A 56,409-nucleotide genomic window follows, 5' to 3' on the forward strand; every position below is an offset into this window, starting at 1 on the left:
AACTCGCCAGATACGTCATGAACGCGACGTCAAAGAACAGTTGACGCGACACGCACCATTAGTTCATCGACGAGCCCGGGAGAACGTCGGTGAGCTGACCTACGACGTGTTCGGCCTGGAGGTCTCTTCAACAGGCTTTCACGCGGCGATCGCTGCAGAGGTTGAAAGGGGCGGAACCTACGAGGAAATCACCGGGCGATTTACAGGCCTGGGAGCAGAAGCCCGGGCTCTGCTGCGCGCCATGACGTTCGCTCGGGCGCGGGAGGAAGGCTGATGCGATGGCCGTTGAAGCCGGAGATCACCGTCGAGGACGTGATGAAAGCATGCACGCCGTGGCTGACGAAACAGGAATGGACGGACCTGATCGCCCGGCTTCCAGAGCTCATAGGGCAAGAGGAGCGATACAGGGCGGCCGGTGAAGTAAGTGAGCTGCTCGCCCTGCTGGTCTCCGAGTTCGAGTCGCAGCCCCACGACACGGATAAGGGCCGCCTCAGTGCCACATACGACAAAGCGCTCGTCGGAGGGGGCGGACGGAGGCTCTACAACGCGATCAAGGCCACGGCGACATACGGCTGCAGCATCTGCGGAGCCGGTCCGGCGTCCACGCTCGACCACCACGCCCCGAAGGCCGCCTTTCCGCTCCTGGCTCTGACGCCTCTGAACCTGGTACCTGCCTGCGGGCCCTGCAACCAGGGCAAGAGCACCTCCTTCGCCACCGACCCTGCCATGGAACCGTTCCACCCCTACTTCGACGATCTCGGAACCGCCCGGTGGCTATACGCCGAGATCCACAGGGTCGCCGGCGGCGCAGTAGCCGAGTTCTCGGTCCTTCCTCCGGCGGACTGGCCAGAGGTCAAAGCCCAGCGACTGGTCCACCACTTCACCAAGAACAAGCTGGGGCCCAAGTTCAAATTCGAGACGCCACGTCGTCTGGCGAGCCGTCGGCAGAGGGACACGGACACTCTTGCCTCCTCAGGCCCTGAGGGACTGCGGGCCGCCATCTTGGAAGAGGCCGACAGCCACGCGGCGTTCGATCCAAACGACTGGGAGACCGCCTGGCTGTACGGCCTCGCGGAGTGCGACTGGTACATCAACGGCGGTATGAACGACATCTGAATCGGTTCGGGGCTGGGGACGCAGCCGAGCCCGCCGGAGGGCACTCCGGCAGCACCACACGCTTCGACAATGCGCAGTTCTGCGGAGGCACCATCCATCTCGCCGACGCGCAGTTCTCCGGCGGCACCATCTCGTTCAACCGCGCGCAGTTCGCCGGAGGCACCGTCGACTTCTCTGCGCGATGGGTGTAGCGCCATCCGGTGTTCCAGTAAGCGGGTCACAACTGCCAACCGGGGTGATCCTGCCTCCTACCCGGTAAGGGATCGGCTCACCTGTCGACGGTGAAACACGGTGATCTCCGTTCCGGCGTCACTGTTACCGTCATCTACGAAGGCTTAGAGGGTGTCTCATGTGGTGAGTTTCGCGAGCTTCTTGTAGCAGGTGAGGGCCGCGGCCAGGCCGAGGAAAGCGAGGAAGTGGCTGCCCTTTCGTTCGTATCGGACGGTGAGACGGCGGTAGCCGAAGAGCCAGGCGATGGACCGTTCGATCTTCCAGCGGTGACGGCCGAGTCGTTCGCCGGACTCGATGCCTGGTCGAGCGATCCGCGCGACCAAGCCGCGTTCGCGGAGCCAGGCGAGGTGATCGGCGGAGAAGTACGCCTTTTGTCCGCACGGACTTTGACCGGGCGCCGTCGGCGCGGTCCACGGCGGGAGCGTACGGCGGGTATCCCGAGGATCAACGGCTTGAACGCCTGGCTGTCGTGCAGGTTCGCACCGGAAGCGGCGACCGCCAGCGGGATGCCCTGGGCGTCGGACAGGACGTGCAGCTTGCTGCCCTTCTTGCCGCGATCGACCGGGTTCGGCCCGGTCAGCGATCCCCCCTTTTAGCGCGGACGGAGGTCGCATCGATGATCGCCGAGGTCCAGTCGACCTCGCCCCTGGCTCCGAGCTCGTCCAGGACGGCCCGGTGCAGCCGACGCCACAGGCCGGCCTCGGTCCAGACCGTGAACCTACGGTGAGCCGTCGCCGGCGACGTACCGAACGTCGGTGGCAGGTGCCGCCACGCGCATCCGCTGGTCAGCACGTACACCACCGCCGTGAACACTGCCCGCTCATCACACGGCGCGGTCCCTCCGCCCTGCGGACGAGCAGCAAACGACGGCAGCAACGGGGCGACCAGTTCCCAGAGTTCATCAGGAACCAGACGCTTCGACAGATCGGCACCCACGAACGGCATCATGCCGCACGGACATCACGCCACGTGAGACACCCTCTTAAGCATCCTCTTCGGCTGGCCATCACTGCTCCTGATCCTCGCTATCGCCGCCGCTACTACTCTCGCGCGCTCGCTGAGCGTCTGCTTCATAGATCTCGCGCGCCTGGCGAAGGAGTGCCTCCATCTCGGGGGTGCTCTTGCCCTCGATCTCAACCGTGTTGGGGCCCAGCTCGATACGAATTCGGGCGCCCTGGTGGCGGTTGGCAACAGCTTCGATGGCGGTCCGCAAGGTCATCCAAGCGCCGTTATCGCGCATCATCAACGCAACGATGAGCAGATGACCGGGGTCGATGCCGAACTCTGCCGCGTAACTAGCATCCGCCCCCTGCTCTTCCAACTGGGCTAGGAGCGCACGAGCAAGACCCGGTGTAGCCCGCAGCTTGACTTCATCAAACATGGCAGCGGGGTCGACACGGAGTCGGAGAACTCCTGGCTCGGCTGGCGGGGGTTGAGGCATGACGTCATGGCCGTGGGTCATGTGCTGAGGCTAGCGCCACCGGGAAAGCCCAGGGTTGGGAATCACACGCTGACTGGTACCCGGCGATCCGGTCGCGATGGGGGCGGATCCGAAGACGGCGGCGGGCAGCTGATGGCGCTGCGACTCCATCGAACGGGCCTCTCCTGGCGGCGGTGGGACCAGGGTTACTGGTCTCTTCGGAGGCAGCCGTACGCGGCAATCCAACGTTCGGGCAGCACCCTCTGGGCGAGAAGACAGGACTACGGCGACGGCTCGTTCCAGGCAGGCATCACATGGAGAGCGTGGTGCGTCCTGTCTGTGTGAGCGGGCCCATGCGGGCACCTCCTGCATGCCCTCAGGTAGCCGTGTTCTTAGCCGTGAACCACAGGCGAAACCTGCACTCACAGACACCCCAGGTGTCATCATGAAGACGAAAGATGCAGGTAGGAGCCACTGGCTACAGGCTCTGTTGCCCTCCTAAAGCGGGTGTCGCAGGTTCGAATCCTGCCGGGGGCACAACGCATTACCACTCTGACCTGGGGTTTCTTACCCAGAGAGGGCTCCCACTCGGCCTCGGACTCCTTGTCCGGGGCCGTTTGCGTGAGCTCCTGCCACCGCTCCCCCGCCTGGGCTCGGGCAGCGGCCTGCCATATCCGGCACCCACCTGCTACCCGAGCGGCCCGCGTGCGTACGCGGTGCGGGTGCCGTCGCCGAGCTGCGGGCGGTGCGCCCCAAGCCCAAGTCCGTCCACGGCCAGGCGCTATGCCGGGTCGAAGGCGACGGCTACGCCTGCGACAGCTCACCACGACCTGTTCGCCCACCCCGACCTGACCCTGCGCCACCTCGAAGAACGCGCCGCCGACCACCAGGTCGTCCTCCTCGGCGTCGGCGGCTGCTTCGCCCCTGCGCTCGATGCCCTGTGCGACCACTTCTCCGGCCGGATCCTGGGTGTCGTCGAGGACACCGAGAACGGCCACCGCCGCTACGCCGACCACGACAAACTCCGCTGCCCGGTGATCTCCGTGGCCCGATCTCCGCTGAAGGATCCCGAGGACTTCCTCGTCGGCCGTTCCGTCGTCTTCTCCACCGAGGCCCTGCGCGGCCGGGGCGACAACCTGCACGGCCGTGTCTCAGTCCCGCGCCGCCCCGGCCCGGGACAGGTCCCAGTACGCGGCGTACCGGCCGGCGCGCCGCAGCAACTCCTCGTGGCTGCCCTGTTCGACCACCCGCCCGGCGTCCAGGAAGGCGACGCGGTCGGCCCGGCGCACGGTCCCCATGCGGTGCGCCACCAGCACCACGGTCCGGCCCGCCATCAGCTCCTCGATGCCGGCGTGCACGGCCGCCTCGTTCACCGGGTCCAGGGCCGAAGTGACCTCGTCGAGCAGCACGATCGGCGCGTCCTTCAGCAGCGCGCGGGCGATGGAGACGCGCTGCCGCTCGCCGCCCGACAGCAGCGCCCCGCCCTCGCCCACGTCCGCCGACCAGCCGCCGGGCATCCGCTCGATCACCTCGTCGAGACGGGCCGCGGCGGCCGCGGCCAGTACCTCGGCGTCGGTGGCGTCCGGGCGGCCGAGGCGCACGTTCTCCTCGATCGTGCCGTCGAAGAGGTAGACGTCCTGGAAGACGATGGCGATCCGCGCCATCAGCGCCGCGGTGTCCATCTCCCGTACGTCCACGCCGCCGATCCGCACCGCGCCCGCGTCGACGTCGTAGAAGCGGGCGAGCAGCTGCAGCAGCGTCGTCTTGCCCGCGCCTGACGGCCCGACGAAGGCGAGCCGCCGGCCCTCGGGTACGGACAGCGTCACCCCGTCGGCGACCGCGCGGTCGCCGTGCCGGAAGGTGACCCCGTCGAACGCGACGTCGTGACCGGCCGGTTCGCGCGGCGCGCGAGGCTCCGGCAGCGGCTTGGTGTTGAGGACGTCGTCGAGGCGGGTGAGTTCGGCGCGGGCGGCGCGGATGCCGCCACTCATCTCGGCGAGGGACAGCAGCGGGTCGGCGCAGCGGGCGGCGAGCACCAGGACCGCGAGCAGCTCGGCCGTGCCGATGTCCCCGCCGAGGGCGAGGTACGCGCCGAGTGCGAGCAGCGCGGTGAACACCGCCTGCACGGTGACCGCAAGACCCAGCACACCCGGCAGCGCCGACATGGTGGAGTGACGCGAGGCGCGGCGCAGTTCCTCCAGGGAGTCGTCCAGCAGACCGAATCGCTCGCCGGTGCGGCCGCCGGCGCGCAGCACCGGCTGGGCCTGGAGGTACTCGATGACGCGGCCGGTGGCCGCGCGTTCGCGTGCCACGCGCTCCGTGTCGGTCGCCGTCGTCGCGCGGGCCGTGCGCAGCTGGACCGCGGCTACCAACGGCACAGCAGCCAGGCCGGCAAGCCCCAACTGCCAGTTGAAGACGAGCATCACGGCGACGATCGTCAGCGGCGTCACACAGGCGGAGATGAACGGCGCCAGCAGGTGCGCGATCACGCTCATCGCCTGCAACACGCCCTGGCTGGCGAGGACGGACACCTCGCCGGTGCGGCCGGGTTGATACCAGCCGATGGGCAACCGGGCGAGGTGTTCGCCGAGGCGCTCGTACATGCCGTGCAGCATCGTCGTGCCCACGCGGAAACCGGAGCGGTCGCTGATGTACCGCAGCACCGCATAGATCGCGACCGCCGTGCCGAAGGCGGCCAGCCAGGGCCGGGCGTCCTCGGGTGTGCTGCCGAAGAGCGCGCGCAGCACGGGCACCAGCAGGGCGTACGACAGTCCCTCGGCGAGGGCGGTCGCCGTCATCAGGGCAACGGTGCGGCGCACCGGCCCGGCGTACTCGTGGCCAAGCACGCGCAGCAGTGTGCTGATCATCGGGCCTCTTCCCCTTCCACGGCACCGGCTTCCACGGCACCGGCGTGGATCTTCCAGAATTCGGCGAATGCGCCGTTCCGCGTGAGGAGTTCCGCGGTCGTGCCCCGCTCCACGATCTCGCCGTCGCGCAGCATCACGACGGTGTCGGCGTCGGCGATCGTCTCCAGGCGGTGGGCGATGACCAGCGTCGTCCGCTTCTCCCGCGTCTGTGCCAGCGCCTCGCGCACCGCCTGCTCGGTCTGCGGGTCGGCGAAGGCGGTGGCCTCGTCGAGGACCAGGACGGGGGCGTCTGCGAGCAGGGCGCGGGCGATCGAGACGCGCTGCGCCTCGCCGCCGGAGAGGCGGGCGTCCTCGCCGATCACCGAGTCGTAGCCGCGGGGCAGTTCGAGAATGCGGTCGTGGATGCTCGCCCGGCGGGCGGCGCGGACGACGGCGTCGCGGTCGGCGTGCGGGACGGCGAGTGCGATGTTGTCCGCGACCGAGGCGCGCAGCAGCCGGACGTCCTGGAAGACGAAGGACACCCGCCGGTACAGCTCCTGGCTGCCCACCTCACGCAGGTCGACGCCGCCGAGGAGCACGGAGCCGTGCGTCGGGTCGTAGAACCGCGGCAGCAGCTGCACCAGCGTGGACTTGCCGCTGCCGGACGGCCCGACCACGGCCGTGATCGTCCCCGGCTCCAGCACCAGGTCGATACCGCGCAGCACCTCGCGCCCGGCCGCGGCACCCTCGTACCCGAAGCGGACGTCACGCAGCTCCACCCGGTGTCCCTCGGGCGCCACCGGCCGTACGGGCTCGGGCAGCGACGGCTCGGCGAGTACGTCCCGGATGCGGCCGACGGCGCGCCGCGCGGCCTGCAGGTCGTCGAAGCCGTGCCCGAGCGCGGCCACGGGCGCGGTCAGCCCGAGGCCGAGAAGCATGAAAGGCAGCAGGTCCGCCGGGGCGAGCCCGCCCCCGGTGACCCGGTACGTGCCGCCGACCAGCACCGCCAGCAGCACGAACGGCGGCGACAGCGCCACCTGCATCCCTGCGGCAACCCCGGAAAGACCGCGCACCATCCGGTAGAAGCTCCGGGTGAAGTCGCCCACCGCGGTACGGAACTTGCCGTGCGCCCGCTCCGACCCGCCGAACGCCTTCACCACCGCGATGCCCTGCACGAACTCGACCACCGACGCCGAGATCCGCCCCATCGCGGCGTCGAACTCCTTCTGCTCGCGCAGCCGCGTAGGGGTCATCATCAGCGGCACCAGCGCGACCGCCAGCAGCACGGGGATCAGCGTGATCAGCGTCAGCCGCCAGTCCACGGTGAGGAGGTAGCCGAGCGAGACCAGCGGCACCACGAAGGCGGAGACCAGCTCGCCCGGCGTGTGGGCGATGATCGGGTGCACGGCGCTGACGTCCTCACCCACCAGCTTCGCCAGCTCCCCGTTGCGCCGCCGCGCCAGCCAGCCGATCGGCACCTGCCCGAGCCGCGCGGCGAGTTGCCGACGCAGCGACAGCTGCACCCGGGTGTCGAGGAGGTGTCCGACGCCGGACGAGGCGGCCGTGAACAGCAGCCGTACGAGCAGCCCTGCCGCGCCCGCGAGCACGACGTTGCGCACGTGCCCGTCGTCGGCCGGCCCCGACGCCAGCAGCGTACGGCCGAGCTCGACGACCGCGAGCAGCGGCGCCAGGCCGGCGACAGCGCCGATGACCTGCAGGACGACGACGACGGCGAAGCCACCCGCGTACGGGCGCAACAGACGGGCCGCGCCCGGTGGTGGCGGCGCGGTGGTTCCGGTGGAAGTCATGCGCTCACCTTCGCCGCGGCTACGGCCCGCTGGATTGAAGAAATGTTCCGTCCGGGCGGGCGCCGTAGCATGGACGCATGTCAACTGCCGTGCGCCAGCGCGTCGCTGCCCCCGTGTGGCAGGTCACGCGCCCGGCCCGGCCCAGCCGTGTACCCGGCGTCGTTCTGGCGGGGCTGCGCGACCGCGGCCCGGCTCCGGTCGACCACCGGCTCGACCCGCACCCCGTGCTGACGCTGGCGCTGGCCTGCGGCGAGGCGGCGCTCGGCATCGACGAGTCGACGGGGCGGCAGCACCGCGGCAGCATTGTCACCGGGCTCGGGTTCGGCGTCGGCGGTGCGGCGCGGGTGCGGGCCGCGAACGTCGAGTGGATGCAGGTGCGCTTGTCCCCTGCTATCGCGCGCGCCGTCCTTGGCGTGGGCCCTGCTGAGCTGGAGAGCTCCGTGGTGGCCCTGGACGACCTGTGGGGAGAGCGGCGGGCAGCCCGGCTGCGCGAGCAGCTGGCCGGGACCGCCTCGTGGGAGGAACGCTTCGCGCTCGTCGAAGCGTTCCTCGCCCGGCTGTCCGCCGCGGGGCCCGCCATCGAGCCGGAGCTGGCCTGGGCCTGGGACCGTATCGTCGCCGAGCACGGCCAAGTGCGGGTCGAGGAGCTGGCCGACGAGCTGGGCTGGAGCCGCAAGCGCCTGTGGTCCCGCTTCCACGCGCAGCTCGGCCTGCCGCCCAAGCGCGCCGTGAAGCTCGTCCGCTACGACTGGGCCGCCACCCGCCTGGCCGGGGGCCAGGAGGCGGCCAGGGTCGCGGCCGACTGCGGCTACGCCGACCAGTCGCACCTGCACCGGGACGTCGTGGCGTTCACCGGTGTGACCCCCGCAACCGTGGCCGGTCAGTCGCTCGTCGCGACGGCCGACATGGCGTGGGTGGACCACGTGCCGCGCCTCTCGGCACGATGGGGCAATGCCCCAGCCTCCCGTTTCGACGGGCCGCACCCGCCACCGCCGCCAACCGGCGGAGATACCCGAGGTGGACGAGTTCCCGGGCGGAGTACGGATGTACGGTCCCGTCACCGGCAGCCCGCTCGCGCCGCCGATGCGGGTGACTCCGGCTGACGGCGGCTTCGTGGGACGGTGCGATCTGGGCATCGCACACGAACGACCACCCGGCTACGGCCACGGCGGCGTCAGCGCCATGCTCCTCGACGAACTGATGGGGTAGGCATGCGCCACGGCCTGCGTCTTCGCGTGGGAGGAACGGGCCAGGGAATCGTCGGCGTTCATGCTGGACCGCATCACCAATGGACTGACGGGCTGAAACCACGAGGGCCGCGGTAACCACCGGGACGCGGTGCCGGTGGCCCTGAGGCCCGCGCCGAAGCGACGGGCCCCAGGAGCACCGCGGTCTCCTACGGGGCGTCGATCAGATCGTGCGGCGGCACGGTCACCGAGCGGGCGCCCGGCTCACCGCTCAGGACGACCTTGCGCAGCGCGACGTTGTTGCCGGTGTTCGTCTCCTGGAGGCGCTTCTCCGGGTTGGCGATGACCTGGATGTAGTACGTGCCGTTCGGCAGGTCGGTGATGTCGAAGGACTGGCCGGGACGGTACTGGGTGTACGTGTCGCCGGAGCCGACGTCGAGGACCTCACGGACCGAGATCGAGTTCTCCCCACCACAGGCGGTCGACAGATCGGTGTTCTCCGGGTGCCAGTTGGCGTTCTTCACCGTGTAGTCGATCGCGTCGGTGTTGGCCAGGCAGAACGCCTCCTTGCCGCTGCGGACCTCCTTGGTCTGGTCCTCGCTCAGCAGCCGGTAGCTCGCGAAGTCAGTGAAGTGCCAGTGCTCGTGGCCGTCCCGCGGGTCCCACTCCATGGTGCCGGTGGGCGCGTACCCGACCTGCTTGCCGTCGGCGTCGTAGAAGTACTGGTACGCGTCCATCAGCTCCTTGCCGGGGCTGCGGAAGCCGTCCACTACGAGCGGGGCGGGACCGGCGTTCCAGACGTTGGCGCTGAAGGCGAGGTAGTCCTTGCCCGGTACGTCACCGTCCTCGCCGTCGGTGATGGCGATGTCCCAGGCGGGCAGCGAACGCAGGTCCGGCTTGGGCACGTTCGCCGCGACACCCGCCCGGCCGGCGGGCCGCTCGGCGTTGGGCTTCAGCGCGGGCGCGATGCGCGAGCCGTCGGTGTGTCCGGGGCCGTCGCCCAGGTGGTGCGCCGTGCCGCGGTCCTCGAGCGCGTGCGACAGGGCGGGCGGGGTGGGCTCGTCGGCGCCGCGGTGACCATAGTCGTGGGCGGAGTGCGCGTCGTGCCCGGCGGTCTGGTGCCCTCCGTGGTGGGCCGAGGACCGCGAGGCGGCCGCTCCTGCTCCACCCTCTCCTTCTCCATCTTCCGAACTGTTCTGACGCACCGTCACCTTGACGGTCGGCCGGTCATCGGGGATCCCGAACAGGTCGCGGTACTTCTTGGCCACCGACACGTTTGCCGTGTACTCGCCGGCCGGCAGGTCCACCATCGACTCGTAGTCCCAAGCGGTGGTGTTGGACGCCCAGCCCTTCTCGACGCCCCACACCGAGCCCAGCGTGAACGGGTTGGTGGGGCAGCTCTGCGGATACTTCGACGTGGCCGGGGCGTCCGGCCGGATCCGCCCGGAGGCGTTGTTCGGGCAGAAGGCCTGCTTGGCCTTCGACACCTCTTCGCCGGCCGCGTTCTTGACCGACACCTCCAGGAAGCCGGGCAGACCGGAGAAGTCCTTCACCAGCCCGGCGGGCAGCTTCTTGGTCTGCGTCTTCGTTCCGTTGCGGATGATCTGCTGGGCGACGACGGGGTCCTTGTACGACTTCCGGGTCACCTTGAACTCCAGCGGCGCGCCGTCGACCGTGACGTACGTGCCGAGGTCCAGGAAGACCCCGCCGTCATCCTCCCAGCGGTCGAGCGTCACGGAGTTCGACGCGGCGATCAGCTTGAGCTTCGGCTTGCCCGTCTCGGCCGCCCCGGCTCCGGGAGCGGCTCCCGCCCCGGCGACGACGACGGTGAGCGCGGCGCCTGCGGCTAACGCCGAACGCTGCAGGCGATTGCGGTACTGCTGTCTGGTCATCTGTTCCTCGTCTGCGAGTGCCGTGATCAAGTCTGTGAGCAACCTGTGAGATTGGTGAAAGGGGTGTGTGGGTTGTCTGTTGACGAAGAACTCAATTCAGGAGGTCGGACACCCATGCCGTTGGGGTGTCAAGCGGCGGGGGTGTGGGCGAGGTGCGACCAGGCGGTCGCTTCGCCGTAGGGGGTTCGGGTTCTGAGGCATCCGTGGCCGAGGCGGCATGTCCTGCCTGAGAGCGTCACCCGGTTCATCCGCGGACTGGAGGCAGCCCCAGGACTCGAACCTGCGGCCGACGGCCGAGTCGCTTCACAGCCCTGGAGTGGACTCGATGGTGATCCGTGTTCCCGGTGACCACGGCCCGCGCCCGTTCCCATCTGCCTGGTCCCCTGCCGGGGGCACAACGCGTCAAGCCGCCCCCCGGGGCCCCAGGGAGGCGCTCTGTTCGGCCCCGGACTCCTCGCCCGGGGCCGTTTGCGTGAGCGGACGGATCGCCAGGCTCTGATATTTCTCCCACCTGATCAGCACCATCCGGCACGGACTCCGGGCCGCGATCGACATCGGCGAGTTCGGGCGGCAGGTTCGGTGGCGTGCCGCCGTCTTCGCGGATGAAGTGCGGGCGCTGCGCACCCCGAATTCGGCTTGTGCTGGTCGCCGGCGTGGGCGCGGAATCGGCGGTACCGAGGCATGCGTCGAGCGCGGTCCACTCCGCTCACACGTCAGGAAACCTGATAAACAACTACGCCTGCCAAGCGGGCCCCGTCAAGGCCGTCGTGACAACTTCTCTCCCTCTGAGGCACCGGGCGGGTGGCACCCGAAGAGTGCACCCGATATGTCTCGGCAACACCCTTGTCATCCGGAGTCGACGCGTGCATCATCGTGGCAATCATCAGGGTTCCTGATATCGGGCATGCTGCCCGGCCCTACCGGGACGCGAAGGAACCCGCCACCGCTTTCTGCTGCCGGCTACGGCTTCCCCCAGCGGCTTCAGCCGCCCGTTCCGGCTTCCTCGGCAGCTTCACCACCCTCAGTTCCGCTCCCTCGACGTGCCCGGAGGCATTCAATGAGCGCACCCATGAGCACACCCGCGAACGGCAATTTGTCCCGAAGATCCATTATCCGGGGGACGGCCGGAGCCGCCGGGCTGTTCACCGCAGGCGGTCTGCTGACCGCCTGCGGCGGCATCAAGGAGTCCTCGGCGCAGACCGACGATGTGCTCCGGATCGGCTATGTCTCGCCCAGCACGGGCCCGGCCGCGGGCTTCGGCGAGCCGAACGCGTTCCTGATGAAGAAGCTGCGCGCGACCTTCAAGGACGGGCTGAAGATCGGCGGCAAGAAGTACTCGGTCGAGATCATCGACCGCGACAGTCAGTCGAATCCGCAGACAGCCGCGCAGGTCGCCGCCGATCTGATCAACAGCGAGAAGATCGACCTGATGCTCGTCACCTCCACGCCGGAGACGGTCAACCCCGTCGCCGACGCGTGCGAGGCGGCCAAGATCCCGTGTCTGTCGACCGCCGTGCCGTGGGAGGCCTGGTACTTCGGCCGCGGTGCCACCCCCGAGAAGCCGTTCACGTACACGTACCACTTCTTCATAGGCGTGGCGGAGATCCATACCGCGTACACCTCCCTGTGGACAAAGGGCGGGGTGGAGACCAACAAGCGGGTCGGCGTCATGTGGCCCAACGACCCCGACGGCAAGGCGATCCGGCAGGGGCTCGGGCCGCAGCTGAAGAAGAGCGGGTTCACCATCGTCGACCCGGGGGCGTACGAGGACGGGACCAACGACTACTCGGCGCAGATAGCGGCGTTCAAGAAGGCGGACGCGGAGATCTTCAACACCTTCCCGCTGCCGCCCGACTTCGCCACCTTCTGGAAGCAGGCCCGGCAGCAGGGCTATCGGCCGCGCATCGCGTCCATCGCCAAGACCGGTCTCCTCCCCTCCCAGGTCGAGGCGCTCGGCTCCCTCGGCCACGGCCTCAGCGCCGGCTTCTGGTGGTCGCCGCAGTTCCCGTTCACGTCCACCCTCACCGACCAGACCGCCCGGCAACTGGCCGACGACTACGAGAAGTCGACGGGCAAGCAGTGGAACCAGGTCATCGGGTCCAACATGGCGCTCTTCGAGGTCGCGGTCCACGCTCTGAAGGCGACCTCCGACCCCAAGGACCGCAAAGAATTGGCGGCCGCCCTCGGCGAGGCCAAGCTCACCACCGTCGCCGGGCCGCTGGACTTCACGGCCGGGCCGGTGAAGAACGTGTCCACGGAGCCGCTGGTCATGGCGCAGTGGCGCAAGGCCACGGGGGGCAGCAAGTTCGCCGTCGAGCCGGTCATCGTCGACAACGGCAACTTCAACGCCATCCCGCTCGGAGGCGAACTTGAGCCCCTCCGCTGAGCCGGTGACCGCGGAGACAGGGGAGGCCGCACCGGCGGCCGCACCGGCCCCGCCGGTGCTCTCGGCGAACGGCATTCACCGCCGCTTCGGCAGCCTGGTCGTCCTCGAAGGCATCGACATCACCCTCGCCCCCGGCGAGGCCCTGGGCATCGTCGGCCCGAACGGCGCCGGAAAGACGACCCTGCTCGACATCCTCTCCGGGGCCCAGTCCCCCTCAGAGGGCAGTGTCACCTTCCAGGGTCAGGACGTGACCCGCTGGAAGGTCGACCGCCGTTGTCGCAGCGGCATCGGGCGCTCCCATCAGGTGCCGCGCCCCTTCACCGGCATGACAGCCTACGAGAACGTGCTGGTCGCGTCGGTGCAGGGCGGTTCGCACCGGCGTCGGGCCGCGCAACAGCACGCGCTCGGCGTACTCGAGCGCTGCGGCATGCTCGGCCAGGCCAACCGGCCCGCGGCCGCGCTCACCCTGCTGGAGCGCAAGCGACTGGAGATGGCGCGGGCGCTGGCGACCGATCCGCAGGTGCTGCTCCTTGACGAGATCGCGGGTGGTCTCACCGACGCCGAGACGGACGAACTGATCGCCACCATCGAGCAGTTGCGCGCCGACGGCATCGCCATCGTCTGGATCGAGCACGTCATCCACGCGCTTCTGCGGGTGATCGACCGGCTGGTCTGTCTCGCGCAGGGCCGGGTCCTGGCCGAGGGCGAACCGGACGCCGTCATGTCCGATCCCCGGGTCGTCGAGGCCTACCTCGGGAGCGCGGCATGAGTCTGCTGACGGTCGAGAATCTCGAAGTACGGCACGGTCTGCTGCGCGCCGTCCGCGATGTCTCCTTCGCCGTGGACGAGGGCGAGGTCGTGGCGGTGGTCGGGGCCAACGGTGCCGGAAAGTCCACCCTGATGCGTGCCGTCGCCGGAGCACACCAGCCGGCCGAGGGCCGTATCGGCCTGGACGGTGTGGATGTGACGGCCCGCCGCGCCCACGACCGTGTCGCGGCCGGGATCGCGTTGGTCCCGGAGGGGAGGCGGCTCTTCGCCGACCTCACCGTGGAGGAGAACCTGCTGGTCGCGTCCCGGGTGCGCCGCCCCGGACCGTGGGACCTGGCAGCCGTCGTGGCCGCCTTCCCACTGCTCGACGGGCTGCTGAAGCGGCGCGCAGGCAACCTCTCGGGCGGCGAGCAGCAGGCCGTGGCCATCGGCAGGGCGCTGATGACCAACCCCCGGCTGCTGCTGCTCGACGAGGTCTCGCTGGGCCTCGCGCCCGTCATGGTCGACACCCTCTACGACTCGCTCGGCACGATCCTCTCCGGCGGTACGACGGTGCTGCTGGTGGAGCAGGACCTCGGCCGCGCCCTGGGGGTGGCCCGGCGCGTGCTGTGCATGCTCGAAGGCCGCGTCGTCCTGGACGAACCCGCAGGCGCGGTCACCCGCGAACAGGTCGTCGAGGCGTACTTCGGACTCAGCCGGGCGGCGGCACCGGACCGCGCCACGGCCGCAACCGTGCAGGAGGAGCCGGCATGAACTGGATCAACGCCATCGTGCAGGGCGTCATGCTCGGCGGTGTCTACGCGCTCTTCGCCTGCGGCCTCTCCCTGATGTTCGGCGTCATGCGGACCGTCAACCTGAGCCACGGCGACCTCGCGGTCCTCGGCGCGTTCCTCGTCGCGGTGCTGGCCGCCGCCGTCGGCATCAGCCCGTTCTTCGCGGTACTGCTGGTCCTGCCCGTGATGGGCCTGGTCGGAGTGGCGTTGCAGCGTGGCATCCTCAGCAGGGCGCTGCGCACCGGCGAGATGTCGTCGATGCTGGCCACCTTCGGTCTCGCCATCGTGCTGCAGAACGTACTGCTGGAGACCTTCAGCGCCGACTCCCGCTCCCTGGACATCGGTTCGCTGTCCACGGCCGGTCTCCAGCTCGGGTCGTCGGTGAGCATCCCGTATCTCGGTGTGCTGACCGTGGTGGTGGCGGTCGCGCTGCTCGGCGGGCTGCAACTGCTGCTCGCCCGTACGGGCATCGGCCGGGCGATCCGCGCCACCGCCGCCGACGCGGACACCGCCGAGCTGGTCGGGATCGACAGCCGCCGGGTGTACGCCTGGGCCGCCGCCATCGCTGTCGCCACCGCCGGTCTGGCGGGAGCGTTCTTCGCGATGCGGTCGTCGTTCAGCCCGTCCATGGGACCGACCCAGCTGCTGTTCGCCTTCGAGGTCGTCGTGATCGGAGGGCTCGGTTCGCTGTGGGGGACGCTCGTCGGAGGCATGGTCCTCGGCGTCGCCCAGACGGTCGGCGCGCAGGTGGATCCACGCTTCTCCATCATCGCCGGACACGCGGTGTTCCTCGCGGTCCTGGCCTTCCGTCCGCAGGGACTGCTCGGCATGAGAAGGAGCCGCACATGACCACCGCATCACCGGTGACCACCGCATCACCGATGACCCTGGCCACCGCCACCATCCACCGGTGGACCCCCGTCTCCCGTACGGCGTCCGGTGCCCTGGCCGCCCTGCTGCTCGCCCTGGCGTTCGCCCCCTTCGTCTTCACGCCGGAGGCGACCGCGAAGCTGACGACCCTGTTCGTCCTCGTCATCGTCGCGGCCATGTGGAACGCCCTGGCGGGCTACGCCGGTCTGGTCTCCGTCGGCCAGCAGGGCTTCATCGGCCTCGGCGCCTACGGAGTCTTCCTCTTCGTCGACCGAGGCGTCAGCCCCTTTCTCGCGGTCGTCCTGGCAGCCCTGCTCGCGGGTGCCGTCGCCGTACCCACCTCGCTGCTCGCGTTCCGGCTCACCGGTGGGCAGTTCGCCATCGGCATGTGGGCGATCGCGGAGTTCTTCCGGCTGATCGTGGTGAACACGCCTTCGCTGGGCGGCGGTTCCGGCCGCTCGCTCACCGATCTGTCGGCCACCGATCCGGCGGTGCGGCAGGCCCAGGTGTACTGGCTCGCCCTGGCGCTGATGAGTGCACTGCTGCTTGCCGTGTTCGTGCTGCTGCGCAGCAGGCTGGGGGCTTCGCTGGAGGCGATCCGCGACGACCCGGTGGGCGCGGCGTCCGTCGGGGTACGGGTCACCTCGGCGAAACGGCTGGTCTTCGTCCTGGCGGCGGTGGGCGGTGCCGCGGCCGGCGGAATCACCCTCGCGAGCACCCTGCGGGTGCAGCCGGACTCCATCTTCGGGGTCCACTGGTCCGCGTACATGATCTTCATGGTGGTCATCGGCGGCCTCGGCACCTTCGAGGGACCGATCATCGGAGCGATCGTGTTCTTCCTGGTGCAGGACTGGTTCGGGGACAACGGAGGCACCTGGTACCTGATCGGGCTCGGCGCCCTCGCCATCGGGATGACGCTGTGGATGCCCCATGGGCTGTGGGGTACCGTGGCTCGCCGACGTGACCTGGAACTACTACCTGTCGGCTATCGGGTGAAGACACCGGTCGTCTGACCTCGACGACGGCCTCGCCCGACCTCCCCGACGACCGACCAAGAGGTGCGAACGATGGCGGAGGCAGCCGACCGGGGTCCGGGTCCGGCTCCGGGTGCGGATCCCGACCCGGACCCCGAGGGCCACAAGGGCCCGCTGACGATCTATCTCGTCAAGCAGCTCGAACTGGCCATCCGTCACTTCATGGACGAGGCCCTGCGGCCGTACGGGCTCACGACGTTCCAGTACACGGCCCTGACCGTGCTTCAGCACCGAGGCGGGCTCTCCTCCGCCCAGTTGGCCCGTCGCTCCTTCGTCAGACCCCAGACGATGCACGAGATGGTGCGCGCGCTGGAGGAGCGCGGGCTGCTCGAGCGTGCCCATGCCCCGGGGAACCGGCGGATCATGGAGGCTCGGCTGACGCGGGAGGGGGAGGAACTGCTGGCGGCGTGCGCGCCGGCGGTGCAGAAGCTGGAGGACCGGTTGCTGCTCGACATACCGGAGAAGCGGCGGTCCGCGTTCCGTCAGAGCCTGGAGGACGGACTCGTCTCCTTGACGGGGCGGCACCACGGCTGACGCCCGGATCGGCGGGCCGCTGCCCGGCCCGTCCCGCTTCCGCGCAAACGAAAAGGCCGAACTCACCCACTGTGGCTACGAGTTCAGCCAACGCTCCCCCGGCCGCTGCTCCTGTCGCGGACGACGGTGGGGACGTGATCACGCCCGTTCCCTTCTGCCTGGTCCCCTGCCGGGGCGCTCCACAGAAGCCGGAACACCGAAGCGTGATGTGGGCCACATCGCATGGATTTCGGCTCCCCCTGTAAGAACTGGGCCGCTGCGCGCATTGCTTGGTGAGAGAACCGAGAAAGCCGATATGAGGGGACGGCGCGTGACACATGCCCAACGTTTCCGGGACATCTATGAGGAGTGCTATCCGCGCGTTCTCGCCTACACCACGAGCCTGGTGGGACGGCAGGTAGGGGAGGACATCACCAGCGAGACATTCGCCGTGGCCTGGCGGCGGGTGCGGGACATTTCGCAACCTGCGCTGCCCTGGCTCCTGGGAGTGGCTCGCAACCTGGTGCGCGAGCTGCGTCGCAGGGACAGCCGCCAGTACGCCCTCGCCGCCGCGGAGGCGCAGCGCATCAGCAGCGGTGCCCGGACCGACGTCGGCGACGTCGCGGCGGACGTGACCGAGCGGGAAGCCGCGCTGCAGGCCCTGGCGAGCCTTTCCGACGCCGACCGGGAGCTGCTGACGCTCATCGCCTGGCACGGGCTGAGCACCAAGCAGGCCGCACGGGTCCTGGGCTGCACCACCGCGACGCTGACCGTCCGGCTGCACCGGGCCCGCCGCCGTCTGGAGAAGGCGCTGGAGCCGGCGTACCTGGCAGATACGGCACCTGCAGCGGAGGCGGCGCCCGTACCGGAACCGGTGTCCGTACAGAAGCCGGTATCCGCGCAGAAGACGGAGCAGAGGACGGACTCCGCACCACTCGCACAGGCCCCGCGCCGCACTGATCGCAAAGGAGCACTCACATGAAGACCACCCACGAACGGTCCGGGCGGCCCGACGTCATGAAGGTGCTCGCGGGCGCCCGACCCGACGAACTGGACCCGTCCAGGCTGGCGGACTCCCTGCGGCAGCGCGAGGACCTGGCACGCATCCTGGCCGGAGCGACGGACAGCCGCGCGGCACGCTTCCGGGTGCCGGGGCGACTCCGGGGCGGGATCCGGCCGCTCGGGACCGTAGCGGCCCTCACAGCCGTCGCAGCTTCCGCGGTGGTCGTGAGCACTCTCGACCGGGATCCTTTCGGTGTGAGTCCGGGCTCGCCCCCGCAGTCCTCCTCCACTGCTGCGGGGCCGGGTTCGTCGACGCCGGACGGCCAGGGTGACGTCCCCGTCGACGGCCGCCTCGAACTGCTCAGTGTGGCGAAGAAGGCCGAGACGTCGACCGCCGAAGGAACGTACTGGCAGACCACCACGCGCTCGGAGGACGTGAACGTCGTCGGCGCGGCGGGAGGCAAGGGGCAGCCCTTCGCCGTGCGCGACACGTCGACCGCCCAGTGGTCGGTGGGCGTACGCCCGGGAACCCGGAGCCTGATGGTCTCCGGTCTGGACGCCGTGATCGCCCCCCGGACCAAGGAGGACGAGGCACGCTGGCGGGCCGCCGGCTCACCCGGCACGTTGGAAGCCGAGGTCACGGGGAACGAGCAAGGCGGCACGCTCGGGTACACGATGGGAACCCGGCCGCCGACGGTCATGCGGACGGACGCCGACGACAAGATCTACGCCCTCGGCCCGCACAACGTCTCGTACCAGGACCTGCGTGAACTGCCCTCCGACAGCGGCGAGTTGCGCCGACAGCTGGAGAAGCTGCACGGAGAGGACAGCGGAGCCGACGCAGGCGTGGGACGCACGGCGTACGTGCTGCGTCAAGCGGCCAACCTCATCACGATGCCGGTGGAGCCCGCGGTCCGGGCGGCCGCGTACCGGGTGATGGCGGAAATGCCCGGCGTTCGAGGGCTGGGGGGTGTCAGCGATCCGCTGGGGCGCAAGGGTGTTGGTTTCACCTTCCCCGGCACGTCACGGACACCGCTGGGGAGCGTGGCGGAGCGGCTGGTCGTGGACCCGTCCACCGGCGCGATGCTCTCCGAGCAGCTCGTACTGGTCGAACCGTCCGCCAAGGCCCAGAAGGCGGGTCTCGACGCTGGCACGACCGTGAACTACACGGCCACGACCCGGATGAGCTGGGGCGAGAGCCAGATCACCGTGCCGGAGAACGCTCAGCAGTGAGCGCGTGTGATCCGGCGGAACACCCTCCAGGAACAGCAGCACAGAATCCAGTAGGAGCACAGGAGAAGATGACAACACCCGTACGACGGTTGGCGTCACCCGCCACCCGCGTGGCCACCGCGCTCGCGGCCTGTGCCATCGCGCTCACACCGTATGCCGCGCAGGCGCAGGCGCAGGCACCAGCGCCGACGCCGGCCGAGCGGCAGGCCGCCCCCGCGAAGGCGCCCTGGAAACTGGAATTACCGCCGTCCTCGGCGGAGTCGACCGGCTTCTACGACGTCACCGCGACGGGCCGGACCGACGCGTGGGCGGTCGGCGGGAAGGCGGACGAGTCCTGGACTACGGCTCCGGTGGCCAAGCACTGGGACGGCACCCGGTGGAGCGATGTTCCGCTCGCGGGGACCGGTGGCAGGCCCGCGACGTTGGATGCAATGGCCGCCTCGGGGCCGGACGACGTCTGGGCGGCCGGAACGTACACCGACATCGAAGTCGCCGCTGCCTCCTCAGCCGCCCGGACGCCGGAGAGCCGCACAGCCGACCGGCTGCCGGACACGCTCCTGGAGCGGCTGCCGGACACCCTGGCGGACCGGCTCCGCGAGGGCTCGGCGCTCCCCGAGGCCTCCGGCTCGATCGTGCTGCAGCACTGGAACGGCACCCGCTGGAAGTCGGTGTCGCGTCCGGGCCCCGGCGAGGGATGGATCCGTTTCGTCCTGGACATGGAGTCGGTGCGCGCGGACTCCGTGTGGCTGACCACCATGGACTGGAACCCGACGGCGGACCCCGCCGACCCGGACCAGGCGTACTCCGGGATGCTGGAGCACTGGGACGGCCGCAAGTGGAGTCGTACGGCACTGCCCCAGGCACCGGACGGCAAGCCCGTACAGCCCTTTGACATCACCGGCACCGGCCCCAACGACGTATGGGTCAGCGCCGAGACCATGGCGGACGGTGTCTCCACGCCCCTGCTCTACCACTTCGACGGCCGGCGCTGGACGGTGAAGACCGTCCCAGTCCCCTTCGAGTACGGCTCCGGCTGGGTGGCCAACCACGTCGTGTCGACCAGGCGCGGAACGGTCCATGTCTTCGGCAAGACCAACGATCCAGGGGTCCCGAGCGGGCTGATCTCCACGCGCTGGGACGGCCGCAAGTGGCAGGAGATACCCACCCCCGGAGTCGACGAAGTGAACGCCGCGGGCTCGGACGGCTCGGGAGGCGTGTGGGTCGGAGGCTGGGCGCCCCAAGGCAGCGCCCACACGCTGCTCTCCCGCTGGGACGGCACCACCTGGACCGACGAGGAACTTCCGGCAGAACTCACCTCGACGAGCGGGGGCAGCACGGTCTACGGCATCGCGGGCATCCCCGGCACCCGCGCCGTACTGGCCTCCGGCACCGCCGAGTGCGCGAGCATGACGGAGGTCTGCGGCCTGCTGGCCTCGCGCGGACTCCGCTGACGAACGAGCCCTGACGGAAACAGACTGCCTGTGGCCCGCGCCCGTGCGCGGGCCACAGGTGTACGTGCGTGGGTGACCGCCGCCGGGCGAGGGTGCCGTGAGGGTTTGGCTAGGCGCGGGGCGTGTCGGGGCGGGCGTCGTATGTGGCGCGGGCGGCGTCGATGTGGGCCAGGTGCGTGGTGCTCCACTCCAAGAGGGGGGCGGTGGCTTGGCGGAGGGTTTTGCCCATCGGAGTGAGTTCGTAGCTGACGTGCGGTGGCATGACGTTGTGGACGGTCCGCGTGAGGATTCCGTCGCGTTCCAGGCTGCGCAGGGTGACGGTGAGCATGCGCTGGCTGATTCCGTCGATGGCTCGCTTGAGTTCGGTGAAACGGCGCGGTCCCTGGCTGAGGTTGCGCACGACCAGTAGCGACCATTTGTCACCGACGATGTCGAGTACTTCGCGGGTCCGGCATGGGTCCTCCTGCCGGGCCGGCCGCGACTCGCTGTCGGCCGTGCTCATGGTTACCTCCAGGGAACCGGGGCACCGAAATGTGCCTTATTGCTCGAGGCATGGCTGGTGCATCACGATGACTGCGGTTCTCAAAGAGTACCGAGGCACGAAAAGGAACCGGTACGTTCCCGCGCCTCCGCGACCCCGACGAGGAAGAGCCTCCCGATCATGTCCACATTCCTGCTGGTGCACGGTGCTTGGCACAGCGGCCGGTGCTGGGAGCGGGTGGTCCCGCTGCTGGAATCGGCCGGACATCGCGTGTTCGCGCCGTCGCTGACCGGCTACGGCGACAAGGCGCACCTGCTCGGTCCCGAGGTGGGGCTCGACACCCACGTCGAGGACGTCGTCAAGCTGATTCGCGAGGAGGACCTGACCGAGGTGGTACTCGTGGGTCATAGCTACGCGGGGCTGGTCATCTCGTCCGTGGCCAACGAGGTGCCGGAACGGATCGCGCATCTGGTGTACCTGGATGCGATGGTCCCGGAGCACGGCGAGACCGCGGTCGACGTCCAGCCTGTGACCCAGAAGCTGATCGACGAGGCCGCGAGGTCCGGCAGCGGCTGGCGCGTTCCGCCGCTGCCCGAAATGCCTCCGCCCTTCGGTCTGTTCGGGGTCACCGACCCGGCGGACGTCGCGTGGCTGCGCGCGATGCTCTCCGACCAGCCGGTGCGCTGCCTGCAGCAACCGGTCCGACTGGACAACCCGGCCGTGAACTTGATTCCGCGTACGCACATCCACTGCGTCGGCGTGGAGCCGGAAGGCATCGTGCGGCGGCCCGTCCCCGCGATGCAGCCCAATGGCTCGCCGGCACGGACATGGGAATTGCCGACCGGGCACGACTGCATGATCACCATGCCGACAGAACTGAGCGAACTGCTGCTCAAGGTCAGCCTTTGGCGTCGTCCGGCCGTCGAACAGCAGGCAAGGTAACTGCCTTGTCCTGGGCGGGATTCGTGGACTGGGTGTGGCCGGGCAGGAGCAAGCAGAGGGGAAGGGCGAGTGCGGTGAAGGCCACCGCCCACCAGAAGGCCTGGTCGAAGCCATGGATCAGGGCGTCGGGGGTGCGGGCGTCGCCCACGCCGTGCTGGAGAACGACGGCGAGGATCGCGATGCCTACGGAGCCGCCGAGTTGCTGGGTGACGCGGCTGATGATGCTGGCGTCGGGGATCTCGTGGTGCTGCAGGCCGACGTAGGCGGCGCCCATGGGCGCGATCATGGCGGCTCCCAGGGCGATGCCGCGGACGAAGAGCGCGGCTGTCAGCAGGATCTCGCTGGTGTCGGCGGTGACGAAGGCGAACGGCACGGTGGCCGCGGCGAGGAACGCGAACGCGGCGAGTGCGACCCCGCGGGGGCCGAAGCGGTCGGTGTACCTGCCCGCCAGGCCACGTGCGAGGAGCGCGCCGACGCCCTGCGGGATGAGCAGCAGTCCGGCGCCGAGGGCGTCCTGGCCGCGGACCTGCTGGAAGTACAAGGGGAGCAGCATCATCGACCCGTACAGGGAGATGCCGCCGAGGAAGAGCAGGGTGGTGGAGGAGGAGACCGCACGGTGGCGGAACAGCCCCATCGAAGGTCGAGTGGCGCAGCCACCACAAGGTCCTCCATCGGGATTCGCCGGACCGCCGGCCGGTCGACGGTTTACCGTACGGACATGCCGCACTACCCTCTGCGGTCGTAAATGAGGAGGAGTCCTGTGTCATCGCCCTGTGACCCCAAGTACGCTCCCGTCGGCGATATTGGCGCAGCGCTCATGATGATCGACTCACGGCTCAAAGCCGTCTACGACAGCAAGACCGAAACCGACCCCGAACAGCAGCAGATGGTCGACCAGTTCGCCGCGACCTTGGGCCCTACGGGACTCGATGAGCTGCTGGACGGCACGGGCACGCTCATTTACATGTTCATGCAGTGGCTGCGGAAGGCCTGCGAGGACGCCGACGAGGACGTCATCGAGTACTCGGTGTCCGCCCTCGTGGCCACGATGCGCATGATGCCCAAGACCTTCCGTCCCGAGGTCATCCCCACCATGGCCGGCCTGCTCATCGCCGCAGGCATCGGCCTCAGCCCCAACTTGTGGCGCGCACAGTACGGACCCTGGACCGACGCCGAGATGAATCCCCTGGAAGCCACAGCCGTCCTCCTCGCGGAGCACATCAACAGGATCACCGGCGACCACGACTTCGCCACCCGCTTGATCACCGAGGCGCTGTCCAGGTCGGACCAGACGGACGAAGGGTGACGCGCGGGGTGTCCGCCTACATCGCCGCCGCCGCTCGCCAGGACGCCATGGACCGACTGCGCGAGTTGACCGAACGCCTCGAAGACGAGTACGGCGCCGTGACGGACGACGAGCAGCAAGCAGCGCTGGACCGCATCGCCGCCATCGACGGCTGGCATGACGAGCAGCGCTCGCGTCCGGACGACACCGCGTGAGCCGAACCGCCCGAGCCGCGTGAGCCGAACCGCCCGAACAAAGCTGCACCGGCCGCGACAGCGCGTTCGACTGCGCCTGCCGTCAGCCACGGGACTCGCGGCGGGGGCTCGCGGGCGAGGACGATCCGGCGGGCATGGGCCGTCAACTGGCTGCGGCCGGGCGCGTGTACGACCGTGCCGATCCCGTGGGGGCGGCGAGCCGGCTCGCGTTCCTGACCCCGGCGGAACTCTCCGTCCTTGGAGCGATTGCCCACCAGAGCGCCGGCCAGTACGCCCGTGCGGAGCAGCAGACAGAGCAGACTCTTGATCTCCTCGACGGCCGGTTCACCCGCAACCGGGCCTACTACACGGTGCTGCTCGCAGAACTCCAGCTCGAGCAAGGCCACATGGAGCGGGCCGCCGCGACCGTCTCGCGTGTCCCGGCATCCGGCGTCGTCAGCAGCCGCATCACGTCCCGCCTCGAGCGGGTGACCGCCGCAGCCCAGCACCAGGGAGGACGCCCGTGACGACACACGCCGAACTCGACATGCAGCACTACGGCCACGATGATGCGGCCGCGATCCGCGAACTCCTCCTCGACGTCCACGACGAGGTGTACGAGGGCAGCGACGACCCCCTCGCCGGGCGGGACTCCTTCGCGAAATTCGTCGACCACTGGTCCGCCCGCGACGGCTTCGCCTGCGTCGTCGCCTACGACCAGGGGCAACCGGTCGGCTACGCCTACGGCGCTCCCCTGAGCCCGGCCACGACCTGGTGGGCGAAGGTGACCCCGGCGTTGCCGGAAGCCTTCACGGCGGAGACCGGGGCGCGCACCTTCGCCCTGTCGGAGCTGATGGTGCGGGCCCCGTGGCGTGGCACGAGGGCGTCCCGCCGGATCCACGACGCGCTGCTGGACGGCCGGCCGGAACAGCGGGTCACGCTGCTGGTGCACAAGGCTCACGGCAAGGTACGTGCCCTGTACGAGGGGTGGGGCTACCGGACTGTCGGTGAGAGCGTGCCGTTCGAGGGTGCGCCGGACCTGTGCGCCATGGTGCTGGACCTGACCTGACCTGAGTACGGGGCGGGGAGTGCCGCCTGGGCGGGTGCCCAGGCGGTTCCGGTGGTTCTGTCATCCGCCGGTCGGCGCGGCGGGTGCGGTGTGCCGGAGTTCGTGGGCCTCGGCGAGGAGGAGGTAGCTGCTGGCGGTCCAGGTGTAGGCGCGGTCGCGCAGGCCCGTCCCGGTCAGGGCGTCGAAGTTCTCCGCGAAGCCGTTGGTCTCGCACAGGGCACGGAAGCGGGCGCTGATCTCGTCCGCGAGGCGTACGTGGCCGGCGCGGCGCAGGCCGTCCTCGACGAGGACGGTGGCGGGGGCCCAGATCGGGCCGCGCCAGTAGCCGTCGGGCAGGTAGTGCGGTGAGGTGGGCAGTTCGGTGGCCAGGCCGAACGCGGTCAGGTGTGCCTCGATACGTTCGGCCAGCACGCTGCCGACCTCCTCCGGCAGATGCTCGCCCAACGCGATCGGCATCAGGTCGAGCAGGCTGGAGGTGCTCCAGGTGTCCCCGCTGTGGACTGCACAGGCGACGAACCGGTCACCGGTCCAGAGCTGGTCGAGCATCGCGGCCTGGGTCGCCTCAGCCGTGCGCGTCCGCTGCCGGGCCTCGTCGGATCGCCCCAACTCGGTTGCCAGAGCGGCGAGTTCACGTAGCTGGAGGATGAGGAAGGCGGCCAGGTCGGCGGTGACGATCACCCGCTGGGGGTCGAAGGTCGTGGCGTTGTCCCAGCCGCTGTCGTTGCCGTGCTGGTAGTGCGGCAGAGCGGCGCCGGGGGCTCGCCGGGCGGTGAGCCAGAAGTCGGTCCAGCGGCTCAGCCTGTCGTACGTCTCGGCCAGTTCCGTCCGGTCGAGGGGGTCGGGGAGGCGTCGGCGCAGATGGCCCAGGGCCCAGCCGTGGATGGGCGGTTTGACGAAGTTGTAGAGGACCTCGGAGTGGGTGACCGAGTCGGGCAGCGCCCCACTGTCGTCCTGGTGGTCGAAAGGCAGCGAGAACTGGTCCCAGGCCAGGCCAGGTGAACCGGGGGCCAGGGCAAGGGCGTTGAAGCAGTGGTCCCAGCTCCAGACCTTGTCCATCCAGTGCTTGGACATCAGCACCGCGGGCCGGGTGACCAGGCCGGCCGGGCGCACGGTCGCGGACCACACCACGTAGGCGGCGAGTTCGGCGGCCGGGGTGCCGGACGAGCGCCAGGGCGCCACCACGTCGGCGAACTCGGTGAAGGAGCGCTGCGCTGTCGCCACGACCTGGTCGAACGTCGCCGAGGAGGTGAAGGACCGCCGCGCCGAGTCCAGCTCCTCGACGGCGATCTCCCAGGCCCCGCCGGCCCCGTCGGCGTCCGCGGTGACGGTGACACCGCGGTCGCCGCTGCCGAGGGCCTCCGTGCCGGACGAGTCGGCCACGGCGCCGGACAGCACGGTGATCCGGTAGCGGCGCCCGGTCTCGTACGAGGTGAGCATGTACGCACCGTCCACCGGGTCGCGGTAGAAGTAGCTGCCGCTGAACGGCGTCAGGGTCTTCGCCGCCGCGGCGACGCGCAGGTCCAGCCCCTCGCCGCGCAGGCGTACGGTGTCCGGTGCCTCGTAGGCGAGCTCGATGTGCCCGTCCGCACCGGTCCAGCTGAGCAGACCCGGTGTCGCCTCCGCGCGGATCTCGGCCCGGTCGCCCGTCGCCGTGTCGAGAGGGACGAAACACAGGACCGCGTGCATGCCGTTCTGGTGCGAGACCAGGTGGAGGTCCTCGGCGTACGTCTTCTCCGCCACCACGGGCGAGATGTCGAACCAGGATCCGTACGTGCTGAACGGGATGTCACGGATGGAGAAGGCCGGTCCGGATCGGGCCGCGGTCATGAGGGGTTACTCGTTTCTTCAGCGGTGGGCGTGGAGAGGTGTGCGGTGGCCGGGGAGGAGGTCAGTCCTTGACGGCGGTACACCAGGCCGAAGACCAGGGCGGCGACGACGAGCAGGTTGCCGAAGCCGAGCTGGTAGGACCAGGTGGCGAAGGTGGTGGACGAGTCGGCCGGGCCACCCTTGGTCATGATCCGGATGATGTCGAAGACTCGGCGCCGGATTCAGCCCGTACGTCGCCGGGTCACCCGGTGCCGGCGGGCCCGGTGCTGGCACGCAGTGAGATCGGCGGCGCGAGCAGGTGGTGCCGGGCCGGCGCTTCGGGGTGGTCGAGCCGCTCGACCAGTAGGTCGACGGCAAGGCGGCCCATCTGTTCCGCGGGCACGTCCGCGGCCGTGAGCTGCGGGGTCACCGTCTCCGCCCACCGGCCGGCGACGACCCCGGTGACGGAGAAGTCGCGCGGCACATGGCGGCCGGCTTGGGCCAGCCCCCGGTAGAGGCCGCCAAGCGCGGCCTCGTTCAGCGTGACCAGCGCCGTGGTGGCCGGCTCGTCGTGCAGGATCCGCTCCAGGCATGCCTGGCCGGAGGATGCGTCATCTCCGCAGCAGTACGTCCGGCTGGTGACTCCGCGCTCCGCCGCGGCCTTGGTGAAACCTTCGAGGCCGCGGTGAGCGGACTCGTACCCGGCTCGCAGGAGCTGTTCGGGCCGGTTGACGAAGGCGATCGTGCGGTGCCCGAGGTCCGCGAGATGGTGGACGCAGGCCTCCGCCAGAGCGGTGTGGTCCAGGCCGACCCACCAGCCGTTCTCCGGATGTGCCGTGCGGCCGATGGCGACGGCGGGGAGGCCCACCGAGTCGAGGTGGTCGAACCTGTCGTCCTGGAGCCGGAGTTCCATCAGGATCGCGCCGTCGACCCGACGCTCACCCAGGAGCCGCTGGAACGAGCGGTCGCTGTCCATACCGCTCGGAGAGAGCAGCACGTCGTAGTCCTTGGCCGCGGCGGCCTCGACGACATTGCCGATGAAATCGAGCTGCATGCCGGTGTAGTGGTTACCGGCCGGCGGGAAGACCAGACCGATGGTGTTGGTCCGGCCGTTGGCCAGGGCGCGCGCACTCGCGTTGGGCTGGTAGCCCAGCTCGTCGATGACCCGCTGGATCTTCTGGCGGGTGCCGTCGGACACTGGCCGTTTGCCGCTCAGCACGTACGACACGGTGCTGCGCGAGACACCGGCCCGCTTGGCGATCTCACCAATGTTCACGGGACTCCTTGCTCGAACTGCTCGAACCGGTTCGACGATCTCGGGAAGAGAGAGCGAGATCGGCCGCTGGTGCTGAGGGCTTCATACCGATGGCGACCGATTGTCGAACCGGTTCGCGCAAAGTGAAAGTAAGTACAAGCCACGGAGGTGTCAATGCCTCTCCACGCTTCCCGCAACTGCCAGGAAACCTCGCCGAGTCGACTCCTGCCCCCGCCAGCAGCTCCACATGTAGCCCGCCACCTGCGAATACCAGGATCTCGCGGCTTGACTCACTCCGGGCGGCGGGTCGACGCGCCGCAGGTTCCTGTGTCGCGGGTATTGCTGGCCGGTTTTCCTCGGTGCCGACTTCCCGATCCGGTTGGATTTCGAACCGGTTCGCTCCATCGAAGGGCACATCGATCCGTCGCGGCACGGATTTCCCGTACGCCGACACCGGGCCCACGGCGGCACACGGTTCCCGTACGCCCGCTCGTACGGCATCGCTGCCCGACTGACGCCACCAGCGCTCGCCCGGTGCGAGCACCAACCGATTCGCTAGACTTGCATGAAAGAAAGTTTCATCAAAGAAACTTTCCTGGTACCCGTGCGAGGCAGTTCGTCATGAATGGATTCATCGGCCGCCGGACAGAACTCGGCCTCTTGGACGACATGCTGCATCCGGTGAAGACCGGCGGGCGCGGCGGGCGTCCCGGTCGGGCGGTACTGATCCGCGGGCGTCGCCGCGTCGGCAAGTCCCGGCTGGTGGAGGAGTTCCTGGAACGCGCCGAACTGCCGCACGTCTTCTTCACCGCCGTCGGCGGCTCGCGGGAGGAGGACCTGGCGGGCTTCGTCGCAGAAGTGGCCGCCTCCAGCCTCCCCGACGCGGGCCGCTTCGCGGACTTCACCGCACCGCAGACCTGGGACGCCGCCCTGAGTCTCCTCGCCTCCGCGCTACCGACCGATGCGCCCAGCGTCGTCGTCCTCGACGAGATGCCTTATCTCGTGCGCGAGGACCCGGCCTTCGAAGGAACCCTGCAGAAGATCTTCGACCGGACCCTGTCCAAACTGCCCGTACTGCTCGTCCTCATCGGCTCCGACATCGCGATGATGGAACAGCTCAACACCTACGGACGGCCCTTCTATCAGCGCGGAACCGAGATGGTCGTGCCCCCGCTCAACCCGGCCGAAGTCGGGGCCATGCTCGATCTGCCGCCCGCCGATGCCTTCGACGCCTATCTCGTTTCCGGCGGACTCCCGCTGATCCTGGAAGAGTGGCCGCACGGCGCCGGACTGTGGGACTACCTCGCCTCCGCGCTGCGCAAGCCCACCTCGGCCCTGCTCATCAGCGGTGAGCGCACCCTGGCTGCCGAGTTCCCCACCGAAGCACAGGCCCGTACCGTCCTCGGCGCCATCGGGCACGGTGAACGCACCTTCGCCCTGATCGGCCGGGCTGCCGGCGACCTCAACCCCGGCTCGGTGAAACGCTCCCTGGAGCTCCTGACCACCCGCCGCATGGTCGCCGCCGACCTTCCCCTGTCCACCAAACCCAGCCGCGAGACCCGCTACCGCGTCGACGACCCCTACCTGCGATTTTGGCTCTCCTTCATCGGCCCCGGCATCCCCACCGTCGAACGAGGCCGTGGCGACCGAGTCCTCGACTCCATCCGCACCAGCTGGACATCCTGGCGCGGCAGGGCCATCGAACCCATCATCCGCGAAGCACTCTGGCGCCTGGCCGACGACCGGCTGCCCGAAGGCACCAACGCCGTCGGCGGATACTGGACCCGCACCAACGACCCGGAGATCGACCTCATCGGTGCGGACCGCTCCCCGATCGCCAAGAAGATCACTTTTGCCGGATCGGTCAAGTGGCTGGAGAACAAACCCTTCGACCACCGTGACCTCTCCCGCCTCATCATCCACCGCTCCCAACTCCCCGGCGCCGACGACGACACCACCCTGCTCGCCGTCACCCGCAGCGGCTGCACCGCCGAAGGGATCTCCACCTTCACACCTGAGGACCTCCTCGAGGCATGGGCCTGAGAGGAACCACTCAGCGGCGATACGCGTCCTCCGGCCGAACGAGGAGGGCATGTGGTCGTACGAGGGGTGCGCGACGCACAAGAGCGGCGAAGCGGGCGGCGGTGGGAGTACGGGCTCGTCGCGTGTGCCCTCGGCGTCACCGGGCTGCTGGTCCTGCACTCCGCCGTGCCCAACCGGGTCGGGCGTCTCGGGAGCCTTCTGGAGACGTTTCTGCCGTGGCTGGGTGTGGCCGTGCCGCTGCTGGGCGGGGTCGCTCTGCTCAAGCGGTCGGTGGTGGGGCTGCTCGCCTGCCTGGCGCCCACGCTTGCCTGGCTCTGGATGTTCGGTGGGCTGTGGTTCGGCTCGTCGCCGGGCTCGTACGACCTGACCGTCGTCCAGCACAATGTGGCCGACGACAACTCCGACCCCTCCGGCACCGCACGGGCGCTGCTCGGCGCACGCGGTGACCTCGTGGCCGTGCAGGAGCTGACGCCCGAGGCGCGCGCCGCGTACGAGGACGTCCTGGGCGCCTCCCTCCCCCACCGGGCGGTCCATGGCACGGTCGCGCTCTGGTCCGCGTACCCGCTGTCGGACGTGCGAGCCGTGGACATCCGGCCCCCGGGCTTCCCGGACAGCTGGCAGCGCGGTCTGCGGGCCACGGTCGCCGCGCCCGAGGGAGAGACCGCGGTGTACGTGGTCCATCTGCCGTCGATCCGCCTCGGCGCGACCGGCCTGGCGTCGGCGGCCCGCGACGAGAGCGCGGCCCTGCTCGGGGCCCGGATCGCGGACGACCCGGCCGACCGGCTCCTCGTCGTGGGCGACCTCAACGGCACCGTGCAGGACCGCGGACTCGACCCGCTCACCTCCCAACTCTCCGCTCCCGCCAAGGGGTTCGCGTTCAGCTGGCCGGCCTCCCTGCCGGTGGCGCGGATCGACCATGTGCTCGGCAGGGGTGTCGCGGTGACCGAGATCTCGACCCTGGACGCGACCGGGAGCGACCACTTGCCGGTCGTCGGCCGCACGCGTCTTGGCTGATGGCCAGGTGCATTGCCCGGAGGTGACGACGTGGCCGGGCGTCGTACTGCCGCTTTCGGACAGTGGCTCAGGCCGCTGTGTACCCCAACTGCCGTCGCATGTACGGAGTCATGAGGTTCTTCGCCTTGGCCAGGGTGCTGGTGCGGCCGCCGAGGACCGCCGTCTCGCCGCCCGGTACGGGCAGCATGGTCACCCCGCCCGCCGGGCCGAAGGGCACGATCAGCGGCGTGCGGTGGATCGGCCGGTAGAAGCGGGGCTCCTTGCGGTGCTTGCCGGAACTCTGAAGGTACGTACGGATGTTGTGGGCGGCGAGATCCGCCTGGGCGAGCGCGGCGGGGGTGAGTTTGAGTTCGCTGATGTTGTTCACGTCACCGACCGCGAACACGTCCTTCCACCCCTCGACCCGGAGCGCCTTGTCGACCTTGACCTGTCCGGCCGAGTTCAGCCAGTCGCCGTGCCCGGCCAGGCGCAGCCAGAGCGTGTTGGGGGTGGTGCCCGTGGTCCAGAAGGAGAGGTCGGCGTCGATGATGTTGCCGCGGGCGTCGCGGTAGGTGCCGAAGTCGTTGCCGGGGGACATGAAGGAGTCGAGCCGTATCTCCACGTCGTGGGACTCCAGCCAGGCGCGGGCCTTGCGCCCGGCCCGCGCGCTGCCCGTGGAGTGGAGCAACGCAGGGCCGGAGTGGGCGAGCGTCACCCGGGCGTCCGGCCGGGCCAGCCTGATCTCGGCGGCGAGTTCGACGCCGGAGGGCCCGCCGCCGACGACGAGGGCGTGCTCGGCGATGGCGATGTTCTGCTGGTGTTCGGCGAACGACTTGGCCGCCTCTTCGGGGGTGGTGCCGGTGAAACGGGCCGGTTCGGGGTAGTCGGCGCCGGTGGCGACCACCACCACGTCGTACGGCAGCCGTTCACCGGTGGCGAGCGCCACCTGCCGTTCGGAGGTGTCGATGCGGACCACCTTGCCCACGGCCATCCGGCCGTTGGTGAGCAGCCGGTCGTACGGGATGAAGGGCGCCCCGGTCCACTCCGGATCCACGCCGGCGCGCAGCGAGGCGACGCGGTGGAAGAAGACCTCCTTGCGGTCCACCAGCGTGACGCGCGCCTGCCCGTCCAACCGTTTCGCCAGACGGACGCCGGCATAGCCGCCGCCGATCACCACTACGTCGCGGTCACGCACGTCAACTCTCCTGTGCCTTGCGGGGGGAACGAGAGCCGTAACGCATGCCGCCGTGTTTCGGCCACTCGCTTGCTGGCGAGCGTATGACTTGAAACTTAAAGTTGCGGTGTTGTGTTGTGTGAGTTCTGTGAAGTGACGGCAGAGACAGGCCGATGTATGGACCGTTGCCGGCAACGGTCCTGACCCGGCGGGCGGTTACCGCCAGAAAAGTGACCGCCCCGCTCCCGGATCAGCGGGACGGGGCGGTCAGGATGGTGCTGGGACGGTTTCCGTGAGTGTGCGTCAGGCGGTCAGGTGCGTCAGACGGCCGGCTCGAAGGGCTCGATCTCCGGAAGGTCCGGCAGGGGAATGTCGGGGTATCCCGGCAGGCTGCTCTGGCGCACGATGTACGTGCAGTTGGTGTACGTGTAGCCGGGGTCGATGCTCATGCCGTCGGCCTCGTTCCTCACATTCCCCGCGTCTTCGTCGGCGTACTTGATGAGGGTGTGGTAGTCGCCGGCGGGCAGGTTGAGATAGTCGGTCGGGTAGGAGAGGCCGCTGTTCGAGCAGGCGGCGTCCGCGGCCTGCGACTCGCTGGAGTACTCGGTGCAGCCGGCGCAGGCCGTGAGGGTGATGCGGCCGGTGACCGGGCCGGTGTAGAGGAACTCGACCGCGGTCGGGGCGTCGTTGCTGATCTTCAGGGGCATCTTGGCGCCGCCCGGGCTACGGGACGGCGGCAGTTTCCGGCCCGCCTCGGGCCGTTCCTCGGCGATCTCCGCGGCGATGGCTATCTGCCGGGCACGCTTGGCGTTCTTGTTGTCCTTGTACGTGTCGGCGAAGTCGTTGAGCGTGGTGGCCGCCGCGCCGAACTTGTCGTCCTCGAACTCGTCGACCCCGCAGGCGTAGGCGCCGGACTCCACCGCCTTGACGGCGTCCGTGCGCAGCCCGTCACCGGGGCTGCCCGCGGGCAGGTCGACCATGGTCCGGCTGATGGCCTGCAACTCCTCGCTGGCCGGGCAGGGGTCGTTGCCCTTCAGGGCCTTGGACTGGTTCGCGATCTCCGCGCTGACGGCCGGTCCGACCTTGGCGGCCGACTCCGAGTCGGGGAACGTACGCAGGAGTTCGGTCAGTTCGCCGCCGTTCGCCTTCGTTTCGGTCGCCGCGTCGGAGCCGCCGAGGTTCGTGATGCCGCACTCGTAGAGCGAGGTCTGCAGGGGCTCGACGGGCCAGTCGGTCAGGGAGCCGAGCCGCTGCTTGCCCATCGTGTCGGGCAGCTTCCACAGATACCGCAGCGGTTCCAGGGCCTCGCAGTACTGCTTTTCGCGGTAGGGCGCGGCGACGGTGTCGTAGTACCGGTCGAGGCGGTCGGGGATGCGCTCTGCCGCCCGGCTGCCGGGATGGTCGTCACCGAGCGCACGGTAGGCCTTCAGCGCCCGCTCGTAGTCCGCCTTGGCCTCGGCGAAGCCGCCCTGCCGCGAGGCGGCGGTGACCAGCCGGTCCGTCTTGGCGAGCCGGTCGAGCAGCATCTGCTGGTACGCCTCTTCCCGCGCCGCCTCGTACCCCACCGCGCTACCGGCCGGCACCGCGAGCAGCACGAGCCCGAGCCCGGCGGCGACCATCGGCCGCACCGGCAACGTCATCCGCGTACGGCGCCCCAGCCACGCCCCGTGGACCGCGGCCAGCATCAGTACGAGGCCGTACGCCCATATCACCCCGCCCGGCACCCCGTCCGGGTCGGCGGGCAGCGCGGCCACCAGCAGCCAGCCGGTCGCGATCCAGCACAGGGCGGCCAGCGGCCAGCGCCGCAGGAGCACGTACCCGAGCCCGAGCCCGGAGAGGTTGAACAGCCCGGCCGCCGCGGCCCGCCACGGGTCCGGGGGCACGGCGTCCTCGGGCTCGTCGGCCGGCGGCGTGTAGGAGGTCAACCACTCGGAGGCCGGCGGCCCCGGCGGCCCGACGGTCGGCGGGCCGCCGGGCAGCGGGGGTGGAGGCGACGACGGGGGCACGGGCGGCAACGGAGGTGCTTCCGGTGCGGACGACGCAGGCTCGGGCGGCGACGGAGGTACGTCCGGTGGAGGCGGCGCGGACGGCGGAGGCGACGAAGGCGACGGCGTCGACTCCGGCTCCGGTCCGCTGCCCGACGGCTCTCCCTTGCCACCGACACCCGACGGCTCTTCGGACCCACTCATACCGACCCACTCCCCCAACTGCCGTATGTCCAGGACATCTTGCCCCTTTACAGGCCCTCTATGCTCCCGCAGGCGGCCGGGGAGGGGTCCCGAATGGACGGAGGAAATGCTGAACGGAAGGTGATGACGCGGTCACTCTCGCCGGGTTGGTTGTGTAGAAGATGATCCTGCTCGCGTGACCCGCCGCGACGGCTGCCTGCGCCGGCGCAGGTTGGGCATTGTCACCGGAGGTTGGTCACCAGTAGGTTCGAGCCGCTGACGTTCGAGCGACAGGGGATGCGGGGCCTCGGGTGGCACTGCTGGACACACTGGTGACAACGGCCACCGGGGCGCTGTCCGCCACGATCGGGGTCCTGGTCGGGGGCATCGTCACACACCGTGCCCAGGACCGTCAGTGGCTGCGGGACAAGCAACTGATCGCCTACGAGGAACTGATCAGCCACTACGCCAAGTTCACGATGACCATCAGCCGCGCCCATGCCGGCCGACAAGGCTGGGACTACGACTGGAGCGAGTGGAGCGCAGCCCTGACCCGTGCCAGCCTGGTCGCCCCCGCAGACGTCGCGGGGGAGATCGACAACTTCGGCAAGGCCATCGGCGCGTTCCTGGACCAGGTGGCGCGTGACCCGGCACGGGACCCGTTGCACAATCCGTTGAGCGTGGAGGAGTTCGCCCGGGCCAGTAGAGCGCCCGCCCAAGCGCAGGTGCAGTTGGTCAACGCAATACGACGGTCACTGAGCAAAGACCAAAAGGCACTGCCCTTCTGGATAGGCGGATCCCTCGCGGGCAGTCCCGACGACACCAGATAGACGATGCACGGCCGGAAAGCCCATCCACCGCCCACGATCGCACGGCGCATCCCGGCGCTCATCAAGGAATCGAACGCGTCCTTCACCGACCGCGACCGCTCCCCAAGATCTGCGCCAGAGCCCAAAACTCGACAACACTGCGGTACTTGCCAGGGCAGCATCGGGATGCTCCTGGCGAAAGGTGCTGGTCATGCCTGAGTAGGGGGCAAGTCTCGAGGATGCCGCGCAGGATGGATCGTCCGGGCGCTGTAATCGCCGTGGAAAACCACTCGGCGGCATACGAAGCCGGGAGGCACAGTGATTCCATGAGCGGAAGAGGACTGAACCAGGACGGGACGATCGCGCGTGAAGGTGCGCTGAGCTGCGTGCCAGAAGCTTTCGCGGCTGTCGTCGATGCCTCCCGCGCTCAGATCACCGAGATGTTCGGCAGCACACGACTGCACAGCGCCTACCTCTACGGCAGCATTCCCCGCGGCGCCGCCGTCCCCGGTGTCTCCGACCTCGACCTGCTTCTCGCCCTCCGCGACGAGCCCACTGAGGCCGACCGAGCGGACGCCAAGACGATCGAGGCTGCTCTCGACCGTTCCTGTGCCCAAATCAACGGCGTCGGCATCCTCCTGTCCGGCGTACGCGCCCTTCTCAGCGAACTCGAACGCCATGACGGCGGCTTTTTTGTCGCCTGCCTGTGTACCCCGCTGCTGGGCAACGATCTCGCCGAACAGCTTCCCCGCTACCGCCCCACATCCTTGCTCGCCCGCGAGACGAACGGCGACCTCCCTCTGGTGCTCCCGCGATGGCGCGCCCGAGCGGCAGAGGCCGCCACGGACGCCGACCGCAAGACCCTCAGCCGCGTCGTAGGCCGCCGCATCGTCCGCACAGGGTTCACGCTGATCATGCCTCGCTGGGGCGGCTGGACGAGCGACCTCAGCGAGTCCGCCGAGCTATTCGGCCACTACTACCCCGACCGCGTCGAGCAGATGCGCGTCGCTGCGGCCACCGGCCGCACGCCCTCGGCAAACCCGGCGGTGCTCAGCATGCTCATCGACCACCTGGGACCCTGGCTCGCAGCCGAATACACAACCGTGCACGGCGAGAAAGCACCTCGCCCCTGAGTTGACAGCACTCGCTTGTCACATGACGCTCCGTCCCACGAACTACGCGGGGGGCTATGCCGTGGCTGCGGGGTCGGTTGCCGTGAAGGCGTCCGCGTGCTCCGCAGCCCACTGTCCGAAGGTGCGGGCCGGGCTGCCGGTGACCTTCTCGACGGTGTCGACGACCGTACGGCCCACCTCCGGGGTGTTCCCGTACGCCTCGATCAGGAAGCCGATCACGTCGTCCGGGTGGCCCGCCGCCCGCCACTGGGCGACGGCCTGCTCCTCGGTCAGCTCGACCAGGGCGATCTCCCGGCCACAGACTGCGGCAAGCTTCGCCACCTTGTCACCGACGGTCAGCAGCTCAGGGCCGGTGATCACGTACTCCTGGCCCCCGTGCCCCTCCTCGGTGAGCGCGACCGCGGCGACGGCGCCGATGTCGCCCTCGTGGACCATGGCGCTCAGCCGGGAGACGAACGGCTCACGGACTTCACCCGAGGCCACGATCCCGTCCATCCACTCGAGCGCGTTGGCCATGAACTCGACCGGCATGAGTACGGTCCAGTCGACACTGTCGTCGGCCCGCACGGCGTCCTCCAGCAGGGACGGCCCGCCGCCGTGCAGCACGGTGACCCGGCGTACGCCGGCCGCGCGGGCCAGCTCCAGGATCCGCGGACCGGTCTCCAACGGGGCGAAGTAGGGCCCGCCGAAGGTGATCAGATGGAGGCCGGTGACGCCCTCAAGGGCCGGGATCAGGCTGTCGGGTTCGGTCAGGTCGCCCTGAACGACCTCGACTCCGGCTGGGAGCGTGGCCGTTGCCGCATCCCGGGTGAGGGCGCGGACCGCGTGGCCGCGGGCGAGCAGTTCGGCGACGACCTGGCGGCCGACGGTTCCGGTGGCGCCGGTGACAAGAATCTTCTGCGTCTGTGTCATGGCACGACCATAGGGAGCATCTAGGTCAGATCCTGTCCGCGATGGCCTCGGCAGTCCGCCGTACACCACGTCTGTGGACGCGACCCCGTGTGCGTCAGCGTGTCTCCCGCAGCCGCCGGCGGCGCATCGCCTGCGTGCCCAAGAGGAGCGCGACGGTCAGGCAGGCAACGGCCAGCGGCGCTCGGTTGGTCTCCATCCACTCGACCAGATCGTCGCGCCGCCACGTGATCAGGGCCATGCCGCTGCCTCCGGTGACCATCCACAGCAGCGAGACCAGTGGACTGTCGCGACGCGCCCCCAACTCCGCGAGGAACAACAGTCCTCCCGAGAGCAACACCATGGCAGCGACAAGGATCTCGCCGTCCACGCCGCTGACGAGAATCGCCTCACCGAAGAGCAGGGAGACGCCGGCCAGGAACGCCTTCAGCCCGGCCTGCCCGTCACTGGGAAGCGTCAGCACGGCCACCATCTGCACCCCCATGACACCAGCGACCGCCCACATGGCATCCATGTCCCGCACTCCCCTCGCTCGCGTGCCGGCCAGACACACAGGATCAGCGGAGGAGTCCGGGACGGGTCCCGGAGGCGGCTCCCCACCCTCCCCGCAGGCGCCCCGCTCAACCGTCGGAGGCAGGCCGTCGGTCCTACAGTGAGAAAAGCGCGCAACTCGGCCCATCCAGGGGAGACTTCACATGGCACTGTTCGGAAACGCCCACACCGTCGACCCGGCGAAGGCCCAGCACGACTACGCGCGACTGCTCGGGCAGGACGAGCAGGTGTACGCCGCTTACCTGCTGATCCGCGACACCATCCTCTTCACCGACCGCCGCCTCATCCTCATCGACAAGCAGGGCATCACCGGCAAGAAGACGGAGTACCACTCCGTCCCGTACCGCAGCATCACCCACTTCTCCGTCGAGACCGCCGGCCACTTCGACCTCGACGCCGAACTGAAGATCTGGATCTCCGGCACCCCCACCCCGATCGAGAAGACCTTCACCAAGGGCGTCGACATCTACGAAGTCCAGGCGATCCTCACGCAGTTCGTGGCGCGTTAGCCAACTCCCGTACGGCGAACGCGAACTCACACCAGACGATCTTCCCCGGGTCCCGCTCGGCCACGCCCCACTTGTCCGCCACCGCCGACACGAGCAGCAGGCCCCGCCCCGACTCACCCGCGGACGGCACGACGCGCGGCTCCCCGTCGCCGCTGTCGTGGACCTCCACACGGAGTGCTCCGTCGTCGCACGGGAGGAGGCAGAGCCGGAAGCCCCGGCCTGGAGGTACGCCGTGGAGGAGGGCATTGGTGGTGATTTCGCTGACGCACAGCAGGACGTCGTCGTACGTCGCTTCCGGTACGCCCCAGTCCTTCAGCGCGGCCTTCGTGAACTCCCTTGCCGCCGGGATCGATTGGCGTTCTCGCCGGTAGAAGCGTTCGCGGGGAGCGGGTGAGTTTTCGTTGTTCACGGGACGAGTGTCACGCTCTGTGTCCATGATGGAGCAGTGCGTGGGCTCGTACGGAATTCTTGTACGGGCCTGTCGCGGTGAACATACGTACCGCGGTGGGGAGTTGGACCTGCATGAACTCCAGGAAGCGTTCACGCAAGAACGCCTCGGCGATGAAGATGGTCGGCGCGCAGTTGGCTGTGCTGAGGCGGGCGGCCGGTTTCACCCAACGCACGCTCGCCGAGCGGGCACGGGTGGACGAGGAGACGATCGCGTCGATCGAGCAGGGCAGACGGCCGCTGAAGGAGGACTTCGCGGAGCTGCTGGACAAGATCCTTGACACGAAGGGGGTGTTGGCCGCGGCGCTGGAGCACATGCCGGAGGTGGATCTGTTTCCTCGGTGGGCTGAGGAGTTCATCGACTTGGAGCGGGAGGCGATCGCGCTCTCGTGGTACGAGAACCAGGTGCTGCCCGGCCTCCTCCAAACCGAGGCCTACGCCCGTGCCGTCCTCCGCAACGACGTTCCGGCGCTGAGCGAGGATGAGATCGAGTTGCGTGTCGCGGCACGCATGGCGCGTCAGAAGATCCTGCACCGCGAGGATCCGCCGACTGCCAGCTTCATCTTTTCCGAGGTGACCTTGATGGACCGGCTGGGAGGCGATCAGGTCTACTACGAGCAGTTGCGGCGCCTCCGGGAGTGGGCCGAACTGCCGGGGATCACACTCCAAGTCATGCCAGTCGGCCGGCAGTTCCATGCCGGTCTCGCAGGGCCATTCATTCTGCTGGAGACTCCCGACTACCAGCGGCTGGCCTACACCGAGGCCCCGCATGGGAGCAGGCTTATCGCGAACCCCGATGAGGTGTCCTACCTGGAGCGCAGGTATGCCATGCTGCGGACACAGGCACTCAACCCTGAAGAGACCAAGCGCCTGTTGGACCGTCTGCTAGGAGAGCGAGAGCAATGAGCACCGCACGTCAGTGGTTCAAGTCGAGCTACAGCAGCGATCAGGGCGGCGCCTGCCTCGAAGTCGCCTACGACTGGCGGAAGTCCAGCTACAGCAGCGACGAGGGCGGCGACTGCGTCGAGGTAGCCACCCACCCTTCAGCCATCCACATCCGCGACTCCAAGACCCCCGACGGCCCGCTCTTCACCGTCACCCCCGCCACTTGGACGTCGTTCCTCACGCTCGCCCGCGACTGACAGCGACAGCGCAACCGTCACCGCGATCGACGCGACGGCCATCACCACCATCGCCGCCCCCGCCGACGTCAGTTGAGCCACCGCCCCCGCCAGCCCGGCACTCACCCCTTGCATCGTGAGCATCCCGGCGGAGTGCAATCCCAGGGCGTGACCGCTGAGTTCGGGCGGGGTGAGGGCCATCAACTGTTCCTGCTGGACCAGGCTCGCGCCGAAGCCCACGGAGGCCACCGCTACGACGACCGCCGCCACCGGCACCCCCGGCCGCAGAGCGAACAGCAGGTACGGCGCAGCCAGCAGCAGTAGCAGCGGGATGCCGAACCGGGGCCGCACCCGGGACGGAAGGATGCGGCCCACCGTCACATCCCCGACGAACATCCCCAGCGCCGCGCAGGCGAAGAGCAGGCCCGCGTGGTCGGGGGCGTACGGGACGTACAGCGACTCGCAGCCGACGATCAGGCCGTTGGGGAGCCAGAGGAGCAGGTAGACGTTGCGGCGGGGTGCGTACGACCACAGGCGTGCGTTCGTACGCCAGGTCTCGGCCACGGAGGGGCGGCCGGACGCGCGGGGCGGGCGGCGGGTCAGGCCGAGGCGGGCCGTGATCGCCGCCGCGAGGTAGAGCGCCGCGGCCGTGAGCAGGGTGCCGCGCGGGGACAGGAGCGTGACGAGGACGCCGCCGGTTGCGTACCCGGTGATCTGCGTGAGCCCGTTCGCCATGTTGAAGACCGAACGGCCAAGCAGATAGCCGTCCTTGGGCAGGATCTCGTTCAGCAGACCCCAGCTGACTCCTCCGCCCAGCGAGGCCACCAGGCCCAGCAGCAGGATCAGCGCGAAGATCGCCCACAGGGACACGGGCGCCGCCAGGATCGCCGTACCCGCCGCGAATGCCAGGGCGATGCCCGTGATCGTCGCCCGGGGCGGCAACCGGTCGGCCGCCGACAGGAGCGTGGTCGCGCCCAGTACCTGGGCCAGGGACGGCCCGAACATGCTCAGCGCCGAGAGCAGGGGCGAGTCGGTGGCCGCGTACACCAAGGTGCCCAGGGCCAGTCCGCTCATCGTCTGCGCGGCCCCTTTGACCAGGGAGGTCAGGAACAGCGGCGTGAACTCCGGCGTACGGAACAGGGATTGGTAGGAGCGCATGAGCGGAGTCTCGGAGCGACCGCGGCCCGACCGTTAATGTTTCGCGTGGATGCGAAACCAAAAAGACCGGAGGCGGGCGGACAGGCATGGGCTGGTGGCAGGTCAACGCCGACACCCTCGCCGGGAGCCGTTTCGTGCTGTCCCCGCTTGCCGAGACCTTCGCCGGTCTCAAGGTGCTGCACGCGGGGACGGCCGCGCACCCGGGCGAGCGGTCCTGGCTCGATGCCCATCTCGCCGACTACAGAAGGCGGTTGGCCGACGACCCCGTCACCGCCGCCCTCGTCCGGGCCGGTCTCGGGAAGGAGTGGATCGCCGACTTCCTCACGCCGACCCCGACCGGAGAGCCGGAGGACTTCGACACGGAAGTCGCGCGCGTACGGGACACGTCCCCCGAAGCCGCCCGAGCCCACCTCGTCGTCGCCCTGGGCGGCGGCCCGCTGCCGCGCATCCTCCAGGACCGCGACGACCTGCCGGCCCGTGCCGCCGACCTGCTCCAGTACGTCTGGGCCGAAGCCGTACGCCCCTACTGGCCCCGGCGGCGACGCGTACTCGAAGCCGATGTCGTCGCCCGTACCGCCCAGTTGAGCCAGGGCGGCTGGGCCGCCGCGCTCGACGCGATGCGGCCGGGCATGCGCTGGCTGGGCGAGAACCGGCTCCAGGTCAACCCGCACGAGTATCCGCCGCGCGAGATCTCCGGCGCCGAGCTCTTCTTCGTACCGGTCACGCCCCAGCGGCGCGGCTGGGTCTCCTGGGAGGAGCCGCACCGGTACGCGGTCGTGTATCCCTGCTCGGGCGCGCTGGCCGGAGCGGAACCGACCGCCGCGCCCGAGAGCCTCAACCGGCTCCTCGGACCCGCACGGGCCGGCGTACTCGCGCTGCTCGACTCCCCTTTGAGTACGAGCCAGTTGGTGGCCGTCACGGGGCACGCACTCGGCTCCGTCGGCCGCCACCTGAAGGTCCTGCTCGACGCCGGGCTCGTCCAACGGCGGCGGGCGGGACGGTCGGTGCTCTACTCCAGGACGCCTGCGGGGGAGGTTCTCGTCAAAGCTGGTCTTCGAGGTTGAGTACCTGTTTCTGGTCCCCGGTCCTCGGTAGCCTCGAGTCCTACGCCGGCATGGTGTCCGAGCGCGCCGGACGGGCTGGGGGAGAGGAACCGAGGTCGACGAGGAAGCCGACGCAGTGAGCCGCGAGCAGTCCGCGCACGACACGGCCGCTCGAATCGAGCACCTGGCGCAGACTGAGCCCGGACGCTTGGGCCTGCCCGAGCAGACGCCGACACCTTCACCACGGGATGCCAGGGTCCGGTGGCTGGGACAGGGGGAGAGCTATACGGCCTGGCGCCTCGACGCCGACGGAAGTCCTCCCCTGGTCGTCCGGGTCGCACGCCGGGCTCCCGAGGACCTGCCCAGGCCGATGAGCAAGGAGTTCGCCGCTCTTCCCCACCTTCCCGACGGCATCGGCCCCTCGCCCGTGCTGCTGGAACAGGCACGCAACAACCCTCTGGGGTCTCCCTACATGGTGTGCGGGTACGTGTCCGGCCGGGTGCGCCGGCCCGCAGAGTGGAACGGCGGTCTTCTGGCCGCCCACGCCCGTCAGATGAGCAGGCTCCACGCGCGGGCCTTCGACCGGTGCGGTGACGTCGGAGCACCGGTCGAGGAACAAGCCACGTGTCTGTCACTGACCCACCTGTTCGCCACCAGCCTCACCTGGTGGAGCGAGACATTCCCGCACGTGGTCGACGACCCGGAGGTCAGCCGGCTGCTCCCCCGCGTGGAAGCCTTCGTGGCGGCGGCGGAACCCGCCTTCCGGCGCCTGGAGCGGTTCGCCCTCATCCACGGCGACCTCGTGGTGCCCAACATCCTGGTCGACGACGCCGGCACGCCACGTTACGTGGACTGGGAATGGGTCGAAATCGGCGACCCGGCAAAGGACCTGGCGTACATCGGTGGCTACGTACCGGCTCCGCCGTGGTACCTGCCGCTGGACCGTACGAGGATCCGCCGGTTGCTGGAGAGCTATCTGCGGTACGCCCCCGACACCTGCGACGAGACGCTGGACAGCCTCGCGACGCGCCGCGACGCGTGGGAGGTCTACGAGCGGTTCTTCTCCTCCCTGCACTTCCGCACCCGCCGCAACACCTCCGAGGACCTGCAGACCGGTCTCTACACCCACGCGGTCGCTCAGCTCACAGCCGGCCTCCGTCGCCGCCTCGCCCCGTCGTGATCCAGCCCTCTACACCGCCCGCGGGCCCTAGTTCTCTGTGAGCCCGCGCGGCTTCGACGTCCCGTCAGAGCCGCGGAGCGCCCGTCACCGACATCACCAGCGAGTACAGGGACGTCGTGGCCGTGATGAACATGCGGTTGTTCTTCGGGCCGCCGAAGGCGATGTTGGACACCGTCTCGGGGATCAGGAGGCGGCCGATGAGGGTGCCGTCGGGGTCGTAGCAGTGGACGCCGTCGTCGAGGGCGGCTGCCCACAGGCGGCCCTCGTCGTCGAAGCGGATGTTGTCGAAGTGGATGCCGTCCTTGCCCTCGGCGAAGACCTCGCCGGGCGACAGGGTGCCGTCGTCGCGTACCTCGTGGACGTGGATGCGGGCGGCCCGGGAGTCGGAGACGTACAGGCGCCGTTCGTCGGGCGAGAAGATCACGCCGTTCGGGCCCTCGAAGCCGTCCGCGACGAGGCGGACCTCCCCCGTCACCGGGTCCAGCCGGTACACGTTGCACGCGCCGATCTCGGACTCCGCCCGGTGGCCCTCGTAGTCGGTGAGGATGCCGAAGTCCGGGTCGGAGAAGTAGATCGAGCCGTCGGAGCGTACGGCGGCGTCGTTGGGGCTGTTGAGGCGCCGGCCCTCGTAGTGGGAGGCGAGGACGGTCACCCGGCCGTCGTGCTCCGTGCGCGTCACCCGCCGGTTGCCCTGCTCGCAGGTGATCAACCGGCCTTCCCGGTCAAGGGTGTTGCCGTTGCTGTTCCCCGCCGGAAGCCGGAAGACCCCCACCGCCCCCGTCGTCTCGTCCCAGCGCAGGAGGCGGTCGTTGGGGATGTCGCTCCAGATCAGCTGGCGCCAGGCGGGGACGTACAGCGGGCCCTCCGCCCAGCGGCAGTCGTCGTACAGGCGCTCCAGCCGGGCGTCCCCGAGCGTGCAGCGTCCGGTGCGGAAGCGGTCGTCGAGTGTCTCGTAGATCCCATTCACGGTGGTCACGCCGGGGACCTTATCGATCCCGGTTAGCATCCGAACATGACTTCTTCTGACGCGTCTTCCGTATCTGTGTACGACATCGGCATCAATGCCCTGCAGGGCGGCTCCGCCGACCTCGGGCAGTACAAGGGCAAAGCCGTACTCATCGTGAACGTGGCCTCCAAGTGCGGGCTCACTCCGCAGTACGCGGGCCTCGAGCGGCTGCACGAGCAGTACGCGGACAAGGGCTTCACCGTGCTCGGGGTGCCGTGCAACCAGTTCATGGGCCAGGAGCCCGGCACCTCCGAGGAGATCGCGGAGTTCTGCTCCGCGACCTACGGCGTGACGTTCCCGATGACCGAGAAGGTCGAGGTGAACGGGGACGGGCGCCACGCGCTGTACGAGCGCCTCGTACCGATCGAGGACGCCGAGGGCCACAGCGGCGACATCCGCTGGAACTTCGAGAAGTTCCTCCTCGGCCGCGACGGCACGATCCTCGCCCGCTTCTCGCCTCAGACGGAGCCGGAGTCCGCGGAGGTCATCTCCGCGGTGGAGAAGGCCGTCGCCTGATCCGTACGTGAAGTGACTCCGGGCGTCACTCGGTGGCGCCCGGCCTGACCGCCTCCTGAAGCTCCTCGGGGCACCCCGTGCCCCGAGGCAGCTGGTACCGCGCCGCCAGGCGATAGGTACCAGGCCGCGGAGCCACCAGCTCCGTCCACTCGTCGCCCTTCGCGTCCTCCTCCGCCGCCATCAGGCAGCCGGCGACGTTCTCGAACGTCTTCGGGGCCTCGTCGTCGACCTCCCGGAGCCGTTTGGACTCCTCCGTCTCCCGGGGCGGCTCGACGCTCTTGCCCTCGGCGTCGACGAGGCCGAGCCACGGCGAGTACGGGACGCGGATCAGGACCCGGCCCGCCTGCTTCACGTCGATCGTCATCTCGTCCTGTCCGGCGCGCTCGACGGTGGCGGGCGGGTCGGCGAGCGGCGTGGGATCGGTGACCTTGAAGAGCTGCCAGTTGGCGTCGCCCCAGATCTGCTTCAGATAGGGCTGGCCGCGCTGCACGAGCTCGCGTTCGCGCTCGCCGCCGTCCCCGTCGGGCTCGTCCTTGGGCAGCACGACGTAGTGGACGGCCCAGCGCTGGAGCCACTCGTGGTAGTTGGCGGAGTTCAGGGTGTCGTCGTAGAAGAGCGGGTTGCGCTCCATGTCGGCCTGCCGGTTCCAGCCGCGGGCGAGGTTCACATACGGCGCGAGCGCGGACGCCTCGCGGTGCGAGCGGGCCGGTACGACCTCCACGCGACCCTTCTCGGCGTCGACCTCCTGGAGCCGGCCGACGATGGGGGCGAGCTCACGCGCCCAGGACGCGGCGGGCGTCGCGTTGACGGTGTCGTCCACCGCCTTGAAGCCGACCCACACGACGAACCCCGCGGAGGCGACGACCAGCGCGTACCACCTGCGCGAGCGCGGCACCGTGAACGGCAGCGCCGCCAGCAGCACGACCCCCGCGAACAGCATCGCGAGCCGCGTGATGTTGGAGCCGATCTGCGAGCTGATCAGCCAGACGAGGACCACGGAGAGCCCGTACACCCCGGCCGTGATCCGGACCGTCTTCCACTCCCTGGGCACGAGGAACACGACGAAGCCCGAGAACAGGAAGGGCAGGACGACCGACCCGAACATCATCGGCTGCGTACCGGAGAACGGGAACAGCCACGCGGACAGGCCCACGACGACGGCGGGGGCGAGGCCCAGCGCGTACGCTCCCGGGCGCCGCTTCTGCAGGAACAGCGCCACGGCGACCAGCCCCACGAAGAGCCCCGCCACTGGCGAGGCCGCGGTTGCGATCCCGGCGAGCGGGGCGGCGCACAGGGCCTTGGCCCAGCGCTTGTAACGCCAGCGGTACGGCCAGCAGAAGACGACGGCGGTCGCGCCCAGCGCGAAGACCATGCCGAGACCGAAGGTCACACGGCCGGACACGGCGTTGCAGAAGAGCGCGAACACTCCCATCAACACGGGCCACCGCAGCTCCCGTACGGCCCTGCTGCGCATGAGGATCAGCGTGAGCAGGCCCGCGGAGACCGTCCCCGCGATCATCATCGTCGGCCGCACTCCGAGCACCGACATCAGATACGGGGACACGACGCTGTACGAGACGGGGTGCATGCCCCCGTACCAGGCGAGGTTGTACGCCGAGTCCGGGTGCCGTCCGACGAACTCCGCCCAGGCGTCCTGCGCCGCGAGATCGCCACCGCTGTTGGCGAACGTGAAGAACCAGACGACGTGCAGCACACCGGCGAGGGCGGTGGCGAGGGTGGCCGGGTGCCGGAGGAAGCGGGCGAAGGGGGTAGGGGGCGTGGGTGCCGTGGGGGGTACGTCGGACTCGCGTCCTTGGCGCGCTTCACGGCTGTCGTCGGGGGTGCCGCCGTGGGTCTCGTCGGGGCCGTCGGCCGCTCGCGCACGCTCGCGTATTCGCGGGCCGGCTCCTCCTCGGCTCGGCTCGGCGTCTTCGGCGTGCGTCGGCTCCGCTGTCGCCACGTGAAAGGCACTCCCCGTGTCCCGTTGTTCCGCTCTCGGCCGGGCTCCGCGGCCGTCGAGCTGCCCCGATCCTTGCGACGCTAGCACGCGCCCCGCCGCGGGTCGTCCGGGCGGGACGCGGTCTGCGGGATCCGGCCTGTTTGGCGATGTCTATGGCAGGTTTACGGCTGGTTCACGGCACGTACGTCGCGCTGTGTCACTGCGACGTACGTGCCGTCAACTCACCTGTGGGGCACGCTGACTGTCCGGCCCGAGTGCCCCGTCCTGCTGCCCCTCCTGCTGTCTGTCCTGCCGGCCGTCCGGCCGTCAGCTCACGCGGGTGAGCTTGGAGCCGTAGTCAGGTTCGGTGACGCCCGACTGAAGGGCGACCGGGACCTCGACAGCGGCACCCGTGCCGTCACCGACGCTCAGCGAACCGACCTTGGTTCCCGCCTTCGCCTCGTGCGGAATCTCCGTACCGTCGTCGCTCAAGGTCAGCTCGACGGTCTTGCCGGCCCAGCCCACCGCGGAGACGTCCTGCGTGGCGACGACCCGCGTCCGGCCGCCGAACCCGTCGTCCACGTACCCGACGACGTCGCCCTTCTTCAGGATCTTCGACGAGGTCAGCGCGTCCTGGGCGGCGATCATCGCGGTCTTGCTGACCGCGTTGACGGTGTCGATGATCGGCGGCTGGTGCTGGCCGAGAATCGCGCCGACGACGGTGACGATCTCGCCGTCCACGTCCTCGGTGGCGGCGAACAGCAGGTTGCCGCCGGCCTTGGTGGTGGAGCCGGTCTTGATGCCGATGGCGTTGTCGTACGGGACGAGGCGGTTGTAGTTCTGCCACTTCTTGCCCGAGGGGTCCTTCCATACGGGCAGCTTGGTGATGTCCGTCAGCGCCTTCATCCGGACCAGCTCGTTGCCGAGCTTCACCTGGTCCTCGGCGGTGGAGACGGTGGTCTCCTTCAGGCCGGAGGGGTCGGTGTACTTCGTGTTCTTCATCCCGAGGTCCGCGGCGGCGTCGTTCATCTTCTTGACGAACGCGGCCTCGTCGCCGCCCGAGTCCCAACGGGCCAGCAGCCGCGCCACGTTGTTCGCGGACGGGATCATGATGGCGGCGAGCGCCTGCCGCTGGGTGAGGGTGTCGCCCGCCTTGATGGTGTTGAGCGTGGACTCGCCGTCCTTGTCGTAACCGCCCTCCGTCTCGGCCTTCGCGTCGACGGGGATGTTCTTGCCCTCCTCGCCGGGCTTCAGCGGGTGGTCCTTGAGGATCACGTACGCGACCATGGCCTTGGCGACCGAGCCGATGGCGACGGGCTGCTGCTTGCCGAAGTTGTCGACCGTACCGACGCCGTTGACGTCCATCCAGCCCTGGCCCTCGTCGGGCCACGGCAGGGTGACCTTGTCGCCCTCGAAGGTGTACGTCTCGTCGGCCGTCAGCGCGAGGGTGGGCGTCGGCAAGGGGCGTACCGCCTGCACGACCGCGAACACCACGGCCAGCAGGATGGCCAGCGGCGTCCAGATCTTGACCCGCCGCACGATCGTCCGCACCGGAGTCTCCGGAGGCGGCGGCGTGTTCGTCAGCTCCGCCAGCAGATCGATCGGCGGCTTGGGCGGCAGGGGTTGCTGCGCGGTCCGCTCCGGCCCGACCTGCGGGATGGAAGCGGTCTCGGCGGCGGGCGGAACGGTCGGCTTCTCCTTGGGAGGAGCCGGTTCGTCGAGCGGCTTGAGCGCCACGAACTTGCTGGTGCGCTCGGAGTCACGCTCGGGGGTGGCGGATTTCTCGTCCGGCTTGTCGTCGGGCTCGGGCTCGGCGCCGGCGGGCTTCTCGTCCGGCCTGGCATCGCCCACCTTGAGCGTGGTGGTGGGCTGATCAACAGCGGGCGCCCGCACCTTGAAGGTGGCGGTGGGCTGGTCGACGGGACGCTTGTGCTCGTCCTCACCAGCACTTGAGCTGGGCTCGGGCTCGAGCCCGCCATCGTCGTCCCGATCAGCAGCCGGGACGTTTCCGCTGCTGACACGGGGGTCACGCTTCGCGTCGGGGCCCGGGCCGGTCGCGGAGCCGGACTCCGCGTCGCCGTCCCGACCGCTCTCGGATTCGGACTCCGCGTCGGCGCCGGAGGCGAGAGCGGCTTCGCCGCCGGGGGTGGCGTCCGCCTTCGGCTCGTCCGCGTCGGCGGTACGGCCAGGGGCCGGGGCGTCTTCGGCCGAGGGCTCGGCGTCGGGGCCATCCGCGGGGCGGTCGTCCTCCGCGTCAGCGGTGGCACCATCCACAACGATGCTGGAGCCAGACTCCGCGCCAGTGCCCGGGGCGGCGGCCGAGGCGGCTCCGCCGCCGGGGGGCACGTCCGCCTTCGGCTCATCCACATCGTCGCTACGGCCACCGGCCACGGCGTCTTCGGCCGAGGGCTCGGCACCGGAGCCGCCCGCAGGGGCGTCGTCCTCCGCGTCAGCGGACACATCCTCGCCGGAGGCATCTCCGTCGGCGCCGGAGGCGGCGTCCGCCTCCGGCTCGTCCGAACCAGAGCCACGGCTACCCGCTGGGGCGTCATCGCCCGAGGGCTCGGCGTCCGACCGCGCGTCGGCGCCGTCCTCCGGCTTCGCCTCCGAACGCTCGGCATCCTCCGCGGCCTCGGCCTCGACGTCGCCCACCGACCGGTCGTCCTTCGCCTCCACAGTGCCGGAGGCGCCCTCCGCCGCGACCGCATCCTCCGGCTCGGAGTCCGGGCCTGCCTCGGAGTCCGTACGCGCCTCCTCGGCGTCGACCTCCGCCTCCGGAGGCGTACCGCCGTCGGCCGAAGGCGCCGCGTTCTCGTCACCCTCGACGTCGCCGTCACTCTCCGCCTCTGCCCGCGACTCACGGTCACCCGAGCCCGAATCCGAGCCCGCACCCTCAGCCCCGGCATCCGCCCCCGCGACCCAAGCCGCCACAGCGTCCCGCAGCCGACTGTCACCCCCCTGGGACGACTGGGAGCCGTTCGCACCGGACTCCGCGGCGTCCTCCGCTTCCGAAGCAGCCGCAGAGTCCTCCCGCCCGGGGGAACCCTCAGCAGTCAAGCCCTCCGCCCTTGCCGTATCCGACGCAACCGAACCTGAAGCGTCCGTACCCGAGGCGCCCGAAGCCGACACGTCCGAAGCCGAGACGTCCGCGACACCGCGCGTGGAGAACACCGCCGTGGCCGTGTCCACCCTCCCCCGCTCCTGCCGTCGCTCGCGCGGCGGGACCGCCGCCGCTACCGCCTCGCGGGCCACCGCGAGCCGCGGATCCGCACTCGGCGCGGGACGCGCGTCGGACCCACCCCCGGAGCCGGAGGCAGGACCCGGAACCGGAGCCGTGCTCCCCGACGTCGGTTCTACCGACGACTCGTGCTGCTTCGACCTGTCGGGGGACTCGCCCGCCACCGATGCCTCCTCCATGCGCCACTCACCGTGCGCCCAACCGAACCATGAACCCTTGAAGAGCCGCCAACAGAAGCCCGGAACCGATGTCCGAACCATGCACCAGTGTCCTGTGTGCGGGCTTAACCTCTGCGGTAGACGAGAACGACATACCTACTGGTTCCACTACATTCCGGTCACGCGCTCTCGACAGACCATTGTGAGAGGGGTCACCCTGTCATTCATCCACGCGGGGAGGCATGGATGGGCAGGAGCCGCAGAACGATTCCGGAGGAGCTTCTGTTGCTGGCGCTGGACCCGACCACGGGTACCACCGCACAGCCGCAGTCGCTCGACCTTGGTCTGGCCGGAGCACAGCTAGTGGAGCTGGCGCTGGCCGGACGGATAGCCCCAGACGGGGATCGTATCGCCGTGGTGGTACCACGGCCGACCGGAGATCCGACTTTGGACTGCGCGTTGGAGTTGCTGCGAAGGCGTGGCGCTCCCGTGCGTGCCGTCCACTGGATCGGCGGGCCCCGACTGGGGCTGCGCCAGACGTACCTATCGCATCTGGAGCGCTGCGGCATGGTCCATGCCGTCGCGGGACAGATGTGCGGGGTGCTCCCGACGACTCGCTATCAGGCGACCGACACGGAGATCAGCCGGGAGATCAAGGCCCGGCTGGACAGTGCGATCCGCACCGGCGTACCGCCGGACCCGCGGACCGCCGCACTGGCCGCGCTGGCGCACGCCGTCGGCCTGGGCAAGCACCTCTACCCGGGGAACGAAGGGCGCTCCTCGCGCTCCCGCCTCCGGGATCTGATCAGGCACGACCCCATGGGCGGACTCGTGGCGCACGCCGTGATGGACGTCCAGAACGGTGTGGCCGCACAGCCGCGCCGCAGCCCGGCCCCGACGGCCGGCCGTCAGGCCACCGCCGGAGTCAGGCCCGCATCGGAACCCACACGGGGTGTTCCGATGCAACCGCGCCGCGGATCCATGGCGCGCGCCGTGGCCCACTGAACCACTGGTCCACGGCACAAGGCACCACACAACAACTGCAGGGCACTACAGAGCACCACGCGCACACCGTCAGCGCCGCACCGCAAGTCCCCAAGACCCGGTCCGGGAGCCGCTGAGCCGCGCGGGGCGGCAGGCCGTACGTCCGGACGACGACACGGCCCGCCGCCCCGCGCGGCCATGTCTCGGCACACGAGCGCCCTGTGGTTCCGCCGCGTGGGCGCGACCCGCGCCCCGAAGAAGGCCGCAGGCCTTCTAGGGGCGCGGGGAACTGCGCGCCCAGCCACAACGGACCCGCAGGTGACTTCTTCAGCGGAGCGCACCCCCATATCCACCGTTTTCCAGCGCGGCAAGCGCCTTGGTGGCAATCTGCTCAACAGCAGACACGCAAAGTACAGGCCGCACGCAGCCGGAGGTGCACGTCCCGTGGCGTCCAATGTCAATCCCACCGTCAGGCGACGCCGGCTGGGCCAGGAGCTGCGCCGGCTCCGCGAGCTCAAGGGCATGACCGCCGAAGAGGTCGCCGAGCGCCTGCTCGTCTCCCAGTCGAAGATCAGCCGCCTGGAGAACGGACGGCGCAGCATCAGCCCGCGCGACGTCCGTGACCTGTGCGGGGTGTACGAGGTCGAGGACCAGAGAATGGTCGACGGCCTGATGGAAATGGCCAAGGCCTCGCGCCAGCAGGGCTGGTGGCACGCGTTCGGAGACATCCCGTACAGCGTCTACATCGGCCTGGAGACGGACGCCGAATCGCTGCGGGTCTACGAGCCCCAGATCGTCACCGGACTGCTCCAGACCCCCACGTACGCCGAGGCCATCGTCCGCGGCGGATCGCCCGAGTCCTCGGACGCCGAGATCGAGAAACGCGTCCAGGTCCGGCTGCGGCGCCAGGAACGCATCAACGCCGAGAAGGACCCGCTGCGCCTGTGGGTGGTGCTGGACGAGGCCTCGCTGCGCCGGGTGGTCGGCGACAACAACGTGATGCGCGAGCAGCTGGAACACCTCAACGAGATGGCCCAACTCCCCCACATCACCGTGCAGATACTGCCGTTCGACGTCGGCGCGCACTCCGGTCTTGCCGGGCAGTACGCGATCCTGGAGTTCGCCGACGCGGCCGATTCGAGCGTGGTGTACATCGAGGGTGTCACCAGCGACCTGTATCTGGAGAAGGCGCCGGACGTGCAGAAGTACAGCCTCATGTACGAGCATCTGCGGGCCCAGGCTCTCAACCCCGAACAGTCGCGTCAGATCATCGCCGACATCGCGAAGCAGTACGCCCGTGGAGACCGCGTGGACTGAAGGGCGCAGATTGTAGACCTCGGTGCGCCCTAGCGGAAGGTCTGGATGGCATATTCCACCCAGACGAGTGAACGGCTCCTCCGGGCGAGGAAGTTGGCGAGTAGCGTCGATCACGCCACTCGATCAACAAAGTTGGCGCGAACCGCGCTGTGGCCCCAATGGCCCGGTGACCTCGGCCAGCAATTCACCATCGGAGCGAACATGGCAATTCTGCAAGGCGCCACGAAGACCTGGACGAAGTCCTCGTACTCCTCCCCGAACAGCGCGTGCGTCGAGGTCAAGTCACCCACCACCTCGGCCCTCGCCGTCCGCGACTCCAAGGCCCCCGAGGGCCCGACCCTGGCCTTCCCGGCCGCGGCGTGGAGTGTCTTCGTGACATCGGTCAAGCAGTGAGACCCGAGGGTCCCTGACCCTCGGCCACCACTGGCCGGACCAACTCCATACGCACCACTGCAAGAGCCCTCTCGACTGGACGCCGTCACCAGCCGAGGGGGCTGCATTTTTGCCTGGGGCATCCGATCGCGGAACTTCGGGCGAAGTCGAACGGGATGCCTCTCCCAAACTGACGCTCCATCAGCTACACCGGACCCATGACAGAAGACGCGACGCACGCAGACGAAACCCGCAGCCACGTGTATGCGGAACTGGCCGCCGTCGGCCCCTACGGAGCCGACCTCGGGCACGCGCTCATCACCATGGTCGAGCCGCATCCCGGCCGGGAGCGCGAGTACAATCGATGGTACGAAGACGACCACTACATCGCCGGCGCGATGGCCATGCCGTGGATGTACGCGGGACGTCGCTGGGTCGCCACGCGGGACCTGCAACTCCTGCGCTACCCCCAGACCTCCTCCGTCGCGCAGCCGGTGACGGCAGGATGCTACATATCCGCCTACTGGATGACCGCGGGCCGCTACGACGACCACATGCGATGGACCGTCGGCATCAACAAACGCCTCAACCGCGACCACCGCGTCTTCCAGGACCGTACGCACGTCTTCACCGCGTTCCAGGACCACGCGGTGACCGTCTACCGCGACGGCGACCACGGGCCGCGTGACATCCACGCCCTCGACCACCCCTTCGCCGGGCTCGTCGTCCAGGTCATCGACGCCGACTCCCCCCGCAGCCGCGGCGAACTGCTCGCGTGGCTGCGCGACGACCACCTTCCGAAACGGCTGGCGGGCTCGCCCGCGGCCATGGTGACCGTCTTCACGCCGACGCCGCTGCCCCTGGACCGGATGACCTATGTCAAGCAGGTCGAGGGGGTCGGGACCCGGCTGACCCTGTTGTGGTTCCTCCAGCACGATCCCCGCGACCACTGGCTCGACCACTTCGCGGACCTGGACACGGCAGTGGCGGCTTCGGGGCTGGGTGACGTGCAGTTCGTCGCACCGTTCATACCCACGGTGCCCGGGACGGACCGTTACGTGGACGAGCTGCGGTGAACCCGGCGGCGACTGCCGCTACCGGGAGGCCTCTTCGATGGTGACGTTGACCTCGTCGGCCCCGGAGAGTTGCTTGATGCCGCTGTCTGCCATGTGGCCGATGATGATCAGGCCGGTGGCGTGGGAACCGCCGCGGTAGAAGACGGCGAGGTTGCCCCACGGCGCGTAGTAGGCGAAGTCGCCGGCGCGGGGGGCGGCCCCGTCCGGGGCGCCGGAGGTGGACAGTCGGCGAGGCAGGTCGGCGATCTTCTCGGCCTGGTGGAAGTCGGTGAGGTTCAGGGTGAGCGGAAGCTGGGCGGCGAAGTCCCTGGCCGCCGCGCTGTCGTTCAGGGTGGCGTCGACGGGGGTGCCGTCGATGGCGAGCCGGATGTTCATGTCGGGGTGTCCTGGCGGGAGTTGGGCGGGAGGGCGGCCCAGGATCACGGGCGTCCAGGGGAGGGGATGTGCAGGGGGTTCAGTCGGGGAGGGGTTCGGCGTAGTGGCGGAAGGCGTCGCGCTTGTGGTGGATGTCGTACAGGCGCTGGGCCAGGGCGTCGGGGCTGCTGTGTTCGGCGTCGGGCCGGATGGCTCCCGGGACGATCAGCTGCGCGGCGTGGATGTTCTCCGGGGCGAGGGCGTCGTGGAGCATGCGGGCGTAGGCGCTCTCGGCGGCGAAGGCGATGGAGGTGCCGGCCACGGCGGGGTTCGGGCGTACGGCGCTGGCGCCGTTGACGAACAGCAGGGTGCCGCGGCCGAGGTTGCGCATACCGGGCAGGACGGCGTTCACGGCCGCGACGGGGCCCTTGACGGAGAAGGACAGCGGTGCGTCGAGGTCGTCTGCGCCGGTGCCGAGGACCGGTTTCATGAAGTCGGCGCGGGGGACGGGGCTGTACTGGAGGATCTCAATGGTCCCCAGGGCGGCCGCGGCCGCGTACAGGGCCTCGTTCAGTGACTCGATGTCGAGCACGTCGGCGGTGAAACCGCGGGCCTGGATGCCGTCGCGGGCGAGTTCGGCAGTCAGTTCGTCCAGCTTCTCGGCGTTGCGGGAGATCAGGGCGACGGTGTGCCCGGCGGTTCCGAAGCGGCGGGCGGTGGCCAGCCCGAGACCGGGGCCGGCGCCTACGAGGGCGAACGTGGTCATGGTGGGCCCTTGAGTGAGTGGGTGTGGTGGGTGAGTGGCGGGGGCTGGACGCCGACGGGGTCCAGCCCCCGGGTCGGGTCAGGGCGTGAGGAGGGTCTTGATGGCGCGGCGCTCGTCCATTGCCTGGTAGCCCTCGGCGACCTGCTCCAGGGGGAGGGTGAGGTCGAAGACCTTGCCGGGGTTGATGCGGCCGGAGAGGACCCGCTGGATGAGGTCGGGGAGGTAGGCGCGCACCGGGGCGGGGCCGCCGCGCAGGCCGACGTGGGAGAAGAACAGTTCCTGGCCGTCGATCGCCACGTCGTGGGGGACGCCGACGAAGCCGACGTTGCCGCCGGGCCGGGTGGAGTGCAGGGCCTGCTGCATGGCTTCGGGGGTGCCGACGCATTCCAGTACGGAGTCGGCGCCGAGGCCGCCGGTGAGGTCCTTGACGCGGACGATGCCTTCCTCGCCGCGTTCGGTGACGATGTCGGTGGCGCCGAACTCGAGGGCCAGCTTCTGCCGGGGCTCGTGCCGGCTCATCGCGATGATGCGGTCGGCGCCGAGTTCCCTGGCCGCGATGACGCCGCACAGGCCGACCGCTCCGTCGCCGACGACCACGGCGGTGGAGCCGGGCTTCACCTCGGCGGCGACGGCGGCGTACCAGCCGGTGCCCATCACGTCGGACACAGCGAGCAGGCTGGGCACGAACTCGTCGGCGGGCAGATCGGGGGTGGCGACGAGTGTGCCGTGCGCGTTGGGGATACGGACGTACTCGGCCTGGCAGGTGCTCATGAACTCGCGGCGAGCGCAGTTGGACTGGTAGCCCGCCTGGCAGTTCGGACAGGTGTTGTCCGAGGTGGCGAAGGAGCCGACCACGAACTGTCCCGGCTTGACGGAGGTGACCTCGCTGCCGACCTCCTCGACGAAGCCGACGTACTCGTGTCCCATCGGGTGGGGCTCGTCGACGGGCTCCAGACCGCGGTAGGGCCACAGGTCCGAGCCGCACACACAGGTGACTGCGGTACGGATGATCGCGTCGGTCGGGTTGACGATCCCGGGTGCGGGGACGTCCTCGACCCGGATGTCGCCAGGGGCGTGAATGATGGTTGCGCGCATGATGCCTTTCGATGGCGTCATTTCGATGGCGTCCGGAAAAGAAACCGGCGGGCTGGGGGCGACTCATCGGTGGAGTGTTTTCCGGTGACAGGAGCTGATCTCCGGAGCTGATCTCCAGAGCCGTTCTCCGGTCGCGCCAATGAGCTTGCCACTGTCGCGCGTGCCCGCAAAGGGGAGGGTTCCATCCTGGGAGCACATCATCCAGGGAGAAAACTCTCCCCCCTTCCCACCGTGGCGACGGCGCCATCCGCAGTAGGCTGCTCTCGTCCGTGAACTGTCGGCAGCGGATCGCCACTTCAGCGAGTGATCACTCGGCTGACAGTCGTCGGCGGCCCACGAGGCGGCGTGAATGACCGGGGCGGAAAGGTTTCCTGGGATAAATTCGACCCCCTCACAATGCGATGGTTTCATGCGACAGTTACTTGCATGGAAAGCAGCGTACATTTGAAGGAGCTGGGTGAATTCCTCAAAGCCCGGCGAGCGGAGTTGAGTCCGCGTACGGTCGGGCTGCCGGAGACCGGCGCGCCACGGAGAGTGCCCGGTCTGCGGCGGGACGAGGTCGCCCGGCTGGCCGGGCTCAGCAGTCTTCACTACACCCGCCTGGAGCAGGGGCGCGCAGGGCCGTCGGCGGCCGTGCTCGCGACGCTCGTCCGCGTCCTGCATCTGAACGACGAACAGCGGGATCACCTGTTCGCGCTGGCCGGCAAGGTGGGGGTCAAGGTCTGCCGGCGGCCGGCGCAGAAGGTCCAGCCACAGGTGCAACGGTTCCTGGACGGCATCCCGTTCA

Annotated in this window: 51 protein-coding genes and 3 pseudogenes (1 of these 54 only partly in view); 32 read left to right on the plus strand and 22 right to left on the minus strand. The window is 69.5% G+C overall.

From position 1 onward, the window contains the following. Together IEZ21_RS39645 and IEZ21_RS39650 are read left to right on the plus strand one after the other, a co-directional pair. Positions 1-274, plus strand: a pseudogene (locus tag IEZ21_RS39645) (hypothetical protein); the annotation flags it as partial. Then, entirely contained in the window at positions 274-1,116 is an 843-nt protein-coding gene (locus tag IEZ21_RS39650; RefSeq protein WP_189326676.1) for an HNH endonuclease, read from the plus strand. The pseudogene IEZ21_RS39645 and the gene IEZ21_RS39650, both read left to right, overlap by 1 nt. Before the next feature lie 347 nt (positions 1,117-1,463). Here IEZ21_RS39650 and IEZ21_RS39655 read toward each other — a convergent pair. The 4 genes and pseudogenes from IEZ21_RS39655 to IEZ21_RS39670 form a co-directional block, all read right to left on the minus strand. Continuing rightward, positions 1,464-2,283, minus strand: a pseudogene (locus tag IEZ21_RS39655) (IS5 family transposase). 70 nt (positions 2,284-2,353) lie between these two features. Then, positions 2,354-2,728 (minus strand): hypothetical protein, encoded by a 375-nt coding sequence (locus IEZ21_RS39660; protein WP_246568650.1) that lies wholly within the window; start codon positions 2,726-2,728, stop codon positions 2,354-2,356. Between the two features lie 1,190 nt (positions 2,729-3,918). Beyond that, positions 3,919-5,634: an ABC transporter ATP-binding protein gene (locus IEZ21_RS39665; RefSeq protein ID WP_189326678.1), complete on the minus strand. Its 1,716-nt coding sequence runs from the start codon at positions 5,632-5,634 to the stop codon at positions 3,919-3,921. Continuing rightward, positions 5,631-7,421, minus strand: coding sequence for an ABC transporter ATP-binding protein (locus IEZ21_RS39670; RefSeq protein WP_189326679.1), 1,791 nt, complete (start codon positions 7,419-7,421; stop codon positions 5,631-5,633). Before IEZ21_RS39670 ends, IEZ21_RS39665 begins: the two co-directional genes overlap by 4 nt. A gap of 77 nt (positions 7,422-7,498) precedes the next feature. Here IEZ21_RS39670 and IEZ21_RS39675 point away from each other — a divergent pair, with 77 nt between their 5' ends. After that, positions 7,499-8,524 (plus strand): helix-turn-helix domain-containing protein, encoded by a 1,026-nt coding sequence (locus IEZ21_RS39675; protein ID WP_308429693.1) that lies wholly within the window; start codon positions 7,499-7,501, stop codon positions 8,522-8,524. A 293-nt stretch (positions 8,525-8,817) separates the two neighbouring features. Here the strand turns inward: IEZ21_RS39675 and IEZ21_RS39680 are convergent, their stop codons facing one another. Then, the gene (locus tag IEZ21_RS39680; RefSeq protein WP_189326680.1) at positions 8,818-10,500 is read right to left on the minus strand and encodes a lysyl oxidase family protein; all 1,683 of its coding nucleotides are present in this window, start codon (positions 10,498-10,500) and stop codon (positions 8,818-8,820) included. 1,069 nt (positions 10,501-11,569) lie between these two features. On the opposite strand from IEZ21_RS39680, the gene IEZ21_RS39685 reads away from it, so the two are divergent. The 9 genes from IEZ21_RS39685 (at position 11,570) to IEZ21_RS39725 (ending at position 20,530) form a co-directional block, all read left to right on the plus strand. Beyond that, the gene (locus tag IEZ21_RS39685) at positions 11,570-12,886 is read left to right on the plus strand and encodes an ABC transporter substrate-binding protein (RefSeq protein WP_189326681.1); all 1,317 of its coding nucleotides are present in this window, start codon (positions 11,570-11,572) and stop codon (positions 12,884-12,886) included. A gap of 4 nt (positions 12,887-12,890) precedes the next feature. Then, on the plus strand, positions 12,891-13,655 hold the full coding sequence (locus tag IEZ21_RS39690) for an ABC transporter ATP-binding protein (protein ID WP_211270913.1): 765 nt from the start codon (positions 12,891-12,893) through the stop codon (positions 13,653-13,655). Next, positions 13,652-14,407, plus strand: coding sequence for an ABC transporter ATP-binding protein (locus tag IEZ21_RS39695; protein ID WP_189326682.1), 756 nt, complete (start codon positions 13,652-13,654; stop codon positions 14,405-14,407). Before IEZ21_RS39690 ends, IEZ21_RS39695 begins: the two co-directional genes overlap by 4 nt. After that, on the plus strand, positions 14,404-15,276 hold the full coding sequence (locus IEZ21_RS39700; RefSeq protein ID WP_189326683.1) for a branched-chain amino acid ABC transporter permease: 873 nt from the start codon (positions 14,404-14,406) through the stop codon (positions 15,274-15,276). Before IEZ21_RS39695 ends, IEZ21_RS39700 begins: the two co-directional genes overlap by 4 nt. Next, positions 15,273-16,310: a branched-chain amino acid ABC transporter permease gene (locus IEZ21_RS39705; protein WP_213089413.1), complete on the plus strand. Its 1,038-nt coding sequence runs from the start codon at positions 15,273-15,275 to the stop codon at positions 16,308-16,310. Before IEZ21_RS39700 ends, IEZ21_RS39705 begins: the two co-directional genes overlap by 4 nt. A 54-nt stretch (positions 16,311-16,364) precedes the next feature. Then, positions 16,365-16,865, plus strand: coding sequence for a MarR family winged helix-turn-helix transcriptional regulator (locus IEZ21_RS39710; RefSeq protein WP_189326684.1), 501 nt, complete (start codon positions 16,365-16,367; stop codon positions 16,863-16,865). Between the two features lie 310 nt (positions 16,866-17,175). After that, positions 17,176-17,826, plus strand: a complete 651-nt coding sequence (locus IEZ21_RS39715; RefSeq protein ID WP_189326685.1) for an RNA polymerase sigma factor — start codon at positions 17,176-17,178, stop codon at positions 17,824-17,826. Next, entirely contained in the window at positions 17,823-19,079 is a 1,257-nt protein-coding gene (locus tag IEZ21_RS39720; RefSeq protein ID WP_189326686.1) for a CU044_5270 family protein, read from the plus strand. The genes IEZ21_RS39715 and IEZ21_RS39720 overlap by 4 nt, the downstream gene beginning before the upstream one ends. 68 nt (positions 19,080-19,147) lie before the next feature. Continuing rightward, the gene (locus IEZ21_RS39725) at positions 19,148-20,530 is read left to right on the plus strand and encodes a hypothetical protein (protein WP_246568652.1); all 1,383 of its coding nucleotides are present in this window, start codon (positions 19,148-19,150) and stop codon (positions 20,528-20,530) included. A 109-nt stretch (positions 20,531-20,639) separates the two neighbouring features. Here IEZ21_RS39725 and IEZ21_RS39730 read toward each other — a convergent pair whose 3' ends face one another. Then, positions 20,640-21,032 (minus strand): winged helix-turn-helix transcriptional regulator, encoded by a 393-nt coding sequence (locus tag IEZ21_RS39730; protein WP_189326687.1) that lies wholly within the window; start codon positions 21,030-21,032, stop codon positions 20,640-20,642. Between the two features lie 159 nt (positions 21,033-21,191). Here IEZ21_RS39730 and IEZ21_RS39735 point away from each other — a divergent pair, with 159 nt between their 5' ends. Continuing rightward, positions 21,192-21,953: an alpha/beta hydrolase gene (locus IEZ21_RS39735; RefSeq protein WP_189326688.1), complete on the plus strand. Its 762-nt coding sequence runs from the start codon at positions 21,192-21,194 to the stop codon at positions 21,951-21,953. On the opposite strand, the gene IEZ21_RS39740 is transcribed toward IEZ21_RS39735, so the two are convergent. After that, positions 21,910-22,587: an MFS transporter gene (locus tag IEZ21_RS39740; protein WP_189326689.1), complete on the minus strand. Its 678-nt coding sequence runs from the start codon at positions 22,585-22,587 to the stop codon at positions 21,910-21,912. The two genes, IEZ21_RS39735 and IEZ21_RS39740, sit on opposite strands and share 44 nt — an antisense overlap. 126 nt (positions 22,588-22,713) lie before the next feature. On the opposite strand from IEZ21_RS39740, the gene IEZ21_RS39745 reads away from it, so the two are divergent. The 4 genes from IEZ21_RS39745 (at position 22,714) to IEZ21_RS39760 (ending at position 24,501) form a co-directional block, all read left to right on the plus strand. Beyond that, the gene (locus IEZ21_RS39745; RefSeq protein ID WP_189326690.1) at positions 22,714-23,259 is read left to right on the plus strand and encodes a hypothetical protein; all 546 of its coding nucleotides are present in this window, start codon (positions 22,714-22,716) and stop codon (positions 23,257-23,259) included. An 8-nt stretch (positions 23,260-23,267) separates the two neighbouring features. After that, entirely contained in the window at positions 23,268-23,453 is a 186-nt protein-coding gene (locus tag IEZ21_RS39750; RefSeq protein WP_246568653.1) for a hypothetical protein, read from the plus strand. A gap of 134 nt (positions 23,454-23,587) precedes the next feature. Then, complete coding sequence (locus IEZ21_RS39755; RefSeq protein WP_189326691.1) at positions 23,588-23,959, plus strand: hypothetical protein; 372 nt, start codon at positions 23,588-23,590, stop codon at positions 23,957-23,959. Beyond that, positions 23,956-24,501 (plus strand): GNAT family N-acetyltransferase, encoded by a 546-nt coding sequence (locus IEZ21_RS39760; RefSeq protein WP_246568655.1) that lies wholly within the window; start codon positions 23,956-23,958, stop codon positions 24,499-24,501. The genes IEZ21_RS39755 and IEZ21_RS39760 overlap by 4 nt, the downstream gene beginning before the upstream one ends. Before the next feature lie 60 nt (positions 24,502-24,561). Here the strand turns inward: IEZ21_RS39760 and IEZ21_RS39765 are convergent, their stop codons facing one another. From IEZ21_RS39765 to IEZ21_RS39775, 3 genes and pseudogenes are all read right to left on the minus strand, one after another. Beyond that, positions 24,562-26,328 carry an amylo-alpha-1,6-glucosidase gene (locus tag IEZ21_RS39765; RefSeq protein ID WP_189326692.1) on the minus strand — a complete coding sequence of 589 codons (1,767 nt, stop codon included), beginning with the start codon at positions 26,326-26,328 and terminating at the stop codon, positions 24,562-24,564. Continuing rightward, positions 26,325-26,540: pseudogene (locus tag IEZ21_RS39770) on the minus strand (hypothetical protein); the annotation flags it as partial. The pseudogene IEZ21_RS39770 and the gene IEZ21_RS39765, both read right to left, overlap by 4 nt. A 29-nt stretch (positions 26,541-26,569) precedes the next feature. Then, entirely contained in the window at positions 26,570-27,583 is a 1,014-nt protein-coding gene (locus tag IEZ21_RS39775; protein WP_189326693.1) for a LacI family DNA-binding transcriptional regulator, read from the minus strand. 600 nt (positions 27,584-28,183) lie between these two features. Between IEZ21_RS39775 and IEZ21_RS39780 the strand changes: the two genes are divergently transcribed. Together IEZ21_RS39780 and IEZ21_RS39785 are read left to right on the plus strand one after the other, a co-directional pair. After that, the gene (locus IEZ21_RS39780) at positions 28,184-29,605 is read left to right on the plus strand and encodes an ATP-binding protein (protein ID WP_189326694.1); all 1,422 of its coding nucleotides are present in this window, start codon (positions 28,184-28,186) and stop codon (positions 29,603-29,605) included. Positions 29,606-29,656: 51 nt separating this feature from the next. Continuing rightward, entirely contained in the window at positions 29,657-30,619 is a 963-nt protein-coding gene (locus tag IEZ21_RS39785; protein ID WP_246568658.1) for an endonuclease/exonuclease/phosphatase family protein, read from the plus strand. Between the two features lie 67 nt (positions 30,620-30,686). Here IEZ21_RS39785 and IEZ21_RS39790 read toward each other — a convergent pair whose 3' ends face one another. Continuing rightward, on the minus strand, positions 30,687-31,793 hold the full coding sequence (locus IEZ21_RS39790) for an NAD(P)/FAD-dependent oxidoreductase (protein ID WP_189326695.1): 1,107 nt from the start codon (positions 31,791-31,793) through the stop codon (positions 30,687-30,689). A gap of 299 nt (positions 31,794-32,092) precedes the next feature. Further along, positions 32,093-33,778: a tetratricopeptide repeat protein gene (locus IEZ21_RS39795; protein WP_246568660.1), complete on the minus strand. Its 1,686-nt coding sequence runs from the start codon at positions 33,776-33,778 to the stop codon at positions 32,093-32,095. A gap of 473 nt (positions 33,779-34,251) precedes the next feature. Between IEZ21_RS39795 and IEZ21_RS39800 the strand changes: the two genes are divergently transcribed. Together IEZ21_RS39800 and IEZ21_RS39805 are read left to right on the plus strand one after the other, a co-directional pair. Next, positions 34,252-34,770: a hypothetical protein gene (locus IEZ21_RS39800; RefSeq protein ID WP_189326696.1), complete on the plus strand. Its 519-nt coding sequence runs from the start codon at positions 34,252-34,254 to the stop codon at positions 34,768-34,770. 305 nt (positions 34,771-35,075) lie between these two features. Continuing rightward, a complete protein-coding gene (locus IEZ21_RS39805; protein WP_189326697.1) occupies positions 35,076-35,882 on the plus strand; it encodes a nucleotidyltransferase in 807 nt (268 codons plus the stop codon). Positions 35,883-35,936: 54 nt separating this feature from the next. Here IEZ21_RS39805 and IEZ21_RS39810 read toward each other — a convergent pair whose 3' ends face one another. Together IEZ21_RS39810 and IEZ21_RS39815 are read right to left on the minus strand one after the other, a co-directional pair. Continuing rightward, positions 35,937-36,794, minus strand: a complete 858-nt coding sequence (locus IEZ21_RS39810) for an NmrA family NAD(P)-binding protein (protein ID WP_189326698.1) — start codon at positions 36,792-36,794, stop codon at positions 35,937-35,939. Positions 36,795-36,888: 94 nt separating this feature from the next. Beyond that, complete coding sequence (locus IEZ21_RS39815) at positions 36,889-37,305, minus strand: hypothetical protein (RefSeq protein WP_189326699.1); 417 nt, start codon at positions 37,303-37,305, stop codon at positions 36,889-36,891. A gap of 181 nt (positions 37,306-37,486) precedes the next feature. Here IEZ21_RS39815 and IEZ21_RS39820 point away from each other — a divergent pair, with 181 nt between their 5' ends. Then, positions 37,487-37,852 (plus strand): PH domain-containing protein, encoded by a 366-nt coding sequence (locus IEZ21_RS39820; protein ID WP_189326700.1) that lies wholly within the window; start codon positions 37,487-37,489, stop codon positions 37,850-37,852. On the opposite strand, the gene IEZ21_RS39825 is transcribed toward IEZ21_RS39820, so the two are convergent. Then, positions 37,830-38,288, minus strand: a complete 459-nt coding sequence (locus tag IEZ21_RS39825; RefSeq protein ID WP_189326701.1) for an ATP-binding protein — start codon at positions 38,286-38,288, stop codon at positions 37,830-37,832. The genes IEZ21_RS39820 and IEZ21_RS39825 overlap by 23 nt on opposite strands. Before the next feature lie 125 nt (positions 38,289-38,413). Between IEZ21_RS39825 and IEZ21_RS39830 the strand changes: the two genes are divergently transcribed. Both IEZ21_RS39830 and IEZ21_RS39835 read left to right on the plus strand, forming a co-directional pair. Next, positions 38,414-39,205 carry a helix-turn-helix domain-containing protein gene (locus IEZ21_RS39830; RefSeq protein ID WP_246568662.1) on the plus strand — a complete coding sequence of 264 codons (792 nt, stop codon included), beginning with the start codon at positions 38,414-38,416 and terminating at the stop codon, positions 39,203-39,205. Beyond that, on the plus strand, positions 39,202-39,441 hold the full coding sequence (locus tag IEZ21_RS39835) for a DUF397 domain-containing protein (protein WP_189326703.1): 240 nt from the start codon (positions 39,202-39,204) through the stop codon (positions 39,439-39,441). The genes IEZ21_RS39830 and IEZ21_RS39835 overlap by 4 nt, the downstream gene beginning before the upstream one ends. Here IEZ21_RS39835 and IEZ21_RS39840 read toward each other — a convergent pair. After that, positions 39,343-40,578 (minus strand): MFS transporter, encoded by a 1,236-nt coding sequence (locus tag IEZ21_RS39840; protein ID WP_189326704.1) that lies wholly within the window; start codon positions 40,576-40,578, stop codon positions 39,343-39,345. The two genes, IEZ21_RS39835 and IEZ21_RS39840, sit on opposite strands and share 99 nt — an antisense overlap. Positions 40,579-40,664: 86 nt before the next feature. Between IEZ21_RS39840 and IEZ21_RS39845 the strand changes: the two genes are divergently transcribed. Then, on the plus strand, positions 40,665-41,642 hold the full coding sequence (locus tag IEZ21_RS39845) for an ArsR/SmtB family transcription factor (RefSeq protein WP_189326705.1): 978 nt from the start codon (positions 40,665-40,667) through the stop codon (positions 41,640-41,642). A 115-nt stretch (positions 41,643-41,757) separates the two neighbouring features. Next, entirely contained in the window at positions 41,758-42,801 is a 1,044-nt protein-coding gene (locus IEZ21_RS39850) for a phosphotransferase family protein (RefSeq protein WP_189326706.1), read from the plus strand. 64 nt (positions 42,802-42,865) lie between these two features. On the opposite strand, the gene IEZ21_RS39855 is transcribed toward IEZ21_RS39850, so the two are convergent. Then, entirely contained in the window at positions 42,866-43,777 is a 912-nt protein-coding gene (locus IEZ21_RS39855; RefSeq protein WP_246568664.1) for an SMP-30/gluconolactonase/LRE family protein, read from the minus strand. Between the two features lie 36 nt (positions 43,778-43,813). Here IEZ21_RS39855 and IEZ21_RS39860 point away from each other — a divergent pair, with 36 nt between their 5' ends. Continuing rightward, a complete protein-coding gene (locus IEZ21_RS39860) occupies positions 43,814-44,323 on the plus strand; it encodes a glutathione peroxidase (RefSeq protein ID WP_189326708.1) in 510 nt (169 codons plus the stop codon). Between the two features lie 25 nt (positions 44,324-44,348). Here the strand turns inward: IEZ21_RS39860 and IEZ21_RS39865 are convergent, their stop codons facing one another. Beyond that, the gene (locus IEZ21_RS39865) at positions 44,349-46,283 is read right to left on the minus strand and encodes a DUF8823 domain-containing protein (RefSeq protein WP_189326709.1); all 1,935 of its coding nucleotides are present in this window, start codon (positions 46,281-46,283) and stop codon (positions 44,349-44,351) included. A 306-nt stretch (positions 46,284-46,589) separates the two neighbouring features. Further along, positions 46,590-49,319 (minus strand): D-alanyl-D-alanine carboxypeptidase, encoded by a 2,730-nt coding sequence (locus tag IEZ21_RS39870; RefSeq protein ID WP_444544983.1) that lies wholly within the window; start codon positions 49,317-49,319, stop codon positions 46,590-46,592. 585 nt (positions 49,320-49,904) lie between these two features. Here IEZ21_RS39870 and IEZ21_RS39875 point away from each other — a divergent pair. The 4 genes from IEZ21_RS39875 to IEZ21_RS39890 all read left to right on the plus strand — a co-directional run bounded on the left by IEZ21_RS39875 (position 49,905) and on the right by IEZ21_RS39890 (position 53,407). Next, positions 49,905-50,663, plus strand: coding sequence for a GOLPH3/VPS74 family protein (locus IEZ21_RS39875; RefSeq protein WP_189326711.1), 759 nt, complete (start codon positions 49,905-49,907; stop codon positions 50,661-50,663). Positions 50,664-51,086: 423 nt separating this feature from the next. Continuing rightward, entirely contained in the window at positions 51,087-51,959 is an 873-nt protein-coding gene (locus IEZ21_RS39880) for a helix-turn-helix domain-containing protein (RefSeq protein ID WP_189326712.1), read from the plus strand. Positions 51,960-52,160: 201 nt separating this feature from the next. Beyond that, the gene (locus tag IEZ21_RS39885) at positions 52,161-52,352 is read left to right on the plus strand and encodes a DUF397 domain-containing protein (RefSeq protein WP_033325645.1); all 192 of its coding nucleotides are present in this window, start codon (positions 52,161-52,163) and stop codon (positions 52,350-52,352) included. Positions 52,353-52,549: 197 nt separating this feature from the next. Then, positions 52,550-53,407, plus strand: coding sequence for a hypothetical protein (locus IEZ21_RS39890; protein ID WP_189326713.1), 858 nt, complete (start codon positions 52,550-52,552; stop codon positions 53,405-53,407). An 18-nt stretch (positions 53,408-53,425) separates the two neighbouring features. Here the strand turns inward: IEZ21_RS39890 and IEZ21_RS39895 are convergent, their stop codons facing one another. From IEZ21_RS39895 to IEZ21_RS39905, 3 genes are all read right to left on the minus strand, one after another. Next, the gene (locus IEZ21_RS39895) at positions 53,426-53,782 is read right to left on the minus strand and encodes a cyclophilin-like fold protein (protein WP_189326714.1); all 357 of its coding nucleotides are present in this window, start codon (positions 53,780-53,782) and stop codon (positions 53,426-53,428) included. A gap of 79 nt (positions 53,783-53,861) precedes the next feature. Continuing rightward, positions 53,862-54,527, minus strand: a complete 666-nt coding sequence (locus IEZ21_RS39900) for an SDR family NAD(P)-dependent oxidoreductase (RefSeq protein WP_189326715.1) — start codon at positions 54,525-54,527, stop codon at positions 53,862-53,864. Positions 54,528-54,605: 78 nt separating this feature from the next. Beyond that, entirely contained in the window at positions 54,606-55,622 is a 1,017-nt protein-coding gene (locus IEZ21_RS39905; RefSeq protein ID WP_189326716.1) for a zinc-dependent alcohol dehydrogenase family protein, read from the minus strand. A 426-nt stretch (positions 55,623-56,048) separates the two neighbouring features. Between IEZ21_RS39905 and IEZ21_RS39910 the strand changes: the two genes are divergently transcribed. Then, on the plus strand, positions 56,049-56,409 hold the 5' portion of the coding sequence (locus IEZ21_RS39910; RefSeq protein ID WP_189326717.1) for a helix-turn-helix transcriptional regulator. The gene runs 506 nt beyond the window's last position; only the first 361 of its 867 coding nucleotides appear in the window; its start codon is at positions 56,049-56,051; its stop codon lies off the right edge, out of view.

Source organism: Streptomyces flaveus, assembly GCF_014647675.1.
Lineage (GTDB): Bacteria > Actinomycetota > Actinomycetes > Streptomycetales > Streptomycetaceae > Streptomyces > Streptomyces flaveus.

Excerpts from the sequence above, each read along its gene's own strand:
- IEZ21_RS39660 (WP_246568650.1), bottom strand. The coding sequence starts at position 2,728 with ATGTTTGATGAAGTCAAGCTGCGGGCTACACCGGGTCTTGCTCGTGCG.
- IEZ21_RS39695 (WP_189326682.1), top strand. The coding sequence starts at position 13,652 with ATGAGTCTGCTGACGGTCGAGAATCTCGAAGTACGGCACGGTCTGCTG.
- IEZ21_RS39725 (WP_246568652.1), top strand. The coding sequence starts at position 19,148 with ATGACAACACCCGTACGACGGTTGGCGTCACCCGCCACCCGCGTGGCC.
- IEZ21_RS39845 (WP_189326705.1), top strand. The coding sequence starts at position 40,665 with ATGGGCTGGTGGCAGGTCAACGCCGACACCCTCGCCGGGAGCCGTTTC.
- IEZ21_RS39675 (WP_308429693.1), top strand. The coding sequence starts at position 7,499 with ATGTCAACTGCCGTGCGCCAGCGCGTCGCTGCCCCCGTGTGGCAGGTC.
- IEZ21_RS39670 (WP_189326679.1), bottom strand. The coding sequence starts at position 7,421 with ATGACTTCCACCGGAACCACCGCGCCGCCACCACCGGGCGCGGCCCGT.
- IEZ21_RS39890 (WP_189326713.1), top strand. The coding sequence starts at position 52,550 with ATGACAGAAGACGCGACGCACGCAGACGAAACCCGCAGCCACGTGTAT.
- IEZ21_RS39710 (WP_189326684.1), top strand. The coding sequence starts at position 16,365 with ATGGCGGAGGCAGCCGACCGGGGTCCGGGTCCGGCTCCGGGTGCGGAT.
- IEZ21_RS39840 (WP_189326704.1), bottom strand. The coding sequence starts at position 40,578 with ATGCGCTCCTACCAATCCCTGTTCCGTACGCCGGAGTTCACGCCGCTG.
- IEZ21_RS39805 (WP_189326697.1), top strand. The coding sequence starts at position 35,076 with ATGAGCGGAAGAGGACTGAACCAGGACGGGACGATCGCGCGTGAAGGT.
- IEZ21_RS39815 (WP_189326699.1), bottom strand. The coding sequence starts at position 37,305 with ATGGATGCCATGTGGGCGGTCGCTGGTGTCATGGGGGTGCAGATGGTG.
- IEZ21_RS39720 (WP_189326686.1), top strand. The coding sequence starts at position 17,823 with ATGAAGACCACCCACGAACGGTCCGGGCGGCCCGACGTCATGAAGGTG.
- IEZ21_RS39705 (WP_213089413.1), top strand. The coding sequence starts at position 15,273 with ATGACCACCGCATCACCGGTGACCACCGCATCACCGATGACCCTGGCC.
- IEZ21_RS39820 (WP_189326700.1), top strand. The coding sequence starts at position 37,487 with ATGGCACTGTTCGGAAACGCCCACACCGTCGACCCGGCGAAGGCCCAG.
- IEZ21_RS39700 (WP_189326683.1), top strand. The coding sequence starts at position 14,404 with ATGAACTGGATCAACGCCATCGTGCAGGGCGTCATGCTCGGCGGTGTC.
- IEZ21_RS39680 (WP_189326680.1), bottom strand. The coding sequence starts at position 10,500 with ATGACCAGACAGCAGTACCGCAATCGCCTGCAGCGTTCGGCGTTAGCC.
- IEZ21_RS39895 (WP_189326714.1), bottom strand. The coding sequence starts at position 53,782 with ATGAACATCCGGCTCGCCATCGACGGCACCCCCGTCGACGCCACCCTG.
- IEZ21_RS39765 (WP_189326692.1), bottom strand. The coding sequence starts at position 26,328 with ATGACCGCGGCCCGATCCGGACCGGCCTTCTCCATCCGTGACATCCCG.
- IEZ21_RS39780 (WP_189326694.1), top strand. The coding sequence starts at position 28,184 with ATGAATGGATTCATCGGCCGCCGGACAGAACTCGGCCTCTTGGACGAC.
- IEZ21_RS39810 (WP_189326698.1), bottom strand. The coding sequence starts at position 36,794 with ATGACACAGACGCAGAAGATTCTTGTCACCGGCGCCACCGGAACCGTC.
- IEZ21_RS39885 (WP_033325645.1), top strand. The coding sequence starts at position 52,161 with ATGGCAATTCTGCAAGGCGCCACGAAGACCTGGACGAAGTCCTCGTAC.
- IEZ21_RS39730 (WP_189326687.1), bottom strand. The coding sequence starts at position 21,032 with ATGAGCACGGCCGACAGCGAGTCGCGGCCGGCCCGGCAGGAGGACCCA.
- IEZ21_RS39650 (WP_189326676.1), top strand. The coding sequence starts at position 274 with ATGCGATGGCCGTTGAAGCCGGAGATCACCGTCGAGGACGTGATGAAA.
- IEZ21_RS39835 (WP_189326703.1), top strand. The coding sequence starts at position 39,202 with ATGAGCACCGCACGTCAGTGGTTCAAGTCGAGCTACAGCAGCGATCAG.
- IEZ21_RS39825 (WP_189326701.1), bottom strand. The coding sequence starts at position 38,288 with ATGGACACAGAGCGTGACACTCGTCCCGTGAACAACGAAAACTCACCC.
- IEZ21_RS39735 (WP_189326688.1), top strand. The coding sequence starts at position 21,192 with ATGTCCACATTCCTGCTGGTGCACGGTGCTTGGCACAGCGGCCGGTGC.
- IEZ21_RS39860 (WP_189326708.1), top strand. The coding sequence starts at position 43,814 with ATGACTTCTTCTGACGCGTCTTCCGTATCTGTGTACGACATCGGCATC.
- IEZ21_RS39665 (WP_189326678.1), bottom strand. The coding sequence starts at position 5,634 with ATGATCAGCACACTGCTGCGCGTGCTTGGCCACGAGTACGCCGGGCCG.
- IEZ21_RS39875 (WP_189326711.1), top strand. The coding sequence starts at position 49,905 with ATGGGCAGGAGCCGCAGAACGATTCCGGAGGAGCTTCTGTTGCTGGCG.
- IEZ21_RS39830 (WP_246568662.1), top strand. The coding sequence starts at position 38,414 with ATGAAGATGGTCGGCGCGCAGTTGGCTGTGCTGAGGCGGGCGGCCGGT.
- IEZ21_RS39900 (WP_189326715.1), bottom strand. The coding sequence starts at position 54,527 with ATGACCACGTTCGCCCTCGTAGGCGCCGGCCCCGGTCTCGGGCTGGCC.
- IEZ21_RS39755 (WP_189326691.1), top strand. The coding sequence starts at position 23,588 with ATGGGCCGTCAACTGGCTGCGGCCGGGCGCGTGTACGACCGTGCCGAT.
- IEZ21_RS39740 (WP_189326689.1), bottom strand. The coding sequence starts at position 22,587 with ATGGGGCTGTTCCGCCACCGTGCGGTCTCCTCCTCCACCACCCTGCTC.
- IEZ21_RS39905 (WP_189326716.1), bottom strand. The coding sequence starts at position 55,622 with ATGCGCGCAACCATCATTCACGCCCCTGGCGACATCCGGGTCGAGGAC.
- IEZ21_RS39685 (WP_189326681.1), top strand. The coding sequence starts at position 11,570 with ATGAGCACACCCGCGAACGGCAATTTGTCCCGAAGATCCATTATCCGG.